Raw genomic sequence first — 57671 nt, forward strand, 5'->3', positions numbered from 1 at the left:
AACGGTCTGTCTTCGGATGCCGGCCCCAGTGAACTCCAGCTTCGGTTGGGGGTGATGGGTGGCTGGTCGTTGTTTGAGAACTGCACAGTGGACGCGAGCATCTGTGGCCAAGTTTTTAAGGGCGCACGGTGGATGCCTTGGCACCAGGAACCGATGAAGGACGTGGGAGGCCGCGATAGTCCCCGGGGAGTCGTCAACCAGGCTTTGATCCGGGGGTTTCCGAATGGGGAAACCCGGCAGTCGTCATGGGCTGTCACCCACTGCTGAACACATAGGCAGTGTGGAGGGAACGCGGGGAAGTGAAACATCTCAGTACCCGCAGGAAGAGAAAACAACCGTGATTCCGGGAGTAGTGGCGAGCGAAACTGGATGAGGCCAAACCGTATGCGTGTGAGACCCGGCAGGGGTTGCGCATGCGGGGTTGTGGGATCTCTCTTCTGTCGTCTGCCGGCGGCAGGACGAGTCAGAAACCGTTGATGTAGGCGAAGGACATGCGAAAGGTCCGGCGTAGAGGGTAAGACCCCCGTAGTCGAAACGTCAGCGGCTCGTTTGAGAGACACCCAAGTAGCACGGGGCCCGAGAAATCCCGTGTGAATCTGGCGGGACCACCCGCTAAGCCTAAATATTCCCTGGTGACCGATAGCGGATAGTACCGTGAGGGAATGGTGAAAAGTACCCCGGGAGGGGAGTGAAATAGTACCTGAAACCGTGTGCCTACAAGCCGTGGGAGCGTCGGAACAAGGCTTGCCTTGTTCTCGTGACTGCGTGCCTTTTGAAGAATGAGCCTGCGAGTTTGCGGTGTGTTGCGAGGTTAACCCGGGTGGGGTAGCCGTAGCGAAAGCGAGTCCGAAGAGGGCGTTTCAGTAGCACGCTCAAGACCCGAAGCGGAGTGATCTAGCCATGGGCAGGTTGAAGCGGAGGTAAGACTTCGTGGAGGACCGAACCCACCAGGGTTGAAAACCTGGGGGATGACCTGTGGTTAGGGGTGAAAGGCCAATCAAACTCCGTGATAGCTGGTTCTCCCCGAAATGCATTTAGGTGCAGCGTCGTGTGTTTCTTGCCGGAGGTAGAGCACTGGATAGGCGATGGGCCCTACCGGGTTACTGACCTTAGCCAAACTCCGAATGCCGGTAAGTGAGAGCGCGGCAGTGAGACTGTGGGGGATAAGCTCCATGGTCGAGAGGGAAACAGCCCAGAGCATCGACTAAGGCCCCTAAGCGTACGCTAAGTGGGAAAGGATGTGGAGTCGCACAGACAACCAGGAGGTTGGCTTAGAAGCAGCCACCCTTGAAAGAGTGCGTAATAGCTCACTGGTCTAGTGATTCCGCGCCGACAATGTAGCGGGGCTCAAGCGTACCGCCGAAGTCGTGTCATTGCGATATATACCCCCAACGGGGATCGTGATGGGTAGGGGAGCGTCGTCTGCCGGGTGAAGCAGCACCGGAAGGTAGTTGTGGACGGTTGACGAGTGAGAATGCAGGCATGAGTAGCGATTCACACGTGAGAAACGTGTGCGCCGATTGACTAAGGGTTCCTGGGTCAAGCTGATCTGCCCAGGGTAAGTCGGGACCTAAGGCGAGGCCGACAGGCGTAGTCGATGGATAACCGGTTGATATTCCGGTACCCGCTGTGAAGCGTCAAACATCGAACCAGGCGATGCTAAGTCCGTGAAGCCGTCCCGGAGCCTTCGGGCAAAGGGAAGTGGTGGAGCCGACGGACCAGACTTGCAGTAGGTGAGTGATGGGGTGACGCAGGAAGGTAGTCCATCCCGGGCGGTGGTTGTCCCGGGGTAAGGGTGTAGGCCGTGCGATAGGTAAATCCGTCGCACATAAGGCTGAGACCTGATGCCGAGCCGATTGTGGTGAAGTGGATGATCCTATGCTGTCGAGAAAAGCCTCTAGCGAGTTTCATGGCGGCCCGTACCCTAAACCGACTCAGGTGGTCAGGTAGAGAATACCGAGGCGTTCGGGTGAACTATGGTTAAGGAACTCGGCAAAATGCCCCCGTAACTTCGGGAGAAGGGGGGCCACACCTGGTGATGGGCTTTACGTCCTGAGCTGGGGGTGGCCGCAGAGACCAGCGAGAAGCGACTGTTTACTAAAAACACAGGTCCGTGCGAAGCCGTAAGGCGATGTATACGGACTGACGCCTGCCCGGTGCTGGAACGTTAAGGGGACCGGTTAGTCGAGATTCGTCTCGGCGAAGCTGAGAACTTAAGCGCCAGTAAACGGCGGTGGTAACTATAACCATCCTAAGGTAGCGAAATTCCTTGTCGGGTAAGTTCCGACCTGCACGAATGGCGTAACGACTTCTCGACTGTCTCAACCATAGGCCCGGTGAAATTGCACTACGAGTAAAGATGCTCGTTTCGCGCAGCAGGACGGAAAGACCCCGGGACCTTTACTACAGTTTGATATTGGTGTTCGGTTCGGCTTGTGTAGGATAGCTGGGAGACTGTGAAGTCCCAACGCCAGTTGGGGTGGAGTCGTCGTTGAAATACCAGTCTGGTCGTGCTGGATGTCTAACCTGGGTCCGTGATCCGGATCAGGGACAGTGTCTGATGGGTAGTTTAACTGGGGCGGTTGCCTCCTAAAGGGTAACGGAGGCGCCCAAAGGTTCCCTCAGCCTGGTTGGCAATCAGGTGTTGAGTGTAAGTGCACAAGGGAGCTTGACTGTGAGACCGACGGGTCGAGCAGGGACGAAAGTCGGGACTAGTGATCCGGCGGTGGCTTGTGGAAGCGCCGTCGCTCAACGGATAAAAGGTACCCCGGGGATAACAGGCTGATCTTCCCCAAGAGTCCATATCGACGGGATGGTTTGGCACCTCGATGTCGGCTCGTCGCATCCTGGGGCTGGAGTCGGTCCCAAGGGTTGGGCTGTTCGCCCATTAAAGCGGTACGCGAGCTGGGTTTAGAACGTCGTGAGACAGTTCGGTCCCTATCCGCTGTGCGCGTAGGAGTCTTGAGAAGGGCTGTCCCTAGTACGAGAGGACCGGGACGGACGAACCTCTGGTGTGCCAGTTGTTCTGCCAAGGGCATGGCTGGTTGGCTACGTTCGGGAGGGATAACCGCTGAAAGCATCTAAGCGGGAAGCCTGCTTCGAGATGAGGACTCCCACCCACTTGATGGGGTAAGGCTCCCAGTAGACGACTGGGTTGATAGGCCGGATCTGGAAGCACGGTAACGTGTGGAGGTGACCGGTACTAATAGGCCGAGGGCTTGTCCTCAGTTGCTCGCGTCCACTGTGTTAGTTCTGAGGCAACGACCGTTGCCGGCTTTGAGTGAAAACAAGTGAAGAGTGTGCTTGTTCGCTCGAAACCATTAGGGTTTCGGTGGTTATAGCGTGAGGGAAACGCCCGGTTACATTCCGAACCCGGAAGCTAAGCCTTACAGCGCCGATGGTACTGCAGGGGGGACCCTGTGGGAGAGTAGGACGCCGCCGAACAATCTTTGGGAAGGACCCCTGGTCACCAGCGTTCAGCTGGGACCAGGGGTCCTTTTCGTTTTTCAGGGGCGCACCGGGTACCCGGCTGCGCGAGAATGACTTGCGGTACCGAAGACAGGAGTCACCATGTCCACCAACTCTCCCGACGACCGACCGGAGCGCGACCAGCGGCGCCGGGACAGTGGGGATCGCGGCGATCGTGGCGGCTTCCGCCGCGACAACGACCGTGGTGGCTACGGTCGTCGTGACGACCATCGTGGTGGCTACGGTCGGCGGGACGACCGCCGAGACGACCGTGACCGCGGAGACCGTGACCGCGGTGACCGGGGTGATCGCGGCGGGTTCCGTCGGGACGACCGTCGCGGTGACAACCGTGGTGGTGGCTACGGCCGTCGCGACGACCGTCGTGAAGGAGATCGGGGTTCCCGTCCGGCGTTCCAGCGGGACGACCGCGATCGCGGGTTCCGTCGGGACGACCGGGGCGACCGTGGCGACCGACCCGCCTTCCGGCGTGACGACGACCGCGGCGGTCATGGCCGGCGGGACGACCATCGTGGTGGTTACGGTCGTCGTGATGATCGCCGCGACGACCGCGACCGCGGGGACCGCGGTGAGCGCGGCGGATTCCGCCGTGACGATCGGCGGGACGACCGTCGTGATGACCGTCGGGACGACCACCGTGGTGGATACGGCCATCGCGACGACCGTGGTGAGCGCGGTGGTTTCCGGCGCGACGACCGCGGCGGTGACCACCGTGACGAGCGGCGCGACGACCGGCGGGGTGACGACCGTGGTGAGCGCGGTGGTTTCCGGCGCGACGACCGCGGCGGTGACCGGGGCGGGTTCCGCCGCGACGACCGCCGTGACGAGCGGCGCGACGACCGGCGGGGTGACGACCGTGGTGAGCGCGGTGGTTTCCGGCGCGACGACCGCGGCGGTGACCGGGGTGGGTTCCGTAGGGACGACCGCCGTGACGACCGCCGCGATGGCCGGCGGGACGACCGGCGGGGCGACGACCGTGGGGACCGCGGCGGTTTCCGGCGCGAGGACAGCCGCAGCGGCGAGCGTGCCGGGTACCGCGGCGGGCGGGACGACCGTGGTGGACGCGGGCCCCGGCGTGATGACCGTGGCGGGCGGCCCGGTGGTTTCCGGGGCCGTGACGACCGTGGCGGACGTGACGACAGGCGCGGCGGGCGGTTCCGTGACGAGCGGGACCGTGACCGGGACCGCGAGCCGATCAAGCGGCTGCCGATCCCCGAGGACGTCACCGGGGACGAGATCGACAAGGACGTACGGCAGGAGCTGCAGAGTCTGCCCAAGACGCTCGCCGATGACGTCGCGAGGAACCTGGTGATGGTCGCGCGGCTCATCGACGAGGACCCCGAGGGGGCCTACGGGTACTCGAGGGTCGCCCTGCGGCTGGCGTCGAGGGTCGCCGCTGTGCGGGAGGCGGCCGGGTTCGCCGCGTACGCCAACCAGAAGTACAGCGAGGCGCTTGCCGAGTTCCGGGCCGCGCGGCGGATGACGGGGACCGTGGACCTGTGGCCCGTCATGGCCGACTGTGAGCGTGGGCTCGGGCGGCCGGAGAAGGCGCTGGACATGGCCGGTGCGCCCGAGGTGCACAAGCTCGACAAGGCCGGGCAGGTCGAGATGCGGCTCGTCGCGGCCGGCGCCCGGCGTGACATGGGGCAGCTGGACGCGGCCATCGTGACGCTGCAGAGCCCCGAGCTGGCCTCCAGCTCCGTGCAGCCGTGGACCGCGCGGTTGCGGTACGCGTATGCGGACGCGCTGCTGGCCGCCGGGCGGGAGCGCGAGGCGCGGGAGTGGTTCGCGAAGGCTGTCGAGGCCGACCGGGACGGCAGCACCGACGCGTCGGACCGGCTGGCCGAGATGGACGGTGTGGAGTTCGTCGACGCGCTGGATGAGGACGCGGCCGGCAGCGAGCCGGATGAGGACAAGGCCGACGGTCAGGACTGACGGGGGTGAGTGAAGGGGCGGGATTCCGGTGCGGTCGGAGTCCCGCCCCTTTTCCGTGCGCCTGTTCAGAAGTCCAGGGAGCGCAGGACCAGGCCGGAGGCCGGTTTCGGACCGAACGACGTCGACTTGCGGGGCATCGTGACGCCCTGGCGGGCGAGGTCGCGGACGACCTCCTCGCGGACCGGGTGCAGCAGGACCGCCGTACCGCCGTCGCGTTCCGCCTTCTCGACCGTGGCGGCCGTGTCGTGGATGTAGGCGATGCGGGTGGGGTCGTCCTCGGGGATGTGCCATACGTGGTCGAGGAGCGTGGCGTGCAGGACCGTCGCGTCGAGGGTGCGCCAGGTCGGAGGGCGGTCGGTGGGGACCGTGCGGGCGAGGAGGGCCGGGTCGGGGCGGTCCAGGAGGTGAAAGGCGCCGTCGCCGGCCAGCAGGAAGGCGTTGCACGCGCAGGCCGCGTCCGCCAGGGCGGCGAGCGCCTCCGGCAGCGGCACGTCCAGGCGGCGGACGCGGAACAGGTTCTCGACGGCGGCCAGGGCCTCGGAGACGGGCAGGCCGTGCAGAAGGCGGTGGATGGCGCGGACGCGCAGTGGATAGCGGGCCGTGTCGACGAGGAGGACCAGGCCGTGGTCCCAGGGGCTCGGGGAGGGGTGCTCCGCGCGTAGACGTCGGTACGTCGCCCAGCGGTGGTGGCCGTCGGCGATCAGGGCCTGGTGGTGGGCGAGGTCGGTCTGGACGCGGGCCACCTCGGCGGGGTCGGTGATCGACCAGAGGCGGTGGCTGAAGCCGTCCTCCGTGGTCGTCGACAGGAGCGGGGGTTGTTCGGCGGTGCGCTCTACGACGTCGGCGGCGGTGCCGTCGCCCCGGTAGGTCAGCAGGAGCGGCTCGAGGTTCGCGTAGGTGGCGCGCATCAGGGCCGCGCGGTCGGCGACGATGTGCGGCATGACGTCCTCATGGGGCAGGACGATGCCCGCCGAGGGTTCCGAGACGCGCAGGGTGCCGATGAGGCCGCGCTGGAGTATGCCGTCGGGGTGCCGCTGCTCGTAGACGTACAGGGCCGGTTCGGGGTCGGCCGTGAGGACGCCTTCGGAGAGCCAGCGGCGGAGGGTGGCGGCGGCCTGTTCGTTGCGGGCGCCGGCGGTGGTGGCCTGGGGGAGGATGAGGCGGACGATGTTGTACGGGTCCGCGTCCTGGAGCTGGTGCAGGCCGTCGGGGCGGACGACGACGTCGTACGGCGGGGAGGTGACGGCGGCGAGGCTGCCGACCCGGTCGGGGTCGTAGCGCAGGCCTCGGAACGGGGTGAGTTCCAGGCCTCGGGGCGCCGTTGCTTCCGAGTGACCTGCTGTGTTCATCCCGGCATCGTACGTGTGTCAGTGGCATGCGGGATGATCGGGGGAAAGCGGAGCGAACGAGGAGCGATGCGGAATGAGCCAGGGCGTCAGGACGAGGCCCGAGGGCAGTGGGCAGGCCCTGAGCGAGGCGTACGACACGGCGCTGCTCGATCTCGACGGGGTGGTGTACGCGGGCGGGAGCGCGATCGTGCACGCCGTCGAGTCGCTGGCCACGGCCCGCGCCGGCGGGATGCGGCTCGCGTACGTCACCAACAACGCGCTGCGGACGCCCGACACCGTGGCCGGGCACCTCACCGAGCTGGGCATACCGACCGGGGCGGACGAGGTCATCACCTCGGCGCAGGCGGTGGCCCGGCTGATCAGTGAGCAGGTGCCGGCGGGGGCGCGGGTGCTGGTGATCGGCGGGGAGGGGCTGCGGGTCGCGCTGCGCGAGCGGGGGCTCGTGCCGGTGGAGTCGGCGGACGACGATCCGGCGGCCGTCGTGCAGGGGTACGGCGGGCCTGACCTGCCGTGGGGGCGGTTCGCCGAGGCGTCCTACGCCGTCGCGCGGGGGGTGCCGTGGTTCGCGTCCAACACCGATCTGACGATTCCCAGTGGGCGCGGGATCGCTCCGGGCAACGGGGCCGCGGTGGAGGTCGTGCGGATCGCGACCGGGGCCGAGCCGCAGGTCGCGGGCAAGCCGTTGCCGCCCATGCACCGGGAGACGATCCTGCGCACCGGCGCCCGGCGGCCGTTGGTGGTCGGCGACCGGCTGGACACCGACATCGAGGGGGCGTTCAACGGGGACGTCGACTCGCTGCTGGTGCTGACCGGCGTGACCGACGGCGCGCAGCTGCTCGCGGCGCCGCCGCGGCACCGGCCGACGTATGTCGACGCCGATCTGCGCGGCATGCTCACCGGGCAGCCGGAGGTCACGGCGGACGGAGGCGGCTTCCGGTGCGGGGGCTGGACGGCGACGGTGGGCGGCATGGGGGTCCCCCCGCTCGAGCGAAGCCGAGAGCGGGGGAGGCTGGAGCTCGACGGGGACGGTGATGCCTTGGACGGGCTGCGGGCGTTGTGCGCGGCCGCGTGGACGGCGGCGGGTGAGGGTTCGTGCGGGCTGGACGGGGGGAAGGCGCTCGCTCGGCTGGGGTTGTGAGGCCGCCGGTCGTCACGGGCGCAGCGGGCCGTGAACCTGTGAACCCGGCGGTGGCCCGTGACCAGGGATCGAGTCGGCTTGGCAGGGTAGGCTAACCTAACTGCGTGTTGGTCGACAGTGTTCCCGAACAGCGCGCGGATACCGCCCCCGCGCCCCCAACCCGCCGGGTGGCCCGTTCCGTTGGGCTGCTCGTCTCCGTCGCGGTCCTGCTGCTGGTGGCGGTGGCGAGCATCGCCATCGGGGCCAAGGAACTGTCCCTCGCGCAGGTCTGGCACGGCCTGTTCGAGGACACGGGGACCTACGGTGACGTGGTCGTGGGGGAGCGGCTGTCGCGGACCGTGCTCGGGCTGCTCGTCGGTGCCGCGCTGGGACTGTCCGGAGCCGTGCTGCAGGCCCTCACGCGCAACCCGCTGGCCGACCCCGGACTGCTCGGTATCAACGCGGGCGCCTCGGCCGCTGTCGTCACCGCCATCACCTACCTCGGCGTCACGAGCCTGAGCGGGTATGTGTGGTTCGCGTTCTTCGGAGCGGCCGTGGTCGGCGCGCTGGTGTGGTTCCTCGGTGGCAGCCGGGGCGCGACCCCGGTGCGGCTCGCGCTCGCCGGTACCGCGATCGCCGCCGCGCTCTTCGGCTACGTCCAGGCCGTGATGATCCTGGACAAGGCGGCGCTCGCCAAGATGCGCTTCTGGACGGTCGGTTCGCTGACCTCGGCGACCGACGAGACGATCTGGCAGGTGCTGCCCTTCCTCGTGGCGGGCACGCTCCTGGCCTTCCTCCTCGCCCGGCCGCTGAACGCGATGGCCATGGGCGACGACACCGCCAAGGCCCTCGGCGCCCATCTCAACCGCACCCGGGCGCTGTCCATGCTCGCCGCCACCGTGCTGTGCGGTGCCGCGACCGCCGCCTGCGGGCCGATCGTGTTCGTCGGGCTGATGGTCCCGCACGTCGTCCGCTCGTTCACCGGCCCCGACCTGCGCTGGATCATGCCGTACGCGGCGATCCTGTCGCCGGTGCTGCTGCTCGGCTCCGATGTGATCGGCCGGGTCGTCGCCCGGCCGTCGGAGGTCCAGGTCGGCATCATCACCGCGATCATCGGCGGCCCGGTCTTCATCTTTCTCGTACGACGGCGAAGGACGGCGCAGCTGTGAGGACCGCATCCAGGACCGCACCGCAGAGGACCACGCAGAGCGCGCCGGCCGTGCGGCACGGGACGCGTACGGCCGGCGGCCCGCGTGCCCTGCGCCTGCCCGGCGGGCTCTCTCTCCGCCTGGACCTGCGGGCGCTGGTCGTCGTCGCCCTGCTGGTCGTCGCCGCGCTCGCCGCGAGTGTGGTGCTGATCGGCACCGGCGACTTCCCGATCCCGGCCGGGGACGTGCTGAAGACGCTGGCGGGCGACGGCACCGTCGCCCAGGAGTTCATCGTCAAGGACCTGCGGCTGCCGCGCGTCCTCGTCGGGCTGCTGGTCGGTGCCGCGCTGGGGCTCGGGGGCGCGGTGTTCCAGGCCGTCTCCCGCAACCCGCTGGGCAGCCCGGACGTGCTGGGGCTCGGGCAGGGGGCGACGGCCGGCGCGCTCGTGGTGATCGTGCTGATGTCCGGCACCGCCAACCAGGTCGCAGTCGGGGCGCTCGTGGGCGGGCTGGTGACCGGCGCCGCCATCTATCTGCTCGCCTGGAAGCGGGGCGTGCACGGTTACCGGCTCGTGCTGGTCGGTATCGGCATGTCGGCCATCGCGACCGCGGTCAACGGCTATCTCCTGACCAAGGCCGACCTCGTCGACGCGGCCCGCGCGGTGGTGTGGATGACCGGCTCGCTCGACGGCCGCGACTGGAAGCAGGTCTGGCCGCTGCTGTGGCTGTGCTGTCTGCTCGTCCCGCTGGTCCTCGCCAACGCGCGCGGGCTGCGGATGATGGAGATGGGCGACGACGTCTCCCACGCCCTCGGGGTACGAGTGGAGCGCGTACGGCTGCTGCTGATGGTCTGCGCCGTGCTGCTCACCGCGGCTGCCACCGCCGCCGCCGGCCCCGTCGCCTTCGTGGCGCTCACCGCGCCGCAACTCGCCCGTCGCCTGACCCGCTCGCCCGGGCCGAACCTCGTGCCCTCCCTGTGCATGGGTGCCGCCCTCCTGGTCACCGCCGACTGGGCCTCGCAGCGGCTCTTCGGCGAGGGTCAGCTGCCCGTGGGCGTGGTCACCGGCGTGCTCGGCGGTGTCTACCTGCTGTGGCTGCTCGTCACCGAGCGCAGGGCGGGCCGGATATGAAGCCCGGCGAGCCGGGTGCCGAGCGGGGCCGGACATGAGCGTCACCACCCGTGTGAGCCACGGGCTGAACAATCAAAGGAGCATCGTGAACCGCCTGTCCGCCGAGAACGTCACCCTCGCCTACGACCAGCGGGTCATCGCCGAACAGCTGTCGGTGGAGATCCCCGACAACTCCTTCACCGTGATCGTCGGCCCCAACGCCTGCGGCAAGTCGACGCTCCTGCGGGCGCTGTCGCGGATGCTGAAGCCGAGCGAGGGCCGGGTGCTCCTCGACGGGCAGGTCATCCAGTCGATGCCCGCGAAGAAGGTCGCGCGGACGCTGGGCCTGCTGCCGCAGTCCTCCATCGCGCCCGACGGCATCACCGTCGCCGACCTGGTGGGCCGCGGCCGCTACCCGCACCAGGGCATCCTGCGCCAGTGGTCGACCGAGGACGAGCGGGTCGTCCAGGAGTCCATGGCACAGACCGGCGTCGCCGAACTCGCCGACCGGTACGTCGACGAGCTGTCCGGCGGTCAGCGTCAGCGCGTGTGGATCGCGATGGCCCTCGCCCAGCAGACCCCGCTGCTGCTGCTCGACGAGCCGACGACGTACCTCGACATCCAGCACCAGATCGATGTCCTCGACCTCTGTGCCGAGCTGCACGAGGAGCAGGGCCGCACGCTCGTCGCCGTGCTGCACGACCTCAATCACGCCGCCCGGTACGCCACCCATCTCATCGCGCTGAAGGGCGGCGAGGTCATCGCGCAGGGCGCGCCGAACGACGTCGTCACGGCCGGGCTGGTGGAGGAGGTCTTCGGGCTGCGCTGCCAGGTCGTCGACGACCCGGAGACGGGGACGCCGCTGGTGGTGCCGGCGGCGCGCAAGGCGCGTACGGGTGCGAAGGCCGATGCCGGGAAGGACGTCGAGAAGGTGGCTGCCACGGAAGTCTCCTGAGACCGACCGGCCTCCGGGGGCTCTCCGGCGCTCAGAGCAGCTTCCGCAGCCGGAACAGGTCGCGCAGGCCCGCCTCCAGCCGCACCCGGCCCGAGCCCCAGGCCTTCGCGAAGTTCAGCTCGCCGTCGACCATCGCCACCAGGTCGTCGCCGGTCATCGTCAGCCGTATCTGCGCCTTCTCGTGCGGCAGACCTCGGAGGGTCTCGTCGACCTCTATGCCGCCACCGGTGAGGCGGCCGACGAAGGTGACGTCCAGGTCGGTGATGCGGCAGCTCACCGAGCGTTCCATGGCCGCGGCAGCGCGGACGTCGCCCTCGGCGTCCCGCATGTTCTCCGAGAGCTTCTCCAGTGCGGCGCGGCACTCCTCGATCGTGGCCATCGCGCTCGACGGTACCCCAGCGGTTCGCGGTAGCGTCTGGGCATGAGCGACTCCGTGCCCGAGGTGGAAGAGGCCCAAGAGGCGGCGTTGCCGGAGGCGGAGGCCCCCGGCGGGCCCGACGACGACCCCGCCGCCCCCGCGCCGCTGCGGGTGCCCCGCACACCCACCGGCAACGCCGAGGTGGACGCCCACCTGGAGCGGCTGGCCGACGCCGACCACCTCGCCGCCGACGGCCACCTCGAGGTGTACGAGGATGTACATCGGGGGCTGCGCGACGCGCTCACCGCGCTCGACGCCCGCCCGGGACCTCCGGCGCCCACCCGTCACCCGACCACCACCCCTCAATGAGACCCTTCGGGTCGCCCCCTTTGATTCGCCGTACGGAAGCAGGAGCTGAACCGAACGTGGCAGGAGTCGCACGTCGTCGTCTGGACGCGGAGCTGGTGCGCCGCAAGCTCGCGCGGTCGCGTGAGCACGCCGGCCAGCTGATCGCCGCGGGGCGGGTCACCGTCGGCAAGACCGTCGCGACCAAGCCGGCCACGCAGGTGGAGACCGCGGCGGCCATCGTCGTCGCGGCCGACGACAGCGATCCCGACTACGTGTCGCGGGGCGGGCACAAGCTCGCCGGCGCGCTCGAGGTGTTCGTGCCGCGGGGGCTCGTCGTCGCGGGGCGGCGGGCGCTGGACGCCGGCGCGTCCACCGGGGGTTTCACCGACGTACTGCTGCGCGCGGGGGCCGCGCATGTCGTCGCCGTCGACGTCGGATACGGGCAACTCGCCTGGTCTCTCCGAAGTGATGAACGCGTCACCGTCAAGGACCGTACGAACGTACGCGAGTTGACGCTCGAAGCGATCGATGGGGAGCCAGTGGATCTTGTCGTGGGGGACTTGTCCTTCATTCCGCTCGGGCTGGTGCTGCCGGCCCTGGCACGGTGCACCAAGCCGGACGCCGACCTGGTGATGATGGTCAAGCCGCAGTTCGAGGTGGGGAAGGAACGGCTGGGCAGCGGGGGCGTCGTACGCAGCCCGCAGCTGCGGGCCGAGGCCGTGCGGGGCGTGGCCGAGAAGGCGTGGGATCTCGGACTCGGGGTGAAGGGTGTCACCGCCAGTCCGCTGCCCGGGCCCTCCGGGAACGTCGAGTACTTTCTGTGGCTCCGGGCCGGGGCGTCCGCTCTGGACCCGGCCGATGTTGACCGTGCAGTGGCGGAGGGGCCGCGTTGACACAGAACCGAGCTCGTACTGTTTTCCTGCTGGCCCACACGGGGCGGCCCGCCGCGATCCGCAGCGCGGAGCTGGTGGTGAAGGGGCTGCTGCGCGAGGGCATCGGAGTGCGCGTCCTGGAGTACGAGGCGCGCGACCTGCCCCTGCCGGACGAGGTGGAGCTGGTCGCCGAGGCCACCCCGCAGTGCCTGGAGGGCTGTGAGCTGCTCATCGTCCTCGGCGGCGACGGCACCCTGCTGCGCGGCGCGGAGTTCGCGCGGGCGTCCGGGGTGCCGATGCTCGGCGTGAACCTCGGGAGCGTCGGGTTCCTGGCCGAGGCCGAGCGCGACGACCTCGACAAGGTCGTCGACCGGGTGGTGACGAAGGCGTACGAGGTCGAGGAGCGGATGACCGTCGATGTCGTCGTGCATCGCAACGGGGACATCGTGCACACGGACTGGGCGCTGAACGAGGCGGCGGTGCAGAAGGCCGGCGCCGAGAAGCTGCTGGAAGTCGTGCTGGAGATCGACGGGCGGCCGGTGACGGGGTTCGGGTGTGACGGGATCGTGCTGTCCACGCCCACCGGGTCGACGGCTTACGCGTTCTCGGCGGGCGGGCCCGTGGTGTGGCCCGAGGTCGAGGCGTTGCTGATGGTGCCGATCAGCGCGCACGCCCTGTTCGCCAAGCCGCTGGTCACCTCGCCGAACTCGGTCCTCGCCGTCGAGTTGCTGCCGCACATTCCGCCGGGCGTCCTGTGGTGCGACGGTCGGCGGACCTTCGAACTGCCCCCGGGAGCCCGGGTCGAGGTGCGGCGCGGGGCTGTGCCCGTGCGGCTGGCTCGCCTGCACCACGCGTCGTTCACCGATCGGCTGGTGGCCAAGTTCGCCCTGCCCGTCGCCGGGTGGCGCGGGGCCCGGCACTAGGTGTGTTGACCGAGAGGCCGAGCCGGTCGCGGGGGTGCGGGGGAGGCACGTCCACTCGCCCGGGTGACAGGGTGCCTCGCACTCGGGTGGCCGGACCTCGTATGGTCATGTCCGTGTTGGAGGAGATGCGGATACGGTCGCTCGGAGTCATCGACGACGCGGTCGTCGAGCTGTCGCCCGGATTCACCGCCGTCACGGGTGAGACGGGTGCGGGCAAGACCATGGTGGTCACCAGCCTCGGGCTGCTGCTGGGCGGCCGCGCCGATCCCGCCCTCGTGCGGATCGGCGCCGGCCGGGCGGTCGTGGAGGGGCGGATCGCCGTGCCCGCCGACGCCTCGGTGGTCGTACGGGCCGAGGAGGCCGGGGCCGAGCTCGACGACGGGGCGCTGCTGATCAGCCGTACCGTTTCCGCCGAGGGGCGGTCGCGGGCGCATGTCGGGGGGCGGAGTGTGCCGGTGGGCGTGCTGGCCGACCTCGCCGACGAGCTGGTGGCCGTGCACGGGCAGACCGACCAGCAGGGGCTGCTGAAGCTGTCCCGGCAGCGGCAGGCGCTCGACCGGTACGCCGGAGACGCCGTCACCGTGCCGCTCGCCAAGTACACGGAGGCGTACCGGCGGCTGCGGGCCGTGTCCGCCGAGCTCGACGAGATCACCACGCGCGCGCGTGAGCGGGCCCAGGAGGCCGACATGCTGCGCTACGGCCTCGAAGAGATCGCGGGCGTGGAACCGCGCGCCGGGGAGGACGGGGAGCTCGCGGAGGAGGCGGAGCGGCTCGGGCACGCGGAGGCGCTGTCCTCGGCCGCCACGGCCGCTCACGCCGCTCTGGCGGGCAATCCCGAGGACCCCGAGGGCATCGACGCGGCCACGCTCGTCGCGGGCGCTCAGCGGGCCCTGGAGGCCGTCCGGTCGCACGATCCGGCGCTGGCCGCGCTCGCCGACCGGATCGGCGAGATCGGGATCCTGCTCGGTGACGTGGCGGGGGAGCTCGCGGGGTACGCCGACGACCTCGACGCCGATCCGCTGCGGCTGGCGGCCGTCGAGGAGCGGCGGGCCGCGCTCACCGCGCTGACGCGGAAGTACGGCGAAAACGTCGACGCGGTGCTCGCGTGGGCCGAGCGGGGTGCCGCGCGGCTGACGGAACTGGACGGCGACGACGAGCGGATCGACGAGCTGACCGCCGAGCGGGACGCGCTGCGGAGCGAACTGGGCGGGCTGGCGCAGGCGCTGACCGACGCGCGCACGGAGGCCGCCGAGCGGTTCGCCGCCGCCGTGACCGCCGAGCTGGCCTCGCTGGCGATGCCGCACGCGCGCGTGTCGTTCGAGATCCGGCAGACCGAGGATCCGGAGGGCGTGGAGGTCGGCGGACGCACGGTCGCCTACGGGCCGTCCGGTGTCGACGAGGTCGAGCTGCTGCTCGCCCCGCACCCGGGCGCGCCGCCCCGGCCCATCGCCAAGGGCGCGTCCGGCGGTGAGCTCTCGCGCGTGATGCTGGCCGTCGAGGTCGTGTTCGCAGGGACGGATCCCGTGCCGACGTATCTCTTCGACGAGGTCGACGCGGGTGTGGGCGGCAAGGCCGCGGTCGAGATCGGGCGGCGGCTGGCGCGGCTCGCGAAGACCGCGCAGGTCGTCGTGGTCACACATCTTCCGCAGGTCGCCGCCTTCGCCGACCGGCAGCTGCTCGTCGAGAAGACGAACGACGGGTCGGTGACCCGGTCCGGCGTGAAGGTCCTCGAAGGCGAGGAGCGCATCCGGGAGCTGTCCCGGATGCTCGCCGGCCAGGAGGACTCGGAGACGGCCCGGGCGCACGCGGAGGAACTGCTGGCCACGGCCCGCGCGGACGCGTAGCGCGCCACTGCCGGGCGCGGGGCGGGACGAGACCTCCTGGGAGGTGGGTCCCGCCCGAGGTGGCTGTGGGGATTGCGTCCTGGCGTCCGGGCCGGTGTCGGCGTGCGGGATGGCTCGGGGGCGCGCACGGGCGGCCGGAGCGCCGCACAGCGGCACGCCGGATCCGTGTGGTCGGGCCGTCCCTCGCTTTCTCAGGGGCCCGTGGTCGGTTCTGCCTCGGCCTTCCCACAAGGCCACATGGCCGGTCCCGCGCGCCCTTCCGCTTAGGGTGCTCGCATGATCGCAGGGAAGGGCAGGAGCACCGCGTTCGCCGTCGCGGCCGGGCTCACGTGGGTGGGAGTGGCCGTACTGCGCAAGGTGGCGCCGGGTGGGCGGGAGCGGTGGGAGCGGGCGAACTTCGCCGGGCGGACCGTGGAGTTGTACGCCGGGCCCGCCGCGGTGGTCGCGGGCGCGGTGGGAGCGGCCCGGGTGCGGCCGGCCGTCGCGGGGGCCGTGCTGGCCGCCGGGGCCTGTGGGGCGTACGACGACGTCGTCGGCGCCGGTGACGCGCGGCGCGGGTTCCGGGCGCACCTGGGGGCGCTGCGCGAGGGCGAGGTCACCAGCGGGACGGTCAAGCTGTTCGGGATCTCGGCGGCCGGGCTGGTGGCCGGGGCGCTGCTGAAGGAACGGCCCCTCGACAAGGTGCTGGCGGGTGTGGTGATCGCCGGGGCCGCGCACTTCGTCAACCTCGTGGACGTACGCCCCGGCAGGGCGGCCGGGGCCGTGCTCGCGCTGAGCGCGCCGGGGCTGCTGCGGGCGGGGGCGGCCGGCGATCTGTCCGCCGTGTCGGCGGGGGCGGCCGCGGCCGTTCTGCCCGACGACCTCGGGGAGCGCGCGATGCTGGGGGACGCCGGGGCGCACGCGCTGGGCGCCTTGCTCGGTGCGGCGGTCGTCGCGGGCAACACGCGCGGAGGGCTGCTCGCGCACGCCGTCGCCCTGGTGGGTGCGGCTGTCTGCGGGGAGCGGGTGAGCGAGGTGGCACGTGCGGCGGGGCGACCGCAGCTCAACGCGCCGATGTGACGGCAATCGAACGGAACCCCGACCTCCTTCACTCGTGTGGGTGATGTGCGGGGCCGTGTTGCCGGGCCTCCGGGCGCTCGGCGGCACGGAACACCCGTACGTGCTGGCATCCTTGGCGTAGTACGTGGAGGAATGGGAGCGGTCACCCCTCCGCCGGCCCCTTCTGTACGTTTCTTCGTGACCGTCCGACGCCGAACCAGGAGCCCCGGCCACGTGAGCAGCCACTCACCGCACGGCCAGTCGCCGCTGCGCACCGTGCAGGTGCTGGGCGGCGGCAACGCCGGCAGCAGCGCGCATGTGCGCTCCCTGGCCGCGGGGCTCGTCGCGCGGGGCGTGCGGGTGACGGTGTGCGCCCCCGTCGAGGCCGACCACGCCTACGACTTCAGGGGCGCCGGCGCCGAACACGTCCCCGTCCCGCGCAGCAGCGACCCCGCCTCCGTGGCGGCGCTGCGGGCGGCCTGCACGGACGCCGACCTCGTCCACGCGCACGGGCTGCACGCCTCCTTCCGCGCCGTGCTGGCGCTGAGCGGGCGCCGCACGCCGCTCGTCGTCACCTGGCACAACCGGGCGTACGCCGAGGGCGCGCGCGCCCATCTGCTGCGCCTGCTGGAACGGCGGGTCGCGAAGGCGGCCGCCGTGGTGCTCGGCACGACCTCCGATCTCGTGGACCGGGCGCGCCGGACGGGCGCGCGCGACGCCCGGCTCGCCGCCGTGGCGCTTCCCGGGCCCCGGCCGGCCACGGAGGACCCCGACCGGCCGCGCCCCAAGATGCTGGCCGAACTCGGCGCCATCGGCCGCCCGTTGCTGCTGGCCGTCGGCTCCCTGGAGCGTCACCGCGGCTACGACGTCCTGCTGGACGCCTCGCGCGCGTGGCGCCGACGGGACCCCGCGCCCCTGCTGATGATCGCGGGCGAGGGACCCTTGCGGGCGGAGCTGCAGCGCCGCATCGAGGACGAGGGGCTGCCCGTCCGGCTCATCGGGCGCCGGGACGACGTCGGTGACCTGCTGGCCGCCGCCGACCTCGCCCTGCTGCCCGGCGGCGAGGAGTCACGGTCGGTCCTGGCGCAGGAGGCCCTCCACGCGCGCGTGCCGCTTGTCGCCGCCCTGGCCGGCGGTATCCGCGAACTCGTCGGCGACGCGGCCGAACTCGTGCCGCACGAAGACGCGGGGGCCCTCTCCGAGGCCGTCGTCCGGCTCCTGGACGACCCCGAACGGTGCGATCTCCTCCGGGAGTTGGGCACCCGTCAGGCCGGCACCTGGCCCAGCGAGGACGAGACCGTCGCCCAGGTCCTCAGCGTCTACGACGAGTTGACGCAACCCCTGCCGATGATCTGAGCGACGCGGCCGTTTCCGGCACAGCGGCGCGAGCATGCCGCCCCGCGTGGTGCCGCTCACGACACCAGCCGCCGCGCCCGCAGGGCCAGACTCAACGCCAGGACGGTCTGCGGGTCGTCGAGGTCGGTGCCCAGCAACTCACCGATGCGGGCGAGGCGGTTGTACAGCGTCTGGCGGTTGAGGTGCAGCTCGCGGGCCGTCTCCGCCTTGCGGCCCGCGTGGGCCAGATAGGTCTCCAGGGTGGGCAGCAGCGGCGGCTTGGAACGCAGGTCGTGGTCACGGACCGGGCCGATCGCACGGTCCACGAAAGCCGACAGGTCAGGGTGGTCGCGCAGTCGCCACAGCAGCAGGTCGATGTCCAGCCGGCGGGCGTCGTACCACGGCCGGTCCGACAGCCCCTGGGCGGCGGTCGCCGTCTCCGCCGCGTGCCGGAGACCAGCCGAGGCAGCCGCCCAGCCGCCCGCGACGCCGACGACCACGACCGGCGGCTGGGCGCCCGGCCGCTGCATCCCGGCCCGCTCCACCCCGGCCCGCAGCGCCGTCGCCACCCGATCCGCCACCGCCGACCGGTCCGACTCCGAGCGCAGGCCCAGCAGCAGCGGAACGCGGCCCTCCACGGGCCGTACGCCCAGCAGGACCGGCACGCCCAGCGACGCCAGCTCCTCCGCGACCGCGCGGGCCAGCACCGCCCATCCTCCCCCGGGGGACAGCGCGTCACCGAGGCGCATGACGACCGGCAGCAGCGGACTGTTGCCGGGCTTGAAGCCGAGGACACGCGCCTGCGCCGGGGCGTCCTCCGCCGCGATCCGCCCCTCGGCGAGGTCGGTCAGGAAGTCGCCCCGGCCGCGCGCCGCCAGCTCCTCCTCCTGGCGCGCCTGCATCAGCACCACCGCCAGGATCCCGGCCGCCCGCTCAGCGGCGATCCGGTGCACCGGAGCGAGGGGGGCGCGCACCGGCAGCAGCACGAGCCGGGCGCGCACGGCACCCGCCCCCGGCCCACCGCCGGGCACGTCCACGAGCACCGAACCGGCGGGCGGCGGAGCGTCCTTGTGCGGGCCCCGCAGCCCCTCCCACACCTGGAGCGGATCCGCCCCCTCCGGACCGGCCCCGGCGGCGTACAGCAGCTGCCCGTCGGTCGTCTCCAGGAACACCGGGTTGCCGCTGAAGTCCGCCAGGATCCCCAGCACCTGCGGGATCCCGCCCCCGCCCAGCAGGGCCTCCGTGCAGCGGCGGTGCACCTCCTCCGCCCGCTGGAGCAGCGCGTAGTGCCCGTTGACGATCTCGGTGTGGACCTCCTCCGTCACCGTCACGAACGGCACCTCGCGGTGCAGCTGGACCAGGGGGAGCCCGGTCGCCCGTGCCGTCTCCACCAGGGCCGAGGGCAGGCGCGTGAAACGCGTGCCCAGTTCGATCACCAGGGCCGCGATGCCCCGCTCGGCCAGGGTGCGGACGAACGCCCGCTGTTCGGCCGGCCGGGCGCCGAGGCCGTAGCCCGTGGTCAGCAGCAGCTCGCCGCCCTTCAGCAGGGAGGCGATGTTCGGGACCTCGCCCGCGTGCACCCAGCGCACGGTGCGGCCCAGCCGGTCCGCGCCCGCGAGGACCTCGGGCAGCCCGCTGCGCAGGCCGGGCAGCTCCAGCGCGCGCTGCACGGTGATGCCGGCGGCCTGGCTGTCGAATCGATGGTCCGTACGGCTGTCCATGCAGCGGACGCTACCTGCGCAGACGTTCCCGCGACATCCGCGCGGTCACGGCGACGATCTTGCCCCTGCTGTCGAGGACTCGCGCTGGGTTAGGGCGCCGGCGGTCGGGTAGCGGCGGGCCATGGAGATGAGTGTGGTCGCTGTGGCACGTGAGGACGACAGCCCGGTCGACGAGCCGCTGCGGGTCGCGGCGCTCGCCGACCGGCTCGGCTACCGGGAGGTGTGGGCGGGGGAAGGGCCGACCTGGGACGCGTTCGTCCTCGCGGCCGCGCTGGCGCGGGTCACCGAGCGGGCCGCGCTGACGGCCGGGCCCGTCCCGGTGTCCGTGCGCGACCCGCTCACCATCGCCCGGGGCGCCGCGTCGGTCGCGGCCGTCACCGGACGGGCGGTCGGGGTGGCGCGGGGCACCTCCAGCAAGCGGGTCGTCGAGGGCGTGCACGGCAGGCCGCGGACCCGGCCCGCCACCGTCCTGACGGAGACGGCGGCGGCCGTACGCGACCTGGTGCACGGGGCACCGGGCGAGCCGATCGTGCCCGGGAGCACCTTCCCGCGCCGCCTGCCACCGCCCGGCGGACCGCTCACCGTCGCCGCGTTCGGGGACCGTGCGATCGCCGCGGCCGCCGCGCACGCCGACCGCATGCTGCTCGACCTCGTATCCCCGGAGCAGGTGCGCGACCTGCGCGCCAAACTGCTCACCGCAGCCGAGAAGGCGGGCCGTACACCGCCCACGCTCGCCGCCTGGCTGCCGGCCGCCGTCGACCCGGACCCCGAGTCGCTCGCGCAGATGCTGGGCAGCATCGCGGGCTACCTGACCGTCCCGGGGTACGCCGAGGTCTTCACCGAGGCCGGTTTCGGCGAGGCCGTCGAACTGGCCGCCTCCGGCGCCGACCGCGCCACCCTGGTCCGCGCCCTGCCCGCCGAGGCGGCGGCCACGGTCGGCCTGGTGGGCGACGCCGGCACCGTACGCGCCCGTGTCTACGCCTACGCCGAGGCGGGCCTCGACGAGATCGCCCTCGTTCCGGCGACGGCGGGCGATCCGGCGGGGGAGCGGACGCTGACGGCGCTCAGGCCGGGGTGACGCCGGCTCGGTCGTGACGGGGTTTCTCCGCGGGTTCTCCGCGGCCCGAGGGCGGCGCGCGGTGAGTTTCGCTCTCGTCGTGGCGGGGCGCGGACGCCGCGGTGGTCAGGCCGGCTTGATGTTGTGGTTGAAGCGGAAGACGTTGTCCGGGTCGTATCGCCGCTTCAGCTCCGCCAGACGGAGGGTGTTCTCCGCGCCCAGGCCCGCCACCACCCGCTCCGCGCCCTCGTCGCCGATGAAGTTGAGGTAGACCACGCCGGTGCTCCACGGGCGGACGTCCGCGCGGACGTCCTTCACCCACTGGACGCACCGCTCGTCGTCGGCCGGGTCCTCCCACACGGCGAAGGGGTGCACCGTCCACGGCGCGTCCCGGTACGGCACCGGGAACTCGTGCGGCCCGTCGGCGATCGCACCGCCCTGCGGGAACAGCACGTGCTGGGTGTTGGACGGCACGAGCACCGAGTCCGCGCGGGCGCAGAAGGCGTCCACGAAGTCGTCGGGCGCGTCCGCCAGGTACTCCGCCGACCAGTAGTTCCGCAGGCCGGGCGGATCGTCGAACATGCGCTGGACCTCGGCGTACGGCAGCGCCCCGACGACCTCCGCCTCGTGCGGCAGCGCCAGCAGCGGCTCGGCCAGTTTGCGCAGGTCGTCCTCGGACCCGGCGTACGTCAGCAGCACCGCGCACAGCAGTGTGCCCACCAGGTGCGGAGGCACGAACTCCTCCGGCGGGCCGGTGAGATAGATGACACCGCCCGCCGCCTCCACCGGGCCGACCCTGATCAGTTCACGGTAGGTCCGGACGGCCTCGGGGGCCGACTCCGGGAGGTACAGCACCAACGCGATCGAGAACTCGGGCAGCTCGTGCAGCTTCAGGGTGAGCGCGGTGGCGATGCCGAAGTTGCCGCCCCCGCCGTGCAGGGCCCAGAACAGGTCCGGGTTCTCGTCGGCGTTCGCGTGGATCCGGTCGCCGTCGGCGGTGACCAGTTCCACACCGAGCAGATTGTCGACGGCGAGACCGCAGCAGCGGTCCAGCCAGCCGGTGCCGCCGCCCAGGACGAAACCGCCCACGCCGGTGGTCGACGCCCGCCCACCGGTGGTGGCGAGACCGTAGGGCTGGGTGGCCCGGTCCAGGTCGCTCATCGTGGCGCCGCCCGCGACCCGTACCGCCTCGGCGGCGGGATCGACCGTGACCGCGCGCATATGGCGCAGATCGACCACCAGACCGTTGTCGTTGAGCGCCATCCCCGCCACGCTGTGCCCGCCGCCGCGCACCGCGATGTGCAGATCGAGGTCCCGGGCGAAGCGCACGGAGCGCACGACGTCGGCCTCGTCCACGCACTGCGCGATCACGGCCGGACGCCGGTCGATCATGCCGTTGTGGACCGCCCGGGCCTCGTCGTAGCCCGGATCCGCCGGGGCGAACACATCGCCGGAGAGATCCTCACGCAGCGCGGCAAGGGCCGCGCCCGCCTTCGACCGGGAAGCCATGGGGCCGGCCCCCCTTCGTGCAGGGGCTGATGGCTTCCAGCCTAGGGCCTGTTGCGAAAGTGGCGCCTGCCGCGCGACGCCCGGCACGTACTCTCGCCGCACCGCCCGAAAGCCCGAGTACGCCCAGTACGAGGGCTTCCGGGCGGCACGCCGAGAGCACGCACCGACGGCGACATCAGCCGCTCCGCGGCGGGCGCGCGGCCGCCCTTCGGGCGACGACGCCACTTTCGCAACAGGCCCTGGGCGCGCGCGACCCGACCGTCCTGTCCGGGGCGCGACCCGGCGGTCCGCGCCGAGCGGTACCGGGAGACCGCGGCTTCTGGGACGGCCGGCCTCAGCCGCCGTAGGCCCCCGACGCCGTCAGCCGCAGGGCCGTGTCGATCAGCGGCACGTGGCTGAAGGCCTGCGGGAAGTTGCCGACCTGGCGTTGCAGGCGCGGGTCCCACTCCTCGGCGAGGAGGCCCAGGTCGTTGCGCAGGGACAGCAGCTTCTCGAAGAGCTTGCGGGCCTCGTCGACGCGGCCGATCATCGCGAGGTCGTCCGCCATCCAGAACGAGCAGGCCAGGAAGGCGCCCTCGTCACCGGGGAGGCCGTCGACGCCCTCGTGGTCCCCCTGCGTCGGGTAGCGCAGGATGAAGCCGTCCGGCGTGGACAGCTCCCGCTGGATCGCCTCGATGGTGCCGATCACGCGCTTGTCGTCCGGGGGCAGGAAGCCCATCTGCGGGATGAGCAGCAGGGACGCGTCCAGCTCCTTCGAGCCGTAGGACTGCGTGAAGGTGTTGCGTTCCTTGTCGTAGCCCTTCTCGCACACGTCCCGGTGGATGTCGTCGCGCAGCTCGCGCCACTTCTCCAGCGGGCCGTCCGCGTCGCCGGACTCGATGAGCTTGATCGTGCGGTCCACCGCCACCCAGGCCATGACCTTGGAGTGCACGAAGTGGCGGCGCGGGCCGCGCACCTCCCAGATGCCCTCGTCCGGCTCGTCCCAGTGGTCCTCCAGGTAGCGGATCAGCTTCAGCTGGAGCAGGGAGGCGTAGTCGTTGCGGGCGAGGCCGGTCATGTGGCCCAGGTGCAGGGCCTCGGTGACCTCGCCGTACACGTCCAGCTGGAGCTGGTGCGCGGCGCCGTTGCCGACCCGCACCGGCGCGGAGTTCTCGTAGCCGGGCAGCCAGTCCAGCTCCGCCTCGCCCAGCTCGCGCTCGCCCGCGATGCCGTACATGATCTGCAGGTTCTCGGGGTCGCCCGCGACCGCCCGCAGCAGCCACTCGCGCCACGCGCGGGCCTCCTCGCGGTAGCCGGTGCGCAGCAGCGAGGACAGGGTGATCGCCGCGTCCCGCAGCCAGGTGTAGCGGTAGTCCCAGTTGCGCACGCCCCCGATGTCCTCGGGGAGGGAGGTCGTGGGGGCCGCCACGATCCCACCGGTGGGCGCGTACGTCAGCGCCTTCAGCGTGATCAGGGAGCGGATCACGGCCTCGCGGTAGGGCCCGTGGTACGTACAGTGCTCGACCCACTCGCGCCAGAACTCCTCCGTCGCCTCCAGCGACTGCTCGGGCTCCGGCAGCGGCGGCGGCTCCTTGTGCGAGGCCTGCCAGGAGATGGTGAAGGCGATGCGGTCGCCGGGAGCGACCGTGAAGTCGGCGTACGTCGTCAGGGACTTGCCGTAGGTCTCGCAGTCGGTGTCGAACCACACGGAGTCCGGGCCCGCGACGGCGACCGTGCGCCCCTCGTGCTTGTGGACCCACGGCACGACCCGGCCGTAGGAGAAGCGCATGCGCAGGGTGGAGCGCATGGGGACACGGCCCGAGACGCCCTCGACGATGCGGATCAGCTGCGGGGCGCCGTCACGCGGGGGCATGAAGTCGGTCACCCGGACCGTGCCGCGCGGGGTGTCCCACTCGGACTCCAGGATCAGCGAGTCGCCCCGGTAGGAGCGCCGGGCGGCGGTGGGGGGCTGCTGGTCGGAGGCGTAGGCGGGGCCGAGCCGCCAGAAGCCGTGTTCCTCGGTGCCCAGCAGACCGGCGAAGATCGCGTGCGAGTCGAAGCGGGGCAGGCACAGCCAGTCCACTGTCCCGTCACGGCAGACCAGGGCAGCGGTCTGCATGTCTCCGATGAGTGCGTAGTCTTCGATGCGCCCGGCCACGTGCAACTCCAGTCGAACGGCCACGTCACCCCAACAAAAAGGGGTTGTCGCTAGTGCGGTCAAGGGGTCTTTGTCATGCGTCGTTGAGCTGTGAAGGAAAGCAGTCGCTCAGCCGTGTTGGCAAAACGCCAATTCCTGCTCAACGAACTGACGAGCTCTCGTTGTTCCGGTGGATACGGACGGGGGTGGTGCCGTGTTCGGCCGGCCGGGCTCGGCAGCGAGTGTCCGAGCAGGATACGACGCACGTAGATGATCTGCGTGCCGCTCCGGGCAACGCGGGTGGGCCGAACGGGTGAGCACCGGGTGAGAAACCACGCATGTGCGCAGCCCCGTGTCGGTGCGTGCGCGGAGCGTGGCCGGAAGCCATCTCCCTGAGGCGCTGATACCCTGGTAGCCCGTGGACCGGTGGGCTCGAAACCCCCGAACCGCAGCGACGGCTCCCCCGGAAACCTCCGGCACGAACCGCTGGTGAAAGCCTCCAGGAGCCGCACCGCACCCCCAGACCGCGACCACGGGAGCCCCCTCTTGGCCATGCCGCCCGCTGCTTTTCGAAACAGCACAACGACGACCAAGCACATCTTCGTCACCGGGGGTGTCGCCTCCTCTCTCGGCAAGGGTCTGACGGCCTCCAGCCTCGGCATGCTGCTCAAGGCCCGGGGCCTGCGCGTCGTGATGCAGAAGCTCGACCCCTACCTCAATGTCGACCCTGGCACCATGAACCCGTTCCAGCACGGTGAGGTGTTCGTCACCAACGACGGCGCCGAGACCGACCTGGACATCGGCCACTACGAGCGCTTCCTCGACCGGGATCTGGACGGCTCCGCCAACGTCACCACCGGTCAGGTCTACTCGACGGTGATCGCCAAGGAGCGCCGCGGCGAGTACCTGGGCGACACCGTGCAGGTCATCCCGCACATCACCAACGAGATCAAGCACCGCATCCGCCGCATGGCGACGGACGAGGTGGACGTCGTGATCACGGAGGTCGGCGGCACCGTCGGCGACATCGAGTCGCTGCCGTTCCTGGAGACCGTCCGCCAGGTCCGCCACGAGGTCGGCCGGGACAACGTCTTCGTGGTCCATATCTCTCTTCTTCCCTACATCGGCCCCTCCGGTGAGCTGAAGACCAAGCCCACCCAGCACAGCGTGGCCGCCCTGCGCAACATCGGTATCCAGCCGGACGCCATCGTGCTGCGCTGCGACCGCGAGGTCCCCACCGCCATCAAGCGCAAGATCTCGCTGATGTGCGACGTCGACGAGGCAGCGGTGGTCGCCTGCCCCGACGCCCGCTCGATCTACGACATCCCGAAGACCGTGCACGGCGAGGGCCTGGACGCCTATGTCGTCCGCAAGCTGGACCTGCCGTTCCGCGACGTGGACTGGACGACCTGGGACGACCTGCTGGACCGCGTCCACAACCCCGACCACGAGATCACCCTCGCCCTGGTGGGCAAGTACATCGACCTGCCCGACGCCTATCTCTCGGTCACCGAGGCCCTGCGGGCGGGAGGCTTCGCCAACAAGGCCCGGGTGAAGATCAAGTGGGTCACCTCCGACGACTGCAAGACCCCGGCAGGCGCCAAGGCCCAGCTGGCCGACGTCGACGGCATCTGCATCCCGGGCGGCTTCGGCGACCGCGGTGTGCTCGGCAAGGTCGGCGCGATCCGCTACGCCCGTGAGAACAAGATCCCGCTGCTCGGTCTCTGCCTCGGCCTGCAGTGCATCGTGATCGAGGCGGCCCGCAACCTCGCCGACATCTCGGACGCCAACTCCACCGAGTTCGACCCGGCCACCGCCCACCCGGTCATCTCCACCATGGCCGAGCAGCTCGACATCGTCGCCGGTGAGGGCGACATGGGCGGCACGATGCGCCTCGGCATGTACCCGGCCAAGCTGGCCGAGGGCTCCATCGTCCGCGAGGTGTACGACGGCAAGGAGTACGTCGAGGAGCGGCACCGTCACCGGTACGAGGTCAACAACGCCTACCGCGCGGAGCTGGAGAAGAAGGCGGGCATCCTGTTCTCCGGCACCTCCCCGGACGGCAAGCTCGTCGAGTACGTCGAGTACCCGCGTGACGTCCACCCCTACCTGGTCGCCACGCAGGCGCACCCCGAGCTGCGCTCGCGCCCGACGCGTCCGCACCCGCTGTTCGCCGGCCTCGTGAAGGCCGCCGTCGAGCGCCGCCGGGGCGAGGACACGCGGGAGAATTCGAAGTAACACACCAGTTGTACGGTGGCCGGGGTGCATACCTTCAAAGGTGGGCACCCCGGTTTTCTTTCGGCCGGTCTCCTGTGTGCGCGGCGGCCGGCCCTCGCACGTGTGGAAGGACAGGGCATGACGATCAAGGACACCCCGCAGGCGTGGGAGATCCGGGCCACGGAGACCCCCTTCACGGGCAACAAGACCTCCGTCCGCACGGACGACGTGGTCATGCCCGACGGGTCCGTGGTCCACCGCGACTACCAGGTCCATCCCGGGTCCGTGGCCGTCCTCGCCCTCGACGAGGAGGACCGCGTCCTGCTCATCAAGCAGTACCGCCACCCCGTACGGCAGAAGCTGTGGGAGATCCCGGCCGGCCTGCTCGACGTGCCCGGCGAGAACCCGCTGCACGCCGCCCAGCGCGAGCTGTACGAGGAGGCGCACGTCAAGGCCGAGGACTGGCGGGTCCTCACCGACGTGTACACCACCCCCGGCGGCTGTGACGAGGCGGTGCGGATCTTCCTGGCCCGCGATCTGTCCGAGGCCGACGGCGAGCGCTTCGAGGTGGAGGACGAGGAGGCCGACATGGAGCACGCGCGCGTGCCGGTCGACGAACTCGTCCGGGGCGTGCTCGCGGGCGAGCTGCACAACAACTGCCTCGTCGTGGGTGTCCTCTCGCTGGTGGCCGCGAGGAACGGCGACGGACTCGACGCGCTGCGGCCGGCTCAGGCGCCGTGGCCGGCGCGTCCTTTCCAGGCGTGATCCGGAAGCGGTACCCGGGAATCCGGAAGCCGTACACCGGGAAACCGGAGGCCGTTCCCGGAAAACCGTGACCGGGCGAACACCCCTGCCGATATGACGATCGCCTGATCCGATCGGGCGACGTCGTCGCCGTGCTCCTCCCGGAACGTCGCAGAGCGTGAACTAGGCTCTGGAATCGCCCGATCCGGAGTCCCGGCGGGCTTGCGTGTGCGGTGGGACGGGAGTGTGGCCCGTGACGGAACAGGCAGTGGACACAGGCGGCGTGCAGCTGTCGGGACACGCCGCGCCAGAGGGCCATTTCCTGGGCCGATCCCGGGAGTTGAAGGAGCTGCGCGCCGACATCGAGCGCGCCGGACTGGACACCATCTCCGGGCGAAAGGCCCCACGCGCGCGCGTGCTCCTCATCGCCGGCCGGCCCGGCTCGGGGCGCACCTCGCTCGCCGAGGAACTCGTCCGGCGGATCGCCGGCCGATACCAGGACGGCGTGCTGCGTGCCCGTCTCAGCGAGCCGGACGGCACCCCCGTGCCCACCGAGCGCGCCGCCCGCGAGCTGCTCGCCGCCCTGGACCTGCCGATCCCGCCGGGCGCCTCCGAGGACGACCTTTCGGCCTCCCTCCGCGAGGCCCTCGCCGAGCGGCGCGCGCTGCTCCTCCTCGACGACGCGGCCGGCGCCGAACAGGTCGACGCGCTGCTCCCGGACACCCCCGAGTGCCTCGTCGTCGCCGTCTCAGCGGGCCCCCTCACCGGCATCGCGGACGTGCGCCCCTGCACGCTGGGCGGCCTGGACACCAAGTCCGCCCTCGACCTGCTGACCCGCTACACCGGCTCGGTCCGCATCACCGTCGACCCACGCGCCGCCGAGGGCCTCGTCGAGGTCTGCCAGGGCCAGCCCGCCGCGCTGATCCTCGCCGGCGGCTGGCTCGCCGCCCGCCCCAAGGCGGCCGTCGCCGACCTCGCCAAACACCTGCACGCCGAGGGCGACGAGGGGACGCCCCTCGGCCGTGTGTTCCGGCTCGTGCACGCCACCCTGCCGCCGGCCGCCGCACGGATACTGCGACTGCTCTCCCTCGCCCCGGCCGGACTCGTCGACCCTCACACCGCCTCAGCGCTCGCCGGCTGCTCGCTCGGCGCCGCCCGCGCCACCCTGGACGACTTCCTCGCCCTCGGCCTGCTGCGGGCCGCCGACTCGGCCCTGCCCGAGTACGAGGTCCCCGGCTGTCTGCACCCCCTGCTGAGCGCCGCCGCCGAGGCCCACGAGCGCCCGGCCGAGCTCCAGCTGGCCCGTGCCCGCATGCTGGAGCGGACGGTCCGGCTGCTGCAGTCCTGCCGGGCGATCACCGAGACGGACAGCCCGCAGGCCCGCGAGAAGCTCCAGGGCATGCCCCGCGCCCTGCGCTTCCCCACCCCGCGCGCGGCCGCCGACTGGCTGCGCCTGCGCCGCCCCGCCCTGCTCGCCTCGGCCCGCCTCGCCGTCGCCGACGGAGAGCTGGACACCCTGGCCAGGCGTCTGATGTCCCAGCTGGTCAGGGCGATGGTCGCGCACTTCGGCACCCAGGGCGCCGCCCCCGACCTGTACGGCGTCCACCAGCTCGTGCTGGACGTGGCCGAGCGCCGGCACCTGCCCCGCGAGAAGGCCGCCGCGCTGCTGAACCTGGCCGACGTGGACGCCCGGACCGGACGGACGGCGGAGGCGCTGGTGCGCTACCGGGCCGCGCTGGACGCCGGACGTGAGGCGAACGATCCGTATGCGACCGGCCGCGCGATGGAATCCGTAGGCGGGGCGCACCTGGAGCTCGGGGACTACGAGCGGGCCGCCGACTGGTTCGGCCGGGCCCTCGCCCAGCGGCTCGCCCGCGACGAGCGGGAGGACGCCGCTCGCCTGTACGGCCGGATCGCCACCGCGCACACCTACGCGGGCCGCTACGGCGAGGCGCAGCGCGGCTGGCGGGCCGCGGCGGCCGGGCACCGCAGGAACGGCGATGTCGCCGCACACGCGCGGGCGTTGAGCGAGCTGGCGCGGGTCCAGGAGTACGCGGGCCGGCCCGAGGAGTCACTGCACACCTGCCAGGAGGCGGTGGAGTGGGCACGCCGGGCGGAGGACCGGCGCCTGCAGGCCGCGCTGCAGCTGCGGCTGGCCGACACCCTGGACCATCTCGGCGACCCGGCGGCCGCCCGCCTGCACCGCGGCGCGGCCGAGCGCATCCTGGGAGAGGAGCTCCCGGACCGTGATCCGGAGCCCGAGCAGCTGGAACACGACGCTAACGCCTGCGAAATCCGCAGTGCATCCGCTGAAGATTGATGCATTGGAAGGCTAGACAGCGGGAACACCTTCATTAGACTGGCTCTGCCGCGTTCTCCTGCGGTGTATCCCGGTGTGCCCCTTGCATACGGGTTTGTCTTGCTATGCCCCACACCCTCTGAGCCAAGGACCGTGATCGACGTGAAGGTCGGCATCCCCCGCGAGGTCAAGAACAACGAGTTCCGCGTGGCCATCACCCCGGCCGGCGTGCACGAGCTGGTGCGCCACGGCCACCAGGTCGTCGTCGAACGCAACGCCGGTCTCGGCTCGTCGATCACGGACGACGAGTACGTCGCCGCCGGGGCCGAGATCCTGGAGACCGCCGACGAGGTGTGGGCCACCGCCGACCTGCTGCTGAAGGTCAAGGAGCCCATCGCCGAGGAGTACCACCGCCTCCGCAAGGACCAGACCCTCTTCACCTACCTGCACCTGGCCGCCTCCAAGGAGTGCACGAACGCCCTGCTGGAGTCCGGCACCACGGCGATCGCCTACGAGACGGTCGAGCTGCCCAGCCGCGCGCTGCCGCTGCTCGCCCCGATGTCCGAGGTCGCGGGCCGGCTCGCCCCCCAGGTCGGCGCCTACCACCTGATGCGCGCCAACGGCGGCCGCGGAGTGCTGCCCGGCGGCGTTCCCGGTGTGCTGGCCGGCCGGGCCGTGGTCATCGGCGGTGGCGTCTCCGGCTGGAACGCCGCGCAGATCGCCATCGGCATGGGCTTCCACGTGACCCTGCTCGACAAGGACATCAACAAGCTCAAGGAAGCGGACAAGGTCTTCGGCACGAAGATCCAGACGGTCGTCTCCAACGCCTTCGAGCTGGAGAAGGCCTGCCTCGAGGCCGACCTCGTCATCGGCGCCGTCCTCATCCCGGGCGCCAAGGCCCCGAAGCTGGTCACCAACGAACTGGTCTCCCGGATGAAGCCGGGGAGTGTCCTTGTCGACATCGCGATCGACCAGGGCGGCTGCTTCGAGGACTCCCGTCCCACCACCCACGCCGAGCCGACCTTCCAGGTGCACAACTCGGTCTTCTACTGCGTCGCCAACATGCCTGGCGCGGTCCCCAACACCTCCACCTACGCGCTCACCAACGCGACGCTGCCCTACATCGTCGAACTCGCCGACCGGGGCTGGGTGGAGGCGCTGCGCCGCGACCCCGCGCTCGCCAAGGGCCTCAACACCCATGACGGCAAGGTGGTTTACAAGGAGGTCGCCGAGGCGCACGGCCTGGAGCACGTGGAGCTCGACTCGCTGCTCGGCTGAGCCCCCAAGCGCCCCCCGACCTGGTAAGTCGCCAAGTCACCATCGTGTAAAAGGCGATTCGTCAACAGAGGTCGTCAACCTCGCGAGCCCGGCCGGACCTTGCCCGACAAGGTCCGGCCGGATGTGTGTATGGTCACTTTGCGGCTCTCGGTCAACTCGCCTCGAACGTAACTCTTCGACCGATTCGCACACCGGCGAAACCTGCCGTGCGACGGCCGTACGCCCTTGACAGCGGGATGTTTCATTGCCGACACATCGAGCCGGGTCCGGCGGATTGTGTTGCTGCGGACCGCCGACACGCCATAGAGTCGCCAATCGTCGGCATGGTGCCACGCTGACCTGTCTAGAAGTTTCCTGGTCACCAAGGAGGTAAGACGACTTGTGAATGAGTCGACATTTGCTCCCGGGGGTGGTCAACCAGGAATGCCTACGCGGGGCCAGGGCTCCACGGGGCTCGAGGCTGTCGGCTCCGTCGCTGTCCGAACCTTCGCAGCCCACCAGAGCCAGAGAAGCCCCCAGACGGCTCTGTCAGCACACCAGAGCATGGATGGCCATCACGTGAACGCCATGGCCGGCGACGGAAGTGGCGCGCCCCACAACCACTTCGCCGACTACGACGAACTGCCCGACGGGCACTTCTACGACCCCGACGCCGAGTACGAGCCCGACCCCGAGTACGCGGCCACGCTCGCGCCCGACGCTGCCCGCCAGCGTCGCGAGCGCATCGGCCCGACTGGTCGCCCGCTGCCGTACTTCCCGATCCCGGGACCACTGACCAACCACGGTCCCGCGACGATCATCGCGATGTGCAACCAGAAGGGCGGCGTGGGCAAGACGACGTCGACCATCAACCTGGGTGCCGCGCTCGCGGAGTACGGACGCCGGGTGCTGCTCGTGGACTTCGACCCGCAGGGCGCGCTGTCGGTCGGTCTCGGTGTCAACCCGATGGAGCTCGACCTCACGGTCTACAACCTGCTCATGGAGCGGGGCATGTCGGCCGACGAGGTGCTCCTGAAGACGGCGGTCCCCAACATGGACCTGCTGCCGAGCAACATCGACCTGTCCGCCGCCGAGGTCCAGCTGGTCTCCGAGGTGGCTCGCGAGTCGACGCTGCAGCGGGCGCTGAAGCCGCTGATGGACGACTACGACTACATCGTCATCGACTGTCAGCCCTCGCTCGGCCTGCTCACGGTCAACGCGCTGACCGCCGCGCACAAGGTGATCGTGCCGCTGGAGTGCGAGTTCTTCGCCCTGCGCGGTGTGGCGCTGCTGACCGAGACCATCGAGAAGGTCCAGGAGCGGCTCAACCCGGAGCTGGAGCTCGACGGGATTCTCGCGACCATGTACGACTCGCGCACCGTGCACAGCCGTGAGGTGCTCGCGCGTGTCGTCGAGGCGTTCGACGACCACGTCTACCACACGGTCATCGGGCGCACGGTCCGCTTCCCGGAGACCACGGTCGCCGGTGAGCCGATCACCACGTACGCCTCCAACTCCGTCGGCGCCGCCGCCTACCGCCAGCTCGCCAGGGAGGTGCTCGCCCGGTGTCACGCCGAGTGAGTCTGCCGGGGGCCGACGAACTCTTCCGTACGACAGGGGGAACGGCGCTGCAGCCGTCCGCACCCCGGCGCCAGGCCAATGGCGAGGCCCGGGTACCCGCTCCGGCGGGGGAGAGCGACGGGGTGGCGGCCGCGACCGCCGACGACGCGCCGCAGGCCGTTCCCGCGCAGGGCGGTGACGGCGAGGGCGCCGAGCACGTGGCGGCCGACGCGGAACCGGCCGACGCCGGCGAGTCGCGCAGCCGGGCCGCCGGAGCGGAGGGCTCGACGCGCCGCCAGGGGGCGCAGGAAGGTTCTGCCGCGCCCGGCGCCGGTGCCGCCGCTGCCCAGCCGCGCAAGCGCGGGCGGTCGTCGACGCGCCGCCCCAGCGGCCGGGAGCGGCACGACGAGAAGATCACGGTGTACGTGTCCGCCGAGGAACTGATGGACCTCGAGCACGCGCGACTGGTGCTGCGCGGTGAGCACGGCCTCGCGGTCGACCGGGGCCGGATCGTCCGGGAGGCGGTCGCGGTCGTCCTCGCCGACCTGGAGAGCCGGGGGGACGCCAGCATCCTCGTACGTCGGCTGCGTGGGCGGTAGCGGTAGCCTGCGGAGGCCATGACCTCGAACGACGTTCCCGCCCCCGGCCCCGGCGCACCCACCGGCGGCCGTCGGCGTGCGCTGGGGCGGGGGCCGGGGGCCTCGCCGGTCGTTCCGCCCGCGGTACCGGTGGAGCCACCGGTTCCCGATGCGCTGCCGGAGCGTGAGCCCGAGCCCGCCGTACCGGGGCCTCAGCCCGTCGTACCGGAACCGGAGCCGGAGGCGGAAGAGCCCGTCGTGGCGGAACCGGAACCGGGCGCCGGACCGGAAGCCCCCGGGGAGCCTTCGGTGTCCGAGGGCTCGGCGCCCTCCGACGGTGTCTTCAAGGTTCGGCTCGCCAACTTCGAGGGCCCCTTCGACCTGCTCCTCCAGCTGATCTCCAAGCACAAGCTGGACGTCACCGAGGTCGCGTTGTCGAAGGTGACCGACGAGTTCATGGCGCACATCCGGGCGATGGGGCCGGACTGGGACCTGGACCAGACGACCGAGTTCCTGGTCGTGGCCGCGACGCTGCTCGATCTGAAGGCGGCCCGGCTGCTGCCCGCCGCCGAGGTCGAGGACGAGGCGGACCTCGCCCTGCTGGAGGCCCGTGACCTGCTGTTCGCGCGGCTGCTGCAGTACCGCGCGTACAAACAGATCGCCGACATCTTCAACGGCAAGCTCCTCGACGAGGCCCGCCGTTACCCCCGTACCGTCGGCCTCGAACCGCACCACGCCGAGCTGCTGCCCGAGGTGGTCATCAGCATCGGCGCGGAGGGGTTCGCGAAGCTCGCGGTCAAGGCGATGCAGCCCAGGCCCAAGCCGCAGGTGTACGTCGACCACATCCACGCGCCGCTGGTGAGTGTGCAGGAGCAGGCCGGAATCGTGGTCGCGCGGCTGCGGGAGCTCGGGGAGGCCAGCTTCCGCACGCTCGTGGAGGACACCGACGACACCCTCACCGTCGTGGCGAGGTTCCTGGCGCTGCTGGAGCTGTACCGGGAGAAGGCCGTCGCCCTCGACCAGGAGACCGCGCTCGGGGAGCTGCTGGTGCGCTGGACGGGCGGGGACGGGGACGAGACGCCGCGCGTGACCGACGAGTTCGACCGGCCGCCCGAGGAGCCCAAGGAGGAGAAGAAGCCGTGAGCGAGGAGACCACCGAGGTCCCGGCCGGGCTGCGCGCCGTCGCCGGCCTCGACCTCAAGCCCGCCCTGGAGGCCGTCCTGATGGTCGTGGACGAGCCCGCGACCGAGGAGCACCTCGCGAAGATCGTGGAGCGGCCGCGGCGGCAGGTCGCGGACGCGCTGCGGGAGCTGGCCGACGAGTACGCCGTGCAGGGGCGCGGCTTCGAGCTGCGGTTCGTCGCGGGCGGCTGGCGGTTCTACACCCGCGCCGAGTACGCCCCGGCCGTCGAGCGCTTCGTCCTGGACGGGCAGCAGGCCCGCCTCACCCAGGCCGCGCTGGAGACCCTGGCGGTCGTCGCCTACCGCCAGCCGGTCAGCCGCAGCCGGGTCTCCGCCGTCCGCGGAGTGAACTGCGACGGCGTCATGCGCACCCTGCTGCAGCGCGGGCTGGTCGAGGAGGCGGGCACGGAACCCGAAACAGGTGCGATCCTGTACAGGACGACGAACTACTTCCTGGAGCGGATGGGCCTGCGCGGTCTGGACGAGCTCCCGGAGCTCGCGCCCTTCCTCCCGGAGGCGGAGGCGATCGAGGCCGAGACCCAGGAAGGCGTACCGTCGTTCGATCCGGACGCCCCGGACACGGAGGCTCCGGCCACGGACGACGGTCCTACGACGAACACGACGACGACGGAACTTTGATGCGAAGCAGCGGCAGCGGTAGCGGCAAGAGCGGCGGGCGCGGTAACTACCGCGGGGCCGGCAACAACAGGGACCAGAAGCAGGGCCAGGGTCAGGGGCGTCCGCGCAAGCCCCGTCCCGAGGAGCGCCGCTACGACGTGGGCCCCGGCGCCTCCCCGGAGGGCCCGAAGTCGGGGCGCGGCGGCGCGGCCCGCGGCGGCGCCAAGGGCGGCCCGAGGAAACCCCAGCAGGGCGGCGGCCGTACGACTCCTTCCCGCTCCCGTGAGTACGAGACGCGGGCCGAGGAGCGCAACCGCGAGCGGTACGCCGGGAAGAAGGACATCAAGCTGCCGAAGACCTTCCCGGGCGCCGAGCAGGAGGGCGAGCGGCTGCAGAAGGTCCTCGCGCGCGCGGGCTACGGCTCCCGGCGCGCCTGCGAGGAGCTGATCGAGCAGGCCCGGGTCGAGGTCAACGGCGAGATCGTCCTGGAGCAGGGCAAGCGGGTCGACCCGGAGAGGGACGAGGTCAAGGTCGACGGGCTGACGGTCGCGACGCAGTCGTACCAGTTCTTCTCGCTGAACAAGCCCGCTGGTGTCGTGTCGACCATGGAGGACCCGGAGGGGCGGCAGTGCCTCGGTGACTACGTCACCAACCGCGAGACCCGGCTCTTCCACGTCGGGCGGCTCGACACCGAGACCGAGGGCGTCATCCTGCTGACCAACCACGGCGAGCTGGCGCACCGGCTGACCCACCCCAAGTACGGCGTGAAGAAGACCTACCTCGCGCACATCGTCGGCCCGATCCCGCGCGACCTCGGCAAGAAGCTCAAGGACGGCATCCAGCTGGAGGACGGGTACGCGCGCGCGGACCACTTCCGGGTCGTCGAGCAGACCGGCAAGAACTACCTCGTCGAGGTCACCCTCCACGAGGGCCGCAAGCACATCGTGCGCCGCATGCTGGCGGAGGCCGGCTTCCCGGTCGACAAGCTGGTGCGGGTGGCCTTCGGCCCGATCACCCTCGGCGACCAGAAGTCGGGATGGCTGCGGCGGCTGTCGAACACCGAGGTCGGGATGCTGATGAAGGAGGTCGACCTCTAGGGCTCGACCGCCGGTCTTCGAAGAACCGGCCAAGGATCGGCCTCAAGGGCTTGTGACCGACTCGCACCCCCTTTTATAGTCGTGACGACTATAAAAGGGGGTGCGAGTCATGCAGGGCTACGACAAGTACGCCTACGAGCCCTTCGCCGTCACCGTCGACCTCGCGGTCCTCACCCTCCGCGAGGGCGCACTGCACGTCCTGCTCGTCGAGCGCGGCCAGGAGCCGTACGCCGGACGGTGGGCGCTGCCCGGTGGCTTCGTGCTGCCGGACGAGTCCGCCGAGACCGCCGCCCGGCGTGAACTCGCCGAGGAGACCGGCCTGGAGGACGTCTCCGGGCTGCACCTGGAGCAGCTGCGCACCTACAGCGAACCCGACCGCGACCCCCGGATGCGGGTCGTCTCCGTCGCCTTCGCCGCGCTGCTGCCCGACGCGCCCGAACCGCACGGCGGCGGCGACGCGGCCCAGGCCCGCTGGCTGCCGTACGACGACGCCAGGCCGCTCGCCTTCGACCACGACCGGATCCTTGCCGACGCCCACGAACGGGTCGGCGCCAAGTTCGAGTACACCTGCCTCGCGACCGCCTTCTGCCCGCCCGAGTTCACCCTCGGCGAGCTCCAGCAGGTCTACGAGACGGTGTGGGGCACGGGACTGGACCGGCCCAACTTCCGCCGCAAGGTGCTCGCCACCCCGGGCTTCGTCGAGCCCGTCCCCGGGGGCGCCGCGCGGCTGACCGGCGGCCGCGGCAAACCGGCCGCCCTCTACCGCGCGGGCTCCGCCACCACCCTCCACCCACCGCTGCTGCGACCGCCCCGGGAAGGACGTTCCGCATGACCACCACCACCGTCAGGAAGCGCGCCGCCACCGGGGCCCTCGTCGGCCTCGCACTGGGGGACGCGCTCGGATTCCCGACCGAGTTCAACGACGTCCCGTCGATCCTCGCCAAGTGCGGCCCCTGGCGCGGGATGCAGCTGCCGCAGCGCGCCTTCGTCTCCGACGACACCCAGATGACGCTCGCGGTGGGACGGGCCCTGCGTACGGCCATGGACCGAGGGCTGCTCGTGCCCTCGCGTCTCGAGCGGCCGCTGCGCGAGGAGTTCGTCGACTGGTACCAGTCGCCCGAGAACAACCGGGCCCCGGGCCGGACCTGCCTGACCGCCTGCAACCTCCTGAAGGACGACAGGCGCCTCTGGCAGGACGCCAGTCAGATCGGCTCCAAGGGCTGCGGCGCCAACATGCGCGTCGCCCCCCTCGGTCTCGCGCCCGGCCTCAGCGACGAGCAGCGGGCCGGCGCCGCCCAGCTCCAGGCCGCCCTCACCCACGGCCACCCCACCGCCCTCGCCGCCTCCGACCTCACCGCCCACGCCGTACGGCTGCTCGCGCAGGGCGCCGAGCCGGCGGGGCTGGTCGGGCAGCTGCGCTCGTACGCCCTCGACCACCGCAGCCGCTACCACGAGCGCTGGCTCGGGGACCTGTGGACCCGCAGTCAGGACCCGAGCCCGGAGCACTTCATCGCGCGCGGCTGGGACGAGTGCCTGGCCGTCCTGGACCGCCTCCGGGCGGCGCTGCGCGACCCCTCGCCCGAGACCGACCCGTGCCTGGCCACGGGGGCGGGGTGGATCGCCGAGGAGGCCCTGGCGACCGGGCTGCTCTGCTTCCTGCTCTTCCCCGACGAGCCGGTGACCGCGCTGCGCCGGGCCGCCTGCTCGTCCGGCGACTCCGACTCCATCGCCTGCCTGACGGGCGCCTTCGCGGGCGCGTACGCCGGGGCCGAGGCATGGCCCACGGAGTGGGCGGACCGGATCGAGTACCAGGGGGAACTGGTCACGCTCGGGGCGCTCTGGGATCTGTGATCACACCGCCGGGGACCACACCGGCGGATCAGGTCAGCTTGATGGAGCCGCCCTCCACCGTGATCTGCTCGGCGGGCAGCGGTCTGGTCGCCGGGCCGCCGGTCACCGAGCCGTCGGTGATGCGGAAGCTGCTCTTGTGGCAGGGGCAGTTGATGGTGCCGTCGGCGACGGTGGCGACCGTGCAGCCCTGATGGGTGCAGACCGCGGAGAACGCCTTGAAGTCACCCTTCGTCGGCTGGGTGACGACGATCTTCTCGTCCTCGAAGATCTTGCCGCCGCCGACGGGGATCTCGGCCGTCGTCGTCAGTTGCCGGCCTTTGGAGGCGGCCGGCGGCGCGCTCTTGGGCGAGGAGTCGCCGTTGCCCTCGTACTCGCTGCAGCCGACGGCGAGTGCCGCCGCGCCCGTCGCGAGGAGAACCGTCCGGCGCGTGGCGGGGTGGGTCATGTCGTCACTCCGAAGATGCGGAAGAACCAGAGGGCGGAGGTCGGCCAGACGATCGTGAACACGGCGAGGACGAGTCCGCCGACGACCGGCAGCAGCCAGGAAGGAAGTCGCTCCGAACGGAGCAACAGCATCCTGGCACTGAAGGCACCGAAGAAGAAGCAACCCAGGAGAGAGTGCCACAAAACGCGTGTTTCGTACGTCTGACAGCCCAGCGCGTACAGGCAGTGCACCGCGACCGGGACCGACAGCAGGAAGGCGGTGCGGCCCGACCAGCGGTGCAGCGCCCCCGACCAGCCCGGGCCGGGCAGCCTGCCGTAGACCGTCAGGGCCGGGACGACCTGGACGAGGGCGAAGGCGAACGCGGCGGTCGCCAGCCAGGACTTGACCGCGCCCGTGCCGCTGAAGCCGGCCAGGTCGAAGGCGGCTCGCCGACGCCGGACTCGCCGACAGGTCGTCAGACGGTCATGAGAGCGCAGGACGCATCCGGCGTAAAGAGGCGCACGGGGGCGTTACCGCACCAAGTAGCCGAATACGGTGATACCGACGACATCGGCAGAGTCCGGGCCCCGTCTCAGCGGGCGGGCGCGGCCCACCCGGCGGACCCGGGCTGACTAGGCTGGACGGGCGAAGAGCCGATACCCAACGTGAGCGAGGAGCAGCGCCGTGGCGGTACGAGCGGTCCGGGGGGCCGTCCAGCTGGAGAGGGACGAGGCCGGGCACATGGACGAGCAGGTCGGGGCCCTGCTGACCGCCATCATGGAGCGGAACTCCCTCAGCGCCGACGACCTGATCAGCATCTGGTTCACGGCGACGCCCGACCTGCACAGCGACTTCCCGGCGGCCGCCGCCCGCAAGCTCGGCATCGTCGACGTGCCGCTGATCTGTGCCCAGGAACTCGACGTCCGGGGCGCCATGCCGCGGGTCGTCCGGGTCCTCGCGCACATCGAGTCCGACAGGCCCCGCGCCGGCATCAACCACGTCTACCTCGGCGCCGCCGCCGCCCTGCGCAAGGACATCGCCCAGTGAGGACCGCGCTCGTCATCGGTACCGGGCTCATCGGCACCTCCGCGGCCCTGGCCCTCTCCCAGCGGGGCGTCGTCGTCCACCTGGAGGACCACGACCCCGAGCAGGCCCGTACGGCGGCCGCGCTCGGCGCCGGCACCGACGAGGCCCCCGGCGGCCCGGTCGACGTCGCCATCGTCGCCGCCCCGCCCGCCCATGTGGCCGCCGTGCTCGCCGACGCCATGCGCCGGGGCGTGGCGCGCGGCTATCTCGACGTGGCCAGCGTCAAGGGAGGGCCGCGGCGCGAGCTGGAGGCGCTCGGGCTCGACCTGTCGACCTACCTGGGCACCCACCCCATGTCGGGCCGTGAGAAGTCCGGTCCGCTGGCCGCGACGGGCGACCTGTTCGAGGGCCGGCCCTGGGTGCTCACGCCCACCCGGGACACCGACACCGAGGTGCTGAACCTCGCCCTGGAGCTGGTCTCGCACTGCCGGGCGGTTCCCGTGGTGATGGACGCGGACGCCCACGACCGGGCGGTCGCGCTGGTCTCCCACATGCCCCACCTCGTCTCCAGCATGGTCGCCGCGCGCCTGGAGAACGCCGAGGAGGCCGCCGTACGGCTGTGCGGGCAGGGCATCCGGGACGTGACCCGGATCGCCGCCTCCGACCCCCGGATGTGGATCGACATCCTGTCCGCGAACCCGGGGCCGGTCGCCGACCTGCTCACCGACGTCGCCGCCGACCTGGAGGAGACCGTCCAGGCGCTGCGGGCGCTGCAGTCCTCCGACGAGGACAAGCGCCGCGAGGGGGCGGGCGGCATCCAGGACGTCCTGCGCCGTGGGAACGCGGGGCAGGTGCGTGTCCCAGGCAAGCACGGGTCCGCTCCGCGGGTGTACGAGGTCGTCGCCGTGCTGATCGACGACCAGCCCGGGCAGCTCGCGCGGATCTTCGCAGACGCGGGTGCGGTGGGGGTCAACATCGAGGACGTGCGGATCGAGCATGCGACGGGGCAGCAGGCCGGGTTGGTGCAGTTGATGGTTGAACCGAAGTCGGCGGCGGTGTTGTCGGCGGCGTTGCGGGAGCGGGGGTGGGCTATCCGGCAGTAGGGCGCCGTCTCTTCGCCGGGTGCCCCGCGCTGGTGTGGCCCTCGCTGGGGGGCTCCGCCCCCAGACCCCCGCATCGGCCCTGAACGGGCCTCGTCCTCAAACTCCCCCAGAGGGGGTGCCCCCAGACGGGCTGGAGTCCTGGACCGGCGTCAAGGAGGCGCCGGTGGGCTGGATCGCCCGGGCGGGCACTGAGAAGGCGCCGGTGGGCCGGATGTGCGGCCGGACGAGTGAGTCGTACCCAGTAACCTTGTGCGGGGCACAGTCTCGCCCCGCAGCCCACCGCCTCGCACCAGGAAGGTGTCCCCCCGTGGAAAACGGCGCCGCCCAGCCCGTGATTGTCGCCATCGACGGCCCCTCCGGCACGGGCAAGTCGAGCACGTCCAAGGCCGTGGCCGGGCAGCTCGGCCTGAGCTACCTGGACACCGGGGCGCAGTACCGGGCGATCACGTGGTGGATGGTGAACAACGGGATCGACATCGAGGACCCCACGGCGATCGCCGCCGTCGCGGGCAAGCCGGAGATCGTTTCCGGCACCGACCCGGCCCACCCGACGATCACGGTCGACGGCACCGACGTGGCCGGCCCGATCCGTGGCCAGGAGGTCACCTCCAAGGTCAGCGCGGTGAGCGCCGTACCGGAGGTGCGTGCGCGGATCACGGAGCTGCAGCGGTCGCTGGCCGCCTCCGCCGAGAAGGGGATCGTCGTGGAGGGGCGGGACATCGGGACGACCGTGCTGCCGGACGCCGATGTGAAGATCTTCCTCACCGCCTCGGCGGAGGCCCGCGCCGCCCGCCGCAACGGTGAGCTGCAGGGCGCCGACGTCCACGCCACCCGGGCGGCGCTGATCAGGCGGGACGCGGCCGACTCCTCCCGCAAGACCTCCCCGCTCGCCAAGGCGGCCGACGCCGTCGAGGTCGACACCACCGAGCTGACGCTGGCCCAGGTCATCGAGTGCGTCGTCACGCTCGTCGAGGAGAAGCGGGCCGCCCGGTGAGCGAGCTGCCCTCGGAGAGGGGTGCCGAGGTGGGGCGGCGCATCGGCGTCGGCCTGATGTACGGGCTGTGGAGACCGCGGGTGCTGGGCGCCTGGAAGGTGCCGGCGAGCGGTCCTGTGATCTTCGCCGTCAACCACTCCCACAACATCGACGGGCCGATGGTCATGGGCGTGGCGCCCCGGCCGACGCACTTCCTGATCAAGAAGGAGGCGTTCGTCGGCCCTCTCGACCCCTTCCTGACCGGCATCGGTCAGCTGAAGGTCGACCGCACGAGCACCGACCGCACCGCGATCACCCGCGCGCTGGGTGTCCTGGAGAGCGGCGGTGTGCTCGGGATCTTCCCCGAGGGCACCCGGGGCGAGGGCGACTTCGCCTCCCTGCGGGCCGGCCTCGCCTACTTCGCCGTGCGCAGCGGGGCGCCGATCGTCCCCGTCGCGGTGCTGGGAAGTTCCGAGCGGCGCGGACGGTTGATGAAGGGGCTGCCCCCGCTGCGGTCCCGCGTCGACGTCGTCTTCGGCGACCCCTTCGAGGCGGGCGACGGCAGCGGACGGCGTACGCGCAAGGCGCTGGACGAGGCGACCGAGCGCATCCAGAAGCAGCTGGCCGCGCACCTGGAAAACGCGAGGCGGCTGACCGGCCGCCGGGCGACACTGAGTAGTGGATCACTCCGCTGAACCGGAGTGCCCACCGATCACCACGATGAACGAGGTACGGACTTCATGAACGACCACATCCAGCCCGACGGCTCGGACGGTTTCGAGCACGATCACGGGGCGCTCGGCGACGCCGAGTACGCGGAGTTCATGGAGCTCGCCGCGGAAGAGGGCTTCGACCTCGAGGACGTCGAGGGCGCCATCGAGGCGGCCGGACACGGGCCGTTGCCCGTCCTCGCCGTCGTCGGGCGGCCGAATGTCGGCAAGTCGACTCTCGTCAACCGGATCATCGGGCGGCGCGAGGCCGTCGTCGAGGACAAGCCGGGTGTGACCCGGGACCGCGTCACCTACGAGGCCGAGTGGGCGGGCCGCCGCTTCAAGGTCGTCGACACCGGCGGCTGGGAGCAGGACGTCCTCGGCATCGACGCGTCCGTGGCCGCGCAGGCCGAGTACGCGATCGAGGCCGCCGACGCCGTCGTCTTCGTCGTCGACGCCAAGGTCGGCGCCACCGACACCGACGAGGCGGTCGTGCGGCTGCTGCGCAAGGCCGGCAAGCCCGTCGTGCTGTGCGCCAACAAGGTCGACGGCCCGAGCGGCGAGGCCGACGCGGCCTACCTGTGGTCCCTCGGCCTGGGCGAGCCGTACCCGGTCTCCGCGCTGCACGGCCGCGGCACCGGCGACATGCTGGACGCCGTCCTGGAGGCCCTGCCGGAGGCGCCCGAGCAGTCCTTCGGCACGGCGATCGGCGGCCCGCGCCGTATCGCGCTCATCGGCCGCCCGAACGTCGGCAAGTCCTCGCTGCTGAACAAGGTGGCCGGCGAGGAGCGCGTCGTCGTCAACGAGCTGGCCGGCACCACCCGTGACCCGGTCGACGAGCTGATCGACCTGGGCGGCGTCACCTGGAAGTTCGTCGACACGGCCGGCATCCGCAAGCGCGTCCACCTCCAGCAGGGCGCCGACTACTACGCCTCGCTGCGCACCGCGGCCGCCGTCGAGAAGGCCGAGGTGGCGGTCGTCCTCATCGACGCCTCCGAGTCCATCTCGGTCCAGGACCAGCGGATCGTGACCATGGCCGTCGAGGCGGGCCGCGCGCTCGTCATCGCGTACAACAAGTGGGACACCCTCGACGAGGAGCGCCGCTACTACCTGGAGCGGGAGATCGAGACCGAGCTCGCCCAGGTGTCGTGGGCGCCCCGGGTGAACGTCTCGGCGCGTACCGGACGGCACATGGAGAAGCTGGTCCCCGCGATCGAGACGGCGCTGGCCGGCTGGGAGACCCGGGTCCCCACGGGCCGGCTGAACGCCTTCCTCGGCGAGCTGGTCTCGGCCCACCCGCACCCGATCCGGGGCGGCAAGCAGCCGCGCATCCTCTTCGGCACCCAGGCCGGCACCAAGCCGCCGCGGTTCGTCCTGTTCGCCTCCGGCTTCATCGAGGCGGGCTACCGGCGCTTCATCGAGCGCCGACTGCGTGAGGAGTTCGGCTTCGAGGGCACGCCGATCCACATCTCCGTGCGGGTGCGCGAGAAGCGCGGCAAGAAGAAGTGACGCAACGGCTGGAGGGCGGCACCCGAGTGTGGGGTGCCGCCCTCCAGCCGTGTCACGGACTTCCGTGGCTCACAGGCCCCTTCGGGGCGCTGGCGGGAGCGCCGCCGGGACGGGGTGCATCCCCGTGTTCGCCTGCTGCGTGTTCGTCTGCTGCCGGCCTGTCTGCTGCCGTCCGGTCTGTCCCAGTGGCCCGACCCGCTGCCACTGCGACTGCTGCCCGAGACCGCTGCGCGCACTCTGCGCGCCCGCGCTGTAGGCGCTGTAGGAGCTGGTGAACGAGCTGCTGAACGACCCCGTGCTGTGTGGGATGTTCCCGAAGGCGGTGAACCCCAGGTCCTCCTCCCCACTGCGGTCCCCCGGCAGCGAGCGGAACGACCTGACGTACTCGGCGTAGAGCGCGTCGTAGATCGGCGTGGCCGATGGGCCTGCCTGGGGTTCCTGAGCCGGTCGCGCGGACGGGATCGACTGGTAGGCCTGGCGGCGAGGAACGTCGTAGGTGTGCACGTATGTCCAAACGAGGTTGGACTGGAAGAGATGCGGCTGGACAGGCGCCGGGGCCACCGACGGCGTCTCCGTCGCCGTACGGTCCGCGGTTCCCGCTGCGTGGGCGGGCTCAGGTCCCGGCAAGCGGAAGGGCCGCACCGACCAGCTTTCCGTTCGCCGCGGCCTTGTCCAGCGCGTCCCGCAGCAGGTCCTCCCTGGGCTGGCGCCCGATGGAGCCGACCGGCGCCGCGTACATCAGCACCTGCTGGTGCTTGTTGGCGGCGGCCCGCCACCCGTCGGTCACCTGGAGCGGCTGGTGGGCCTGCCACCAGGCCACCGGCTGCCCGCCGTTCGGGGAGGGCTGCAGCACCGCGTGCAGTTGCCCCATCGCCAGCAGCACGGACCAGCCGTGCCGCACCGGCGGGACCTCGGACAGCTCGGTCAGCGGCATGAAGCCCTGCTCGATGAGCAGCGGCAGGAAGTCGTCTCCGGTCCCGGTGCTGCCGGGCCGCACGATGGGCGCGGTCGGCTCGACGACCAGCGCCGGGTGCAACTCCCCGGCGATCAGGACGAGTCCGCTGGTGACGCCGAGCATCGCCTGCTCGGGTACGACCTTCTCGGGCTCCAGGTCGACGGTGTCGCCGCTGATGGAGCGGACCGCGCCCCGCAGCTGCTCCTCGGTCACCTGGACGACCTGCGAGGGGAGGCAGGTGGCGTGGGCGAAGGCGAGGACGGCGGTCTCGTCGCCGATGAACAGGACGGTGCTGGTGCGCTCGAGCTCGGAGTCGCCCGGGGTGCGGCAGGACGTGCAGTCGTAACTGCCCGGGGCGTTCTCTCCGGCGAGCAGCCGGTTGGCTTCTTCGTCGCCGATCTCGGCGCGTACCTCGTCGCTGACGTCGAGCATGCGCGGCACGGGTGACTCCCTCGGAATGCGGTGCGTTGGCGGGGCCGGGTGACTCCCCGGCTCATGAAGAAGACAACGGGCGATCTGTGGTGGGGGTCACGCTGTACGGCGAACGGAATCGAACCATCGAACGCGGATGGTCACGATGCGTACGGAACCGGGCACTCCAAGTCAAGTAACGGGAAGGTCACGGAAGTTGGTCCCGTGACCTGACTCACAGCTTCCTTGAATCGTTCGCAGACAAATCCCGAAATCGGCGAATGAAGCGGGTGGCCGAATTCTCTTGCTACCCCCGGTAACGTCCAACTGGCCTGCGACAACGGGGAGTTGGTTGCTAACGGCTTGTCAGGGTCCCTAGATTGCTCCGCCGTGTGCAACGAGCACCGCTCGGGTACGTCCGCCGGCCGCGCAGAGCCAGACACCGCGCAGCACGACCGCCGACGGACGGGGCGGAGCGCGTCGACCGTGCCCCGCGCGGACGGCGTGCCTCGCCAAGGGGGAAGCCCGGGTTCGTAGAGAGGGATCTACATGTCCGAATGTGCCGATAACACTCGCGTCAACGCTCGCGCCGGCAAGGCGCGTACGACGGCGGTCCTCGCCGGGGCGGCGCTCCTCGCCCCCCTCGGACTGCTGGCCGCGACCGGCAACGCCGCTGCGGCGGACGGCGGAGTGTGGGACCGCATCGCCCAGTGCGAGAGCGGCGGCAACTGGCACATCAACACCGGCAACGGCTACTACGGCGGACTGCAGTTCTCCGCCTCCACCTGGCGCGCCTACGGCGGTACCGCCTACGCGCCCACCGCCGACCGAGCCACCAGGGCACAGCAGATCGCCGTCGCCGCCAAGGTCCAGCGGGCCCAGGGGTGGGGTGCGTGGCCCACCTGCTCGGCGCGTGCCGGGGCCTCCGGAAGCGCACCCGACGCCGGCGCGGCCGGCTCGGCCTCCACCGAGTCGGGTTCGAGCACGTCGGGCTCGTCGAAGAAGAACTCCTCCACGAACGGCTCCTCGGTCTCCTCGGCGCGGGCTTCCGAGCGCTCGACGGCCCACAGCTCCCGCAGCGGCTCCCGCGGCGACTACACCGTCCGCGAGGGCGACACGCTCAGCACCATCGCCGCCCGGAACGGGACGACCTGGCAGCGGATCTACTCCGCCAACAAGGCCGCCATCGGCGGCAACCCCGACCTGATCATGCCGGGTCTCCGCCTGACCTTCTGAGGCGAGCCGGCACGGCCCCACCCGGTCCGCGCACCGGGTGGGGCCGTGCTGCCGTGGCGGGGGCGGGGGAGGGCGCCCGCGCCGCACGAGTCCCCGTGAGCCGCCGCCATGGTGCTCGCGCCGCCGCACCTGTGGCTCCCGCCGCCGCGCCGCACCTGTAGGGGGCGGACGGGGGATGTGTGGGGGAGCCGTGTATTTCCTATGAGGAATCACCCTGGCGGAGCCGCACGGAATCGGAATGGAGCGGGGTCCGGGGGCGGTTCTCCGACAACTTTCCGTCGGGTTATTCGGGCGGTCGGGACCACTCGCGGGAATTACGTTCGAATGCGTGCAGAAGGCGTACCGAACCGCTCGTATGTGTGACGGTTCGCTGCGTCAGAACCCATGTCGGGGCGACCGAAACGCGCGTCGTGATCCTGTGACAGAAGTGTGACCGGGGTGATCCACATCTCCGGTTCGGGGTTCCCGCGACGGCGCCCTCGGCCTAGCGTGGCGGTATGGCACCGATTCCCACTCCGCCAGCGGAGCCCCAGGACAGTCCGGACGGGTACGTCGGCCTCGAGGCCGCGCGGGCCGAGCACCTCGCCCGGGAACGGGGGTGGTCGACGGTGCGCGCACTGGCGCCCGGAACGATCATCACCATGGAGTACCGCGTGGGGCGGCTGAACTTCGAGGTGAGCGACGGCCGCGTGGTCCGCGCCTGGAAGGGCTGAGGCCGGCCTCGAACGCCCGCCGCGGCATGCCCCGGCCTGGACGGCCCGTTCCGGACCCCGGCACCGGCCCTGACGCCCCGCGCCGACGACGAAGGCCCCGGCTCCTGGACCAGGAACCGGGGCCTTGGCGTGCGGGGCCCGGCTGTGCGTACCGAGGGCCCCGTGGCCGGTCAGCCGCCTGTCAGGGGGCGGGCCGTCGAGGTGGTCGTACCGCGTGGCAGCCGGTCGGAGTGCGGTGGACGGCGGCTGCCGACGGGGGTGACCGGGGTGCGCTCCGAACGGACCGTGTGCGGACCGGGAGCGAGGTAGACCGGCGCCCTGGGCGCACGGGCCGCGGCGGCCTCGTCCTGGGTCGCCGGGCGCGGCTTGAGCGGCACGGGCACCGGGACCGGGGTGGGCGCGGGCACGGCACCGGCGTGGCGGGCGCGCCAGCGGTCGCGCAGGTCGAGGATCCAGACCTCGGCGCGGGCGATCAGCGGCTCGAACCAGGGCAGTGCCAGCAGGATCAGCAGGCCGGCGGCCCAGCCGAGGACCACGTCGCTCAGCCAGTGCGTACCGAGGTAGACCGTGGCCATGCCGACGCCGAGCGAGGTGACCGCGGAGAGGGCGGACAGCCATCTGCGGGCTCTCGGGGTGGAGGCCAGATACGCCAGGATTCCCCAGGTCACGACCGCGTTGGCAGTGTGGCCGCTGGGGAATATATCGCCGCCCAGACCCATCTCGTTCGAGCCGATCGTGGTGGCGTAGTGCGGTCCGAGACGGCCCATGCCGATCTTCGCGGCGCCCACGGTGATGTTCAGCAGCAGTAGCGAGGTGCCGAGCGTGAGCAGCGGGCGCAGGGTGTGCTGGCGCCAGGATCTCCAGCCGAGCCAGGCGGCGACCATCACGGCGGTGGGGCCGCGCTGGCCGAGAACCACGTAGTAGTCGACGAACCAGTGGATTTCGGACCACTGCTGGTACGGCCGGAAGAACATCACCTGCCAGTCGAGGCGGACCAGCCACGAGGTGATCACCACGAGCCACACGATCGCCAGGTAGAAGGCCAGGGTCGAGGCGAACAGCGCGACCCGGTGCCGGCTCATCTTCGGCACATCGATGTGGGTCGGCCGTTCCGGCTCCCGGTCGAGCCTGGCGAACACCCGGTCCAGACGGGTGAGGTTTCGTTTGGTACGCACCCAATCGACGTTACAGCGAGTGAGCTCAGTTCTCGGCCGAATCCACGGGTTTGTGATGACGATGTGATGTGGGATTGCTCTCAGAACGGCGTGAATTCCTCAGGAATCCGCAATCGTTCCAGACGCTTCCCTTCAATTCCTTTGATCGTTTCGAGGGATAGTTTTAGGGGACTTATGAATGAGTTCAGCGGATCCTCGGCCGGTCATTCCCGGCTCGCTCACTGGTAGTACGGAGACGATCATGGTGGACCGGAGCCGTTCAGCCACCAGGCGCCGTACACCGCCGATGCCACGGCGACACCGGCCACCACCAGCGCGGCTCTCGGCGTCCGCAGTCGGGCGAGGGCTTGGGTGAGGGGGAACAGCAGCGGGAACGCGGGCAGCAGCAGGCGCGGTTTCGAGCCGAAGTAGCTCGACGCGCACAGGGCGAGCGCGAGGACGACACCCGTGTACACCAGCAGCGCGAGCGGCTGGCGCTGTCGTACGCAGACGAGATACAGCCAGAGCAGCAGTGCCACGCCGACGAGCAGTCCGAGTCCGGCGAAGGCCGACGGAATTGACGTGAACTTGTCGATGATGAAGCGGGCGAAGGCGTAGCCGCCGTCGAAGCCGTTGCGCCAGCCCGCCTGGACGTCGAGATAGCCGAGGGGGCCCTTGCCGGTGTGGTGGCCGACCCAGAGGACATAGCCGGCGGCGCCGAGAGGCGCGAGAAGGAGACCGAGGGCGCGTTCGGTGACACCTGCGCCCCCTGGGATCGGTTCACGCCCCGGGTCCGGTGCGCGCCGGGGAGGGGCGCCGGAGGACGACCGGGAGGCGCGTACGGCACTCTGCGCGCTCCCTTCCCGGGCCGCGCTCCTGTCTCGCACGAAAGAGACCACACCCGCCACCCACACCGCCGCCACCACGGCGAGCCCCACCGGCCGGGTCAGACCGGCCAGCGACGCCAGCGCGCCCGCGGTCACCCACCGGCCGGTCAGCACCGCGTACAGCGACCAGGCGGCCAGCGCGGTGAACAGCGACTCGCTGTATGCCATCGACTGCACGATCCCGACGGGCAGCACCGCCCACAGCAGAACGGCGCACACCCCGGCCCGCCCGTCTCCCGCCACCACCCTTCCGAGGCCGCGCTCCGCGCCTCCCTCTCTTCGCCCGTACACCTGGTCGGCCACCGCGAAGATCCCCCAGGCCGCGGCGAGCGAGGCGAGCAGGGAGACGGTGAAACCGGCGCCGGCGTACGACAGCGGGGTCGTCGCGTGCAGCAGCCGCTCCAGCCACGGCAGCAGCGGGAAGAAGGCGAGGTTGGAGTGCACGTCGCCGTTCGGCAGACGCACCTCGTAGCCGTATCCCAGCTCGGCGACCCGCGTGTACCACAGCGAGTCCCAGCGAGCCGTCAGCAACGTGTACGCGCTCTTGTCGCGCGCGGCGCTCCACAGGGCGAGGCCGAGCAGGCCCAGGGCGCGGACGGCCGCGTACCCGAGAAGGGCCGGGGCCGCCCGGCGCAGGGCCGCGGAGCCGGGCGCCGCGCGCGTTTCAAGATCGGTCACGGGCTCGATTATCGGCCGGGCGCACCCGGAGGGTGTGCCGGGGTGTACGGGCCGTGAGGAGAGTGGTGTACGCCACACCGTTCCCCCGGGACGGTGAGAGGTCCGCCACGTGGCCGCGCCGCGAACTCGCGTACGCTGCGTGTCACTCGCCGTTCGTCTGCGCGGGCCGGAGACCACCGCTCCTCTCCGGCCGAGTCGCGGGGAGTCCCCACCCCGCGAGCCCGCCGAACCCGAGGAACACCTGGGAGGTACGTACATGTCCGGGACGACCACGGCTGCCGTCGGGCTGCGCCGTCGGGCGGCCGGGGCCGGTGCCAACCGCTGGATCGTGCTCGTGGTGCTGTGCGTCAGCCTGCTGCTGGTCGCCGTCGACGCGACCGTGCTGCACGTCGCGGTGCCCGCCGTCACCGAGGACCTCCGGCCCGGCGCGATCGAGCTGCTCTGGATCGTCGACACCTACCCGCTGGTCTGCGCCTCGCTGCTGATTCTCTTCGGCACGCTCGGCGACAAGGTGGGCCGCCGGAGAGTCCTGCTGCTCGGCTACGCGCTGTTCGGTGTCGCCTCCGCGCTGGCGGCGTTCGCGGGAAGCGCCGAACTGCTGATCGTCGCGCGGGCGCTGCTCGGTGTCGGCGGCGCGATGATCATGCCGGCGACGTTGTCGATCCTGCGGCAGGTGTTTCCCGACCGACGCGAGCGGGCGCTCGCCATCGGGATCTGGAGCGCGGTGGCCGCGGTCGGGGCGGCGGTGGGGCCGTTGCTCGGGGGCTTTCTGCTCGAGCACTTCTGGTGGGGCTCGGTCTTCCTCGTCAACATCCCGCTCATGCTGGTCAGCCTGCCGGTCGGACGGCTGCTGCTGCCGGAGTCGCGGGGTGCGGGGGACGGGCCGTGGGACGTCGTCGGCGCGCTGATGGCCGCCGTCGGGCTGTTCGGCGCCGTGCTGGGCGTGAAGCGGCTGGGCGGCGGGGAGGTGGGCGCGTTCACCCTGGTGCCGCTGGTGGCGGGCCTGGCGCTGATCGTCGTCTTCGTACGGCGTCAGCGGCGGCGGGCGCATCCGCTGGTGGACCTGCGGATGTTCGCCCGGCCGGCGTTCAGCACGTCGGTGGGGTGCATCGTGCTGGCGATGCTGGCGCTGGTGGGGCTCGAGCTGATCGCGGCGCAGTACCTGCAACTGGTGCTGGGGCTGTCCCCGCTGGAGACGGGGCTGCGACTGCTGCCGCTGACCATCGCGGCGATGGCCGCGGGGCTGGCCGGGGCGCGGCTGCTGCGGCGGTTCGGGCCCAGGCGGATGGTGAGCGGGGGATTCTGTCTCACGGCCGCGGCGGTGCTGACGCTGACCGCGATGGGCGAGGCGGACAACGCGGCGCTGTTGCTGTTCGGGTTCGTACTGCTCGGCTTCGGGCTGGAGACGACCCTGTTCGCGGCGTACGAGTCGATGCTGAGCGAGGCTCCCCCGGAGCAGGCGGGTGGGGCCGCGGCGATCGGGGAGACGTCGTACCAGCTGGGGGCCGGGATCGGGATCGCCCTGCTGGGCAGCGTGATGAACGCGGCGTACGCGCCCGGGTTGTCGTCGGTGCCCGGGGTGCCGGCGTCGGCGTCGGCGGCGGCGGGGCATTCGCTGGGGGAGGCCTACGAGGTCGCCGGGCGGCTCGGGGGGCCGGCGGGGGCGGTCCTGCGCCGGACGGCCCGGGACTGTTTCGTGCACGGGCTGCACGTCACCTTGCTGGTGAGCGCGGGGCTGCTGTTGCTGGGCGCGGTGATGGCGTTGCGTCTGCCGCGGGTCATGCAGTGCGAGGTCGAGCCCTGTGCGGTGGAGCTGCCCGGGCCTCGGGAGGTCACGGAGTCCCGCGTCTCGGCCTGACGCCGGGGGATCTCCCGCCACGCGCCGCCGCCCGTGGCCGTCTGTTCCCGTCACGCGGCACGCGACCATCCTCGGGTCGACCACCTCGGGTCGGTGCCGGCCCGTGAGGACCGTGAGGACACCGTCGAGACGCGTCAGCTCGTGCCGGGCGGGGCGCTCACCGGGTTCGGCGCCTCGCGGTGGAGCCCGCCTGAGGCAGGGCCGGTGAGCGGCCCCGCCTCAGCTCTGGTTGAAGAAGCCGTCCGCGCGGTGCGCGGCCGGGTCCCCGTTGACGATCTCCGTGTGGGCGGGGGTGAGCAGGAACACTCGGGTCGACACCCGCTCGATCGAACCGCGCAGGCCGAAGATGAGCCCGGCCGCGAAGTCGACGACGCGCTTGGCGTCGGCGGCCTCCATGGCCGTGAGGTTCATGATGACCGGAACCCCCTCGCGGAACAGCTCGCCGATCGCTCGCGCGTCCCGGAAGCTGTCCGGGGTCACGGTGCCGATCCGGCGGCCCTTTTCCTCGGCCGTGTCGGCGGCGACCTTCACCCGCGGGTCGGTGACCCAGGCGTCACCGGAGTCGGTCCCTTCGGAATAGTCGTCGTCGTAGTAACGCTCGTCATCGTTGTCGTCGACGAGGCCAAGCCAGGCACTCGCCTTGCGTACCGATCCCATGGACGCCTCCTCTCACAGCGGTCTTTCTTCCTTTCCGCATTCCCCATGGTCGTCCATGATGCGGATGTCGCGCCAAGTGGATAGACGCCGCGCGGGGGGTTTGTGACGGTACTGGTGCACAGCCGATCCGTCGAGAGTCCGTGTATCCCAAGGGTCTTGGTGTATACGGCTGCTGACTGTGAGTGAAATATGATTCTTCGCGGCGTACGGGTGACGGCCGGAGCGTACGGGTGAACGGGAGGAACCGTTCCTGCATGACAATCCGTCGATACGATGCGGCAGCTCGACGTCGTATGGATCACGGGGGATCGTCGTGTTCGGAATCGTCAGGCCGTGCCGTCACCGGCTCGGTGAAGGACTGAAGGCCCAGTGGATGGCGCACCTGTGCGGACTGTGCCTCGCGCTGCGCGGGGACCACGGGCAGTTCGCTCGGGTCGTGACCAATTACGACGGCCTGCTGATATCGGTTCTGACGGAGGCTCAGGCCGACGGGCGGGGCGGGGGGCGGCGTACGGCCGGACCCTGTCCGTTGCGCGGGATGCGCGGCGCGTCCGTCGCGCACGGTGAGGGCGCCCGGCTCGCGGCCGCCGTCTCGCTGGTGCTGGCCTCCGCCAAGGTGCGCGACCACGTCGCCGACGGGGACGGCTGGCTGGCCCGGCGGCCGGTGGCCCTGGCCGCGCGCCGGGTCGCCGCGAGCTGGGGCGCGGCGGGGGCCCGTACCGGATCCGCCGTCGGGTTCGACACCGCCGTCCTCGTCGACGCGGTGGACCGGCAGGTCGGCATCGAGACGCTCGCCGGGCCCGGGACGCCGATCCTGACGGTCACCGAGCCGACCGAGACGGCCACCGCGGCGGCCTTCGCGCACACCGCGGTCCTGGCGGGGCGGCCGGGCAACGCCGAGCCGCTCGCCGAGGCCGGGCGCCTCTTCGGCCGGCTCGCCCACCTCCTGGACGCCGTGGAGGACCGGGAGACCGACGCGGCGTCGGGCGCGTGGAACCCGCTCACCGCGACCGGTACCTCCCTGCGGGAGACGCGGCGGCTCGCCGACGACGCCGTGCACGGCATCCGGCTCGCGCTGCGCGAGGCCGAGTTCAGCGATCCGAAGCTGGCCCATGTGCTGCTCGTGCACGAACTGCGGGCCTCCGTCGACCGCGCCTTCGGGACCACCTCGTGCGGGCACGACCGTCCGGCGGAGCAGTACGGGCCGCCGCCGGGCAACCCGTACGCGCCGTCCGGCCCCGGCGGCCCGCCCCCGCCCCCGCAGCCGCCGCACCGCGACCGGCGCGGCCTCCTCGCGGGGTGCCTCGTCTGGGCGGGACTCGCCTGCACGTGCCAGATGTGCTGCGGCGAGTACGACGACCCGTGGACGCGGGAGCGCAAGGAGGGCTTCTGCCACCGCTGCGACGACTGCTCGGACTGCTGCGACTGCTGCGGGAACTGCTGTGACGGCTGCTGCTGCGACGGCTGCGGCTGCGACTGTTAGGGCCTGTTGCGCATGCGCTTACGGGAGCGCGTGGACGTACGCATCGTGTGCGGTCTCCAAGACAGCGAAGAGGTGGGAGAAAGCGCTGGGTGAGGGGAGGGGCGCGCGTGTGAAGGCCGTGCTGGGGAAGGGGAGAACGCGAAAGGCGCCCTGGAGTCAGGGCACGCAGGGCAGTCGGCTCAACAGGAAGAGGACCACACTCGACCGAAGTCGATGTGGGAGCGCGTGACCAGCCACTGCTGTGGATGCATGGGCCAAGTGGAACAGGCATCCGGTTGTGCGTCAACTGACTTGAGACGTACGGCTCACAGTGTGGACGGCCTTGACAGTGCGGGGAAACGCCACCGTACTCTCGGTGGACGGCCCTGCTGAGGGGCTCGGCCGTACCGCGCCGCGCGGCGCACCGGTGTGAAGGCACCCGAACCGTGTTCGACTCGATGTCACGGAGCCTTCGCATGTCCTCCGACACCCTCGCCACAGCCCCCGCCGCACCGGAGCACGCGGACATCCCGCGGACCGTCCCGCACCGCCGCCTCGGACAGTGGGCGACCACCGTCGCCGCCGCCCGGACAGTGATCCGGGGGCGGCCATTCGCGCGGCGGCCGATTCCGCGTCCGGCTGAGGGAGTCGCTCCATGAGGCACTCCCTCGTCGTCGTCGGGGCCGGGCCGCGGGGTACCGGCCTCATCGAGCGGATCGCCGCCAACGCGCCCGAGCTGTACGCCGGTCCGGGCCTCGACATCCACCTCGTCGACCCCCATCCGCCGGGCGCCGGACGCATCTGGCGCGCCGCCCAGTCACCGCTGCTGTGGATGAACTCGCACGCTGAGGACGTCACCATGTTCACCGACGAGACGGTGGACATGGCCGGACCCGTGCGTCCCGGCCCCACGCTGCACGAGTGGGCCGGCATCGACGGCCGCACCTTCGCCGACCGGCAGCTCCAGGGCGCCTACCTGAGCTGGGTGCACGAGCAGGCCGTCGCCGCCCTGCCCCCGCAGGTCGCCGTCCACCACCACCCCCGGCGCGCCCTGCGGATCGGCGGACCGCGCGAGGGGCGTCAGCAGGTGTGGCTGGAGGGCCGCCCCGGGCCCCTGCCCGCCGACCTCGTCGTCCTCACCCTCGGCCACCTCGACGCCGAACTCGACGACGAGCAGCGGATGTTGGCCGCGTACGCGACCGAGCACGGCCTCACGCACCTCCCACCGGACTTCACCGCCGACAGCGACCTGTCCGCGCTGCCGCCCGGCGAACCCGTCCTCGTGCGGGGCTTCGGGCTCGCCTTCGTCGACCTGATGGTGCTGCTCACCGAGGGACGCGGCGGACGGTACGAGGGCGACGCGTACGTCCCCTCGGGACGGGAGCCGGTGCTGTACGTCGGCTCGCGGCGCGGAGTGCCGTACCACTCCAAGATCGGGTACGACTGGAGCGGGGAGCGGCCGCCGTTGCCCCGCTTCCTGGGGCCGGCCGAGATCGACGGGCTGCTCGCGCGGCCGGGGGGCTTCGACTTCCGGCGCGATGTGTGGCCGCTGGTGGAGAAGGAGCTGGGGTTCGCCCACTACCACCGGCTGTTCACGGCCCACCCGGAGCGGACCGCGATCGCCTGGACCGACTTCGAGGAGAAGTACGCCGCCGCCGACGGGGCCGTCGAGCGGGAGGCCCTCGTCGCGTCCGCCGTGCCCGATCCGCGCGACCGGCTCGACCTGGCCGCGCTCGACCGTCCGCTGGACGGGGTGCGGTACGGATCCTTCGAGGAGTTCCAGGAGGGGCTGCGCGGGTACGTCGAGGACGACCTGGGACGCCGTCATGACCCCGAGTACAGCGCCGACCTGGCCGTTTTCCTGGGGTTGCTGTCCGTCTACGGGCAGCTGGTGCGGCTCGGGGACATCGGGTCCTGGTGGCACGGGTTCTTCAGCCACCTCGCGTCCGGGCCGCCCGGGCCCCGGCTGCGGCAACTGCTCGCGCTGTCGCGGGCGGGGGTGCTGAAGTTCGTCGGCGCCGACATGGCCGTACGGGCCGAGGACGGGGTGTTCCGGGCGTCGAGTGCCACCGTGCCGGGGTTCTCCGTGGCGGCGCGGGCGCTGGTCGAGGCGCGGCTGCCCGAGCCGACGGTCCGGCGCGCCCGCGATCCGCTGCTGCGCGGGCTGCACGAGGACGGCGCCGCCGAGACGGCGGACGGGCTGCTGCGGGTGGACCGCCTCGACGGGCGGCTCCTGGACCGGGCCGGCCGGCCGCACCCGCGGCGCTTCGCGCTCGGGCCGCACACCGACGGCCGTACGCCGGGCGCGTTCACCCGGCCGCGCACGGGCGGGCCCGCCTTCCGGCAGAACGACGCCACCGCGCGGGCCGCCCTGGTCTTCCTGCGCGACCTGGCCGATCACGCCGTCGCGTGACCGCCGCCCACCGACTCCCCACGGGCCGTTGTGACCGGAGCCGCCCAGCCGCTGTGAACCGGAGAAAGGGTTCTTCGCAGATGACTTCCTCACCCGGCCGGGGCCTGCTGCACCTGGCCGCCGCCGTCGACCGGCCCGGGGTGTACGACGCCGGCCCCTACGTCGAGCTGGCGCGGCTCGCCGAGCGCGGCGGGCTCGACTTCGTCACGCTGGACGACAGCTTCGCCCGCCCCGGGCTCGACGCGCCGTCCGTGCTGGCCCGGGTGGCGCCCGCCACCCACCGCGTGGGCCTGGTGCCCACGATCACCACCACGCACACCGAGCCCTTCCACGTCCAGGCCGCCGTCGCCACCCTCGACCGGGTCAGCCGGGGCCGGGCCGGCTGGCGGATCGACGTGTCCACCACCGAGGGCGAGGCCCGCCTCTTCGGCCGCCGGAGCTTCCCCACTCCCGGCCCCGCCGGGGCGGGGGGACGCCCGTCTCCGCTGGACGCGCTGTGGGAGCAGGCCGGTGAAGTCGCCGACGTGGCCGCAAAGTTGTGGGACAGCGGGGAGGACGACGTCGAGATCCGGGACGTGACGACCGGCCGCCTCGTCGACCGGGGCAAGCGGCACCACGTCGACTTCACCGGCTCGGCCGTCACGGTGAAGGGGCCCGCGATCGGGCCCCGGCCCCCGCAGGGCCACCCCGTGCGCGTGGTCGACGCCACCGCGCGCCACGCCCGTCCCACCGCCGCCCGGTACGCCGACGTGGCGCTCGTACGGGCGGCGAGCTCCGACCAGGCGCGTGCCGCACGCGACCAACTGCGCGCCGGGGCAGCACAGCACGGCCGGGACCCGGACTCCCTGCTGGTTCTGGCGAGCCTCCTGGTCGACCTCGGCGACGGGGAGCACGCCGCCCAGCCCGGCCACGGTGGCGGCGGCCCCCGGCCGAGCGCGCAGGGCCCGCTCTATCGCGGCGGCCCCGTCGACCTCGCCGAGCTGATCACCTCCTGGCACCAGGACGGCACCGCCGACGGCTTCCACCTCACGCCCGTCGAACCGCGCCGCGACCTGGAACGGCTGGTCAACGGCACGGTCGCGCTGCTCCAGCACCGCGGACTGTTCCGCACCTTCTACCCGGGCAGCACCCTCCGGGAGCACCTGGGGCTGGCCCGTCCCGCCCGCCCGCACACCATGACAGGAGACACCCCATGACCGTACGGCCCTCCGGCGCATCCGATGCCTGGAAGCAGTGGCACGAGCACCGTGTCGAGACCGTGTCGGAGCCCTACGGGCCCCTCGCGCTCACCGGCACCCACTGGCTGGAGGACTATCCGGACGGGCGACTTCCGGACATCCCCGGGACCTGGGTGGCCGAAGAGGACGGAGTGGTGCTCACCGCGGTCGAGGCCGACGGGCTGACCGTCGACGGGAAACCGTTCGGCGGGGAGGTGCGGCTCGCCGCCGACCACGGGCCGGTCGGCGCGGCCCGGGTCGCCCACGGTGAGCGGCGACTGGTCGTGCTGGTCCGCGAAGGCGTGTGGGGGGTGCGGGACTTCGACCCGGACGCCGAGGCCAGGCGCCGGTTCCGGGGCATCGAGGCCACCCCGTACGACCCGCGCTGGTCGGTGCCGGGGCGCTTCACTCCGTACGACGAGGGCCGGACCGTGCGGGTGCCGAACGCCGACGGGCGGGAGCGCGGGCTCGGTCTCGGCGGGGAGGTGGCCTTCCGGCTGGACGGGCAGGAACTCACCCTCCAGGTGAGTGTGCAGGGCGACGGCTCGCTGTGGGCGGTGTTCGCCGACACCACCAGCGGGGACGGCAGTTACCGGTTCCGGTTCCTGTACCCGGTCGCGCCCGACGCCGAGGGGCGCACGACCGTGGACTTCAACCGCGCCC

At 71.6% G+C, this 57671-nt stretch carries 47 protein-coding genes, 2 rRNA genes and 1 pseudogene (1 of these 50 running past the window's edge); 38 read left to right on the plus strand and 12 right to left on the minus strand.

What is annotated here, in order from left to right; genetic code table 11:
• Positions 1-105: 105 nt before the first annotated feature.
• The 4 genes from ACPT94_RS25110 (at position 106) to ACPT94_RS25125 (ending at position 5421) form a co-directional block, all read left to right on the plus strand.
• Positions 106-3226 (plus strand): 23S ribosomal RNA (locus ACPT94_RS25110).
• A 101-nt stretch (positions 3227-3327) separates the two neighbouring features.
• Positions 3328-3444: ribosomal RNA gene (gene rrf, locus ACPT94_RS25115) — 5S ribosomal RNA — on the plus strand.
• A 244-nt stretch (positions 3445-3688) separates the two neighbouring features.
• Positions 3689-4798, plus strand: a complete 1110-nt coding sequence (locus ACPT94_RS25120; RefSeq protein WP_425246922.1) for a hypothetical protein — start codon at positions 3689-3691, stop codon at positions 4796-4798.
• Positions 4690-5421 carry a tetratricopeptide repeat protein gene (locus tag ACPT94_RS25125; protein WP_360345449.1) on the plus strand — a complete coding sequence of 244 codons (732 nt, stop codon included), beginning with the start codon at positions 4690-4692 and terminating at the stop codon, positions 5419-5421. The genes ACPT94_RS25120 and ACPT94_RS25125 overlap by 109 nt, the downstream gene beginning before the upstream one ends.
• A gap of 65 nt (positions 5422-5486) precedes the next feature.
• Here ACPT94_RS25125 and ACPT94_RS25130 read toward each other — a convergent pair whose 3' ends face one another.
• Positions 5487-6770: a DUF1015 domain-containing protein gene (locus ACPT94_RS25130; protein WP_425246879.1), complete on the minus strand. Its 1284-nt coding sequence runs from the start codon at positions 6768-6770 to the stop codon at positions 5487-5489.
• A 73-nt stretch (positions 6771-6843) separates the two neighbouring features.
• Here ACPT94_RS25130 and ACPT94_RS25135 point away from each other — a divergent pair, with 73 nt between their 5' ends.
• The 4 genes from ACPT94_RS25135 to ACPT94_RS25150 all read left to right on the plus strand — a co-directional run bounded on the left by ACPT94_RS25135 (position 6844) and on the right by ACPT94_RS25150 (position 11099).
• On the plus strand, positions 6844-7908 hold the full coding sequence (locus ACPT94_RS25135; protein WP_360345291.1) for an HAD hydrolase-like protein: 1065 nt from the start codon (positions 6844-6846) through the stop codon (positions 7906-7908).
• A gap of 104 nt (positions 7909-8012) precedes the next feature.
• A complete protein-coding gene (locus ACPT94_RS25140) occupies positions 8013-9056 on the plus strand; it encodes a FecCD family ABC transporter permease (RefSeq protein WP_425246880.1) in 1044 nt (347 codons plus the stop codon).
• Between the two features lie 50 nt (positions 9057-9106).
• Positions 9107-10165, plus strand: a complete 1059-nt coding sequence (locus ACPT94_RS25145) for a FecCD family ABC transporter permease (protein ID WP_360345451.1) — start codon at positions 9107-9109, stop codon at positions 10163-10165.
• A gap of 34 nt (positions 10166-10199) precedes the next feature.
• On the plus strand, positions 10200-11099 hold the full coding sequence (locus tag ACPT94_RS25150) for an ABC transporter ATP-binding protein (protein ID WP_360345295.1): 900 nt from the start codon (positions 10200-10202) through the stop codon (positions 11097-11099).
• A gap of 31 nt (positions 11100-11130) precedes the next feature.
• Here ACPT94_RS25150 and ACPT94_RS25155 read toward each other — a convergent pair whose 3' ends face one another.
• Positions 11131-11478, minus strand: coding sequence for an SCP2 sterol-binding domain-containing protein (locus tag ACPT94_RS25155; RefSeq protein WP_360345297.1), 348 nt, complete (start codon positions 11476-11478; stop codon positions 11131-11133).
• 42 nt (positions 11479-11520) lie between these two features.
• Here ACPT94_RS25155 and ACPT94_RS25160 point away from each other — a divergent pair, with 42 nt between their 5' ends.
• From ACPT94_RS25160 to ACPT94_RS25185, 6 genes are all read left to right on the plus strand, one after another.
• Entirely contained in the window at positions 11521-11826 is a 306-nt protein-coding gene (locus ACPT94_RS25160) for a hypothetical protein (protein ID WP_425246881.1), read from the plus strand.
• Positions 11827-11882: 56 nt separating this feature from the next.
• Positions 11883-12698 (plus strand): TlyA family RNA methyltransferase, encoded by an 816-nt coding sequence (locus ACPT94_RS25165; protein WP_360345301.1) that lies wholly within the window; start codon positions 11883-11885, stop codon positions 12696-12698.
• Positions 12695-13600 carry an NAD kinase gene (locus ACPT94_RS25170; RefSeq protein WP_360345303.1) on the plus strand — a complete coding sequence of 302 codons (906 nt, stop codon included), beginning with the start codon at positions 12695-12697 and terminating at the stop codon, positions 13598-13600. The genes ACPT94_RS25165 and ACPT94_RS25170 overlap by 4 nt, the downstream gene beginning before the upstream one ends.
• A gap of 101 nt (positions 13601-13701) precedes the next feature.
• On the plus strand, positions 13702-15444 hold the full coding sequence (gene recN / locus ACPT94_RS25175) for a DNA repair protein RecN (protein ID WP_360345305.1): 1743 nt from the start codon (positions 13702-13704) through the stop codon (positions 15442-15444).
• Between the two features lie 276 nt (positions 15445-15720).
• Entirely contained in the window at positions 15721-16503 is a 783-nt protein-coding gene (locus tag ACPT94_RS25180) for a hypothetical protein (RefSeq protein ID WP_360345307.1), read from the plus strand.
• A 213-nt stretch (positions 16504-16716) separates the two neighbouring features.
• The gene (locus ACPT94_RS25185; protein WP_360345310.1) at positions 16717-17838 is read left to right on the plus strand and encodes a glycosyltransferase family 4 protein; all 1122 of its coding nucleotides are present in this window, start codon (positions 16717-16719) and stop codon (positions 17836-17838) included.
• 56 nt (positions 17839-17894) lie between these two features.
• On the opposite strand, the gene ACPT94_RS25190 is transcribed toward ACPT94_RS25185, so the two are convergent.
• Entirely contained in the window at positions 17895-19538 is a 1644-nt protein-coding gene (locus ACPT94_RS25190) for a PucR family transcriptional regulator (RefSeq protein ID WP_425246882.1), read from the minus strand.
• A 121-nt stretch (positions 19539-19659) separates the two neighbouring features.
• Here ACPT94_RS25190 and ACPT94_RS25195 point away from each other — a divergent pair, with 121 nt between their 5' ends.
• Positions 19660-20616 (plus strand): LLM class F420-dependent oxidoreductase, encoded by a 957-nt coding sequence (locus ACPT94_RS25195; protein WP_425246883.1) that lies wholly within the window; start codon positions 19660-19662, stop codon positions 20614-20616.
• 105 nt (positions 20617-20721) lie between these two features.
• Here the strand turns inward: ACPT94_RS25195 and ACPT94_RS25200 are convergent, their stop codons facing one another.
• On the minus strand, positions 20722-22104 hold the full coding sequence (locus tag ACPT94_RS25200) for an FAD-binding oxidoreductase (RefSeq protein ID WP_425246884.1): 1383 nt from the start codon (positions 22102-22104) through the stop codon (positions 20722-20724).
• Positions 22105-22438: 334 nt separating this feature from the next.
• Positions 22439-24241 carry a glycoside hydrolase family 15 protein gene (locus ACPT94_RS25205; protein WP_360345453.1) on the minus strand — a complete coding sequence of 601 codons (1803 nt, stop codon included), beginning with the start codon at positions 24239-24241 and terminating at the stop codon, positions 22439-22441.
• 531 nt (positions 24242-24772) lie between these two features.
• Here ACPT94_RS25205 and pyrG point away from each other — a divergent pair.
• The 11 genes from pyrG (at position 24773) to ACPT94_RS25260 (ending at position 37622) form a co-directional block, all read left to right on the plus strand.
• Positions 24773-26458 (plus strand): CTP synthase, encoded by a 1686-nt coding sequence (gene pyrG / locus ACPT94_RS25210; RefSeq protein ID WP_425246885.1) that lies wholly within the window; start codon positions 24773-24775, stop codon positions 26456-26458.
• Positions 26459-26575: 117 nt separating this feature from the next.
• Entirely contained in the window at positions 26576-27202 is a 627-nt protein-coding gene (locus ACPT94_RS25215; protein ID WP_360345316.1) for an NUDIX domain-containing protein, read from the plus strand.
• A 232-nt stretch (positions 27203-27434) separates the two neighbouring features.
• Entirely contained in the window at positions 27435-29501 is a 2067-nt protein-coding gene (locus ACPT94_RS25220) for a tetratricopeptide repeat protein (RefSeq protein ID WP_360345318.1), read from the plus strand.
• A 132-nt stretch (positions 29502-29633) separates the two neighbouring features.
• Positions 29634-30758 carry an alanine dehydrogenase gene (gene ald / locus ACPT94_RS25225; protein ID WP_360345320.1) on the plus strand — a complete coding sequence of 375 codons (1125 nt, stop codon included), beginning with the start codon at positions 29634-29636 and terminating at the stop codon, positions 30756-30758.
• A 423-nt stretch (positions 30759-31181) separates the two neighbouring features.
• Positions 31182-32318, plus strand: a complete 1137-nt coding sequence (locus tag ACPT94_RS25230) for a ParA family protein (protein ID WP_360345322.1) — start codon at positions 31182-31184, stop codon at positions 32316-32318.
• Complete coding sequence (locus tag ACPT94_RS25235; RefSeq protein WP_360345324.1) at positions 32303-32896, plus strand: hypothetical protein; 594 nt, start codon at positions 32303-32305, stop codon at positions 32894-32896. Before ACPT94_RS25230 ends, ACPT94_RS25235 begins: the two co-directional genes overlap by 16 nt.
• A gap of 18 nt (positions 32897-32914) precedes the next feature.
• Positions 32915-34018, plus strand: a complete 1104-nt coding sequence (locus ACPT94_RS25240) for a segregation and condensation protein A (protein ID WP_360345326.1) — start codon at positions 32915-32917, stop codon at positions 34016-34018.
• On the plus strand, positions 34015-34695 hold the full coding sequence (gene scpB / locus ACPT94_RS25245; RefSeq protein ID WP_360345328.1) for an SMC-Scp complex subunit ScpB: 681 nt from the start codon (positions 34015-34017) through the stop codon (positions 34693-34695). The genes ACPT94_RS25240 and scpB overlap by 4 nt, the downstream gene beginning before the upstream one ends.
• Positions 34695-35771 carry a pseudouridine synthase gene (locus ACPT94_RS25250; protein WP_360345330.1) on the plus strand — a complete coding sequence of 359 codons (1077 nt, stop codon included), beginning with the start codon at positions 34695-34697 and terminating at the stop codon, positions 35769-35771. The genes scpB and ACPT94_RS25250 overlap by 1 nt, the downstream gene beginning before the upstream one ends.
• A 109-nt stretch (positions 35772-35880) precedes the next feature.
• A complete protein-coding gene (locus ACPT94_RS25255; RefSeq protein WP_360345332.1) occupies positions 35881-36603 on the plus strand; it encodes an NUDIX hydrolase in 723 nt (240 codons plus the stop codon).
• The gene (locus ACPT94_RS25260) at positions 36600-37622 is read left to right on the plus strand and encodes an ADP-ribosylglycohydrolase family protein (RefSeq protein WP_360345334.1); all 1023 of its coding nucleotides are present in this window, start codon (positions 36600-36602) and stop codon (positions 37620-37622) included. The genes ACPT94_RS25255 and ACPT94_RS25260 overlap by 4 nt, the downstream gene beginning before the upstream one ends.
• A gap of 28 nt (positions 37623-37650) precedes the next feature.
• On the opposite strand, the gene ACPT94_RS25265 is transcribed toward ACPT94_RS25260, so the two are convergent.
• Positions 37651-38067, minus strand: a complete 417-nt coding sequence (locus ACPT94_RS25265; protein WP_425246886.1) for a Rieske (2Fe-2S) protein — start codon at positions 38065-38067, stop codon at positions 37651-37653.
• Positions 38064-38489, minus strand: a pseudogene (locus ACPT94_RS25270) (DUF6529 family protein); the annotation flags it as partial. The gene ACPT94_RS25265 and the pseudogene ACPT94_RS25270, both read right to left, overlap by 4 nt.
• Positions 38490-38730: 241 nt before the next feature.
• Here ACPT94_RS25270 and aroH point away from each other — a divergent pair.
• The 5 genes from aroH (at position 38731) to der (ending at position 43367) form a co-directional block, all read left to right on the plus strand.
• Positions 38731-39093: a chorismate mutase gene (gene aroH, locus ACPT94_RS25275; RefSeq protein ID WP_360345338.1), complete on the plus strand. Its 363-nt coding sequence runs from the start codon at positions 38731-38733 to the stop codon at positions 39091-39093.
• Positions 39090-40175 carry a prephenate dehydrogenase gene (locus tag ACPT94_RS25280; RefSeq protein WP_360345340.1) on the plus strand — a complete coding sequence of 362 codons (1086 nt, stop codon included), beginning with the start codon at positions 39090-39092 and terminating at the stop codon, positions 40173-40175. Before aroH ends, ACPT94_RS25280 begins: the two co-directional genes overlap by 4 nt.
• A gap of 307 nt (positions 40176-40482) precedes the next feature.
• On the plus strand, positions 40483-41169 hold the full coding sequence (gene cmk, locus ACPT94_RS25285; protein ID WP_425246887.1) for a (d)CMP kinase: 687 nt from the start codon (positions 40483-40485) through the stop codon (positions 41167-41169).
• A 56-nt stretch (positions 41170-41225) separates the two neighbouring features.
• The gene (locus tag ACPT94_RS25290) at positions 41226-41843 is read left to right on the plus strand and encodes a lysophospholipid acyltransferase family protein (RefSeq protein WP_425246923.1); all 618 of its coding nucleotides are present in this window, start codon (positions 41226-41228) and stop codon (positions 41841-41843) included.
• 45 nt (positions 41844-41888) lie between these two features.
• On the plus strand, positions 41889-43367 hold the full coding sequence (gene der / locus ACPT94_RS25295) for a ribosome biogenesis GTPase Der (protein WP_360345346.1): 1479 nt from the start codon (positions 41889-41891) through the stop codon (positions 43365-43367).
• A 69-nt stretch (positions 43368-43436) separates the two neighbouring features.
• Here the strand turns inward: der and ACPT94_RS25300 are convergent, their stop codons facing one another.
• Both ACPT94_RS25300 and ACPT94_RS25305 read right to left on the minus strand, forming a co-directional pair.
• Positions 43437-43871: a hypothetical protein gene (locus tag ACPT94_RS25300; protein WP_360345457.1), complete on the minus strand. Its 435-nt coding sequence runs from the start codon at positions 43869-43871 to the stop codon at positions 43437-43439.
• A 109-nt stretch (positions 43872-43980) separates the two neighbouring features.
• Positions 43981-44763 carry a DUF8842 C-terminal domain-containing protein gene (locus ACPT94_RS25305; RefSeq protein ID WP_360345348.1) on the minus strand — a complete coding sequence of 261 codons (783 nt, stop codon included), beginning with the start codon at positions 44761-44763 and terminating at the stop codon, positions 43981-43983.
• 519 nt (positions 44764-45282) lie between these two features.
• On the opposite strand from ACPT94_RS25305, the gene ACPT94_RS25310 reads away from it, so the two are divergent.
• Both ACPT94_RS25310 and ACPT94_RS25315 read left to right on the plus strand, forming a co-directional pair.
• Positions 45283-45969: a transglycosylase family protein gene (locus ACPT94_RS25310; RefSeq protein ID WP_360345350.1), complete on the plus strand. Its 687-nt coding sequence runs from the start codon at positions 45283-45285 to the stop codon at positions 45967-45969.
• A gap of 497 nt (positions 45970-46466) precedes the next feature.
• A complete protein-coding gene (locus ACPT94_RS25315) occupies positions 46467-46682 on the plus strand; it encodes an I78 family peptidase inhibitor (RefSeq protein WP_360345352.1) in 216 nt (71 codons plus the stop codon).
• A 170-nt stretch (positions 46683-46852) separates the two neighbouring features.
• On the opposite strand, the gene ACPT94_RS25320 is transcribed toward ACPT94_RS25315, so the two are convergent.
• The gene (locus ACPT94_RS25320) at positions 46853-47857 is read right to left on the minus strand and encodes a phosphatase PAP2 family protein (RefSeq protein ID WP_360345354.1); all 1005 of its coding nucleotides are present in this window, start codon (positions 47855-47857) and stop codon (positions 46853-46855) included.
• Between the two features lie 239 nt (positions 47858-48096).
• A complete protein-coding gene (locus ACPT94_RS25325) occupies positions 48097-49401 on the minus strand; it encodes a mannosyltransferase family protein (protein ID WP_360345356.1) in 1305 nt (434 codons plus the stop codon).
• Positions 49402-49657: 256 nt separating this feature from the next.
• Here ACPT94_RS25325 and ACPT94_RS25330 point away from each other — a divergent pair, with 256 nt between their 5' ends.
• Complete coding sequence (locus tag ACPT94_RS25330; protein ID WP_360345358.1) at positions 49658-51259, plus strand: MFS transporter; 1602 nt, start codon at positions 49658-49660, stop codon at positions 51257-51259.
• A 219-nt stretch (positions 51260-51478) separates the two neighbouring features.
• On the opposite strand, the gene ACPT94_RS25335 is transcribed toward ACPT94_RS25330, so the two are convergent.
• Positions 51479-51916: a cell division protein SepF gene (locus ACPT94_RS25335; protein WP_360345360.1), complete on the minus strand. Its 438-nt coding sequence runs from the start codon at positions 51914-51916 to the stop codon at positions 51479-51481.
• 313 nt (positions 51917-52229) lie between these two features.
• Here ACPT94_RS25335 and ACPT94_RS25340 point away from each other — a divergent pair, with 313 nt between their 5' ends.
• From ACPT94_RS25340 to ACPT94_RS25355, 4 genes are all read left to right on the plus strand, one after another.
• Entirely contained in the window at positions 52230-53399 is a 1170-nt protein-coding gene (locus tag ACPT94_RS25340; protein WP_425246888.1) for a DUF5685 family protein, read from the plus strand.
• A 634-nt stretch (positions 53400-54033) separates the two neighbouring features.
• Positions 54034-55791 carry an FAD/NAD(P)-binding protein gene (locus ACPT94_RS25345; protein ID WP_425246889.1) on the plus strand — a complete coding sequence of 586 codons (1758 nt, stop codon included), beginning with the start codon at positions 54034-54036 and terminating at the stop codon, positions 55789-55791.
• Between the two features lie 80 nt (positions 55792-55871).
• A complete protein-coding gene (locus ACPT94_RS25350; RefSeq protein WP_425246890.1) occupies positions 55872-56987 on the plus strand; it encodes an LLM class flavin-dependent oxidoreductase in 1116 nt (371 codons plus the stop codon).
• Positions 56984-57671 carry the 5' portion of a DUF1684 domain-containing protein gene (locus ACPT94_RS25355; protein ID WP_425246891.1) on the plus strand. 104 nt of this gene lie beyond the right edge of the window, so the window shows 688 of its 792 coding nt (coding positions 1-688); the start codon lies at positions 56984-56986; its stop codon lies off the right edge, out of view. Before ACPT94_RS25350 ends, ACPT94_RS25355 begins: the two co-directional genes overlap by 4 nt.

It is taken from the genome of Streptomyces aurantiaciflavus (assembly GCF_049808595.1).
Taxonomy (GTDB): domain Bacteria; phylum Actinomycetota; class Actinomycetes; order Streptomycetales; family Streptomycetaceae; genus Streptomyces.

What these genes read in the sequence shown, in the direction of transcription:
- ACPT94_RS25130 (WP_425246879.1), bottom strand. Translation starts at nt 6,770, where the DNA reads ATGAACACAGCAGGTCACTCGGAAGCAACGGCGCCCCGAGGCCTGGAA.
- ACPT94_RS25135 (WP_360345291.1), top strand. Translation starts at nt 6,844, where the DNA reads ATGAGCCAGGGCGTCAGGACGAGGCCCGAGGGCAGTGGGCAGGCCCTG.
- ACPT94_RS25150 (WP_360345295.1), top strand. Translation starts at nt 10,200, where the DNA reads ATGAGCGTCACCACCCGTGTGAGCCACGGGCTGAACAATCAAAGGAGC.
- ACPT94_RS25155 (WP_360345297.1), bottom strand. Translation starts at nt 11,478, where the DNA reads ATGGCCACGATCGAGGAGTGCCGCGCCGCACTGGAGAAGCTCTCGGAG.
- ACPT94_RS25160 (WP_425246881.1), top strand. Translation starts at nt 11,521, where the DNA reads ATGAGCGACTCCGTGCCCGAGGTGGAAGAGGCCCAAGAGGCGGCGTTG.
- recN (WP_360345305.1), top strand. Translation starts at nt 13,702, where the DNA reads ATGGTCATGTCCGTGTTGGAGGAGATGCGGATACGGTCGCTCGGAGTC.
- ACPT94_RS25180 (WP_360345307.1), top strand. Translation starts at nt 15,721, where the DNA reads ATGATCGCAGGGAAGGGCAGGAGCACCGCGTTCGCCGTCGCGGCCGGG.
- ACPT94_RS25190 (WP_425246882.1), bottom strand. Translation starts at nt 19,538, where the DNA reads ATGGACAGCCGTACGGACCATCGATTCGACAGCCAGGCCGCCGGCATC.
- ACPT94_RS25195 (WP_425246883.1), top strand. Translation starts at nt 19,660, where the DNA reads ATGGAGATGAGTGTGGTCGCTGTGGCACGTGAGGACGACAGCCCGGTC.
- ACPT94_RS25200 (WP_425246884.1), bottom strand. Translation starts at nt 22,104, where the DNA reads ATGGCTTCCCGGTCGAAGGCGGGCGCGGCCCTTGCCGCGCTGCGTGAG.
- pyrG (WP_425246885.1), top strand. Translation starts at nt 24,773, where the DNA reads ATGCCGCCCGCTGCTTTTCGAAACAGCACAACGACGACCAAGCACATC.
- ACPT94_RS25215 (WP_360345316.1), top strand. Translation starts at nt 26,576, where the DNA reads ATGACGATCAAGGACACCCCGCAGGCGTGGGAGATCCGGGCCACGGAG.
- ACPT94_RS25230 (WP_360345322.1), top strand. Translation starts at nt 31,182, where the DNA reads ATGCCTACGCGGGGCCAGGGCTCCACGGGGCTCGAGGCTGTCGGCTCC.
- ACPT94_RS25240 (WP_360345326.1), top strand. Translation starts at nt 32,915, where the DNA reads ATGACCTCGAACGACGTTCCCGCCCCCGGCCCCGGCGCACCCACCGGC.
- ACPT94_RS25250 (WP_360345330.1), top strand. Translation starts at nt 34,695, where the DNA reads ATGCGAAGCAGCGGCAGCGGTAGCGGCAAGAGCGGCGGGCGCGGTAAC.
- ACPT94_RS25255 (WP_360345332.1), top strand. Translation starts at nt 35,881, where the DNA reads ATGCAGGGCTACGACAAGTACGCCTACGAGCCCTTCGCCGTCACCGTC.
- ACPT94_RS25260 (WP_360345334.1), top strand. Translation starts at nt 36,600, where the DNA reads ATGACCACCACCACCGTCAGGAAGCGCGCCGCCACCGGGGCCCTCGTC.
- ACPT94_RS25265 (WP_425246886.1), bottom strand. Translation starts at nt 38,067, where the DNA reads ATGACCCACCCCGCCACGCGCCGGACGGTTCTCCTCGCGACGGGCGCG.
- ACPT94_RS25290 (WP_425246923.1), top strand. Translation starts at nt 41,226, where the DNA reads ATGTACGGGCTGTGGAGACCGCGGGTGCTGGGCGCCTGGAAGGTGCCG.
- der (WP_360345346.1), top strand. Translation starts at nt 41,889, where the DNA reads ATGAACGACCACATCCAGCCCGACGGCTCGGACGGTTTCGAGCACGAT.
- ACPT94_RS25310 (WP_360345350.1), top strand. Translation starts at nt 45,283, where the DNA reads ATGTCCGAATGTGCCGATAACACTCGCGTCAACGCTCGCGCCGGCAAG.
- ACPT94_RS25315 (WP_360345352.1), top strand. Translation starts at nt 46,467, where the DNA reads ATGGCACCGATTCCCACTCCGCCAGCGGAGCCCCAGGACAGTCCGGAC.
- ACPT94_RS25330 (WP_360345358.1), top strand. Translation starts at nt 49,658, where the DNA reads ATGTCCGGGACGACCACGGCTGCCGTCGGGCTGCGCCGTCGGGCGGCC.
- ACPT94_RS25335 (WP_360345360.1), bottom strand. Translation starts at nt 51,916, where the DNA reads ATGGGATCGGTACGCAAGGCGAGTGCCTGGCTTGGCCTCGTCGACGAC.
- ACPT94_RS25345 (WP_425246889.1), top strand. Translation starts at nt 54,034, where the DNA reads ATGAGGCACTCCCTCGTCGTCGTCGGGGCCGGGCCGCGGGGTACCGGC.
- ACPT94_RS25350 (WP_425246890.1), top strand. Translation starts at nt 55,872, where the DNA reads ATGACTTCCTCACCCGGCCGGGGCCTGCTGCACCTGGCCGCCGCCGTC.